48 protein-coding genes and 2 pseudogenes (1 of these 50 running past the window's edge) are annotated in these 57,671 nt (G+C 47.7%); 42 read left to right on the top strand and 8 right to left on the bottom strand.

Features of this window, described 5'->3' with window-relative positions:
- Nucleotides 1–355 carry the beginning of an ABC transporter ATP-binding protein gene (locus tag DQG23_RS38780; protein WP_113036421.1) on the bottom strand. It extends 1,460 nt beyond the left edge of the window, so the window shows 355 of its 1,815 coding nt (coding positions 1–355); it begins with the start codon at nucleotides 353–355; the stop codon falls past the left edge of the window.
- A 262-nt stretch (nucleotides 356–617) separates the two neighbouring features.
- On the opposite strand from DQG23_RS38780, the gene DQG23_RS38775 reads away from it, so the two are divergent.
- The 13 genes from DQG23_RS38775 (at nucleotide 618) to DQG23_RS38710 (ending at nucleotide 18,182) form a co-directional block, all read left to right on the top strand.
- Nucleotides 618–2,234: a response regulator transcription factor gene (locus DQG23_RS38775; RefSeq protein ID WP_158560925.1), complete on the top strand. Its 1,617-nt coding sequence runs from the start codon at nucleotides 618–620 to the stop codon at nucleotides 2,232–2,234.
- Entirely contained in the window at nucleotides 2,221–3,927 is a 1,707-nt protein-coding gene (locus DQG23_RS38770) for a sensor histidine kinase (RefSeq protein WP_113036419.1), read from the top strand. The genes DQG23_RS38775 and DQG23_RS38770 overlap by 14 nt, the downstream gene beginning before the upstream one ends.
- A 118-nt stretch (nucleotides 3,928–4,045) precedes the next feature.
- Nucleotides 4,046–4,954, top strand: a complete 909-nt coding sequence (locus DQG23_RS38765) for an ABC transporter permease (RefSeq protein ID WP_158560924.1) — start codon at nucleotides 4,046–4,048, stop codon at nucleotides 4,952–4,954.
- A gap of 11 nt (nucleotides 4,955–4,965) precedes the next feature.
- Entirely contained in the window at nucleotides 4,966–5,859 is an 894-nt protein-coding gene (locus tag DQG23_RS38760; protein WP_113036417.1) for a carbohydrate ABC transporter permease, read from the top strand.
- Between the two features lie 62 nt (nucleotides 5,860–5,921).
- Nucleotides 5,922–7,829 carry a type 2 periplasmic-binding domain-containing protein gene (locus DQG23_RS38755; protein WP_113036416.1) on the top strand — a complete coding sequence of 636 codons (1,908 nt, stop codon included), beginning with the start codon at nucleotides 5,922–5,924 and terminating at the stop codon, nucleotides 7,827–7,829.
- Nucleotides 7,830–7,854: 25 nt separating this feature from the next.
- On the top strand, nucleotides 7,855–9,063 hold the full coding sequence (locus DQG23_RS38750) for a Gfo/Idh/MocA family oxidoreductase (RefSeq protein WP_113036415.1): 1,209 nt from the start codon (nucleotides 7,855–7,857) through the stop codon (nucleotides 9,061–9,063).
- A gap of 6 nt (nucleotides 9,064–9,069) precedes the next feature.
- Nucleotides 9,070–12,858 carry a discoidin domain-containing protein gene (locus DQG23_RS38745; RefSeq protein ID WP_113036414.1) on the top strand — a complete coding sequence of 1,263 codons (3,789 nt, stop codon included), beginning with the start codon at nucleotides 9,070–9,072 and terminating at the stop codon, nucleotides 12,856–12,858.
- A gap of 88 nt (nucleotides 12,859–12,946) precedes the next feature.
- Nucleotides 12,947–14,920: a beta-N-acetylhexosaminidase gene (locus DQG23_RS38740; RefSeq protein ID WP_113036413.1), complete on the top strand. Its 1,974-nt coding sequence runs from the start codon at nucleotides 12,947–12,949 to the stop codon at nucleotides 14,918–14,920.
- A gap of 284 nt (nucleotides 14,921–15,204) precedes the next feature.
- Entirely contained in the window at nucleotides 15,205–15,459 is a 255-nt protein-coding gene (locus DQG23_RS38735) for a hypothetical protein (protein WP_113036412.1), read from the top strand.
- A gap of 370 nt (nucleotides 15,460–15,829) precedes the next feature.
- Nucleotides 15,830–16,351, top strand: a complete 522-nt coding sequence (locus DQG23_RS38725) for a YfiT family bacillithiol transferase (RefSeq protein WP_113036410.1) — start codon at nucleotides 15,830–15,832, stop codon at nucleotides 16,349–16,351.
- A 247-nt stretch (nucleotides 16,352–16,598) separates the two neighbouring features.
- A complete protein-coding gene (locus DQG23_RS38720; protein WP_113036409.1) occupies nucleotides 16,599–16,937 on the top strand; it encodes a VOC family protein in 339 nt (112 codons plus the stop codon).
- 145 nt (nucleotides 16,938–17,082) lie between these two features.
- On the top strand, nucleotides 17,083–17,631 hold the full coding sequence (locus DQG23_RS38715; protein ID WP_113036408.1) for a phosphotransferase-like protein: 549 nt from the start codon (nucleotides 17,083–17,085) through the stop codon (nucleotides 17,629–17,631).
- Nucleotides 17,632–17,711: 80 nt separating this feature from the next.
- Complete coding sequence (locus tag DQG23_RS38710) at nucleotides 17,712–18,182, top strand: GNAT family N-acetyltransferase (protein ID WP_113036407.1); 471 nt, start codon at nucleotides 17,712–17,714, stop codon at nucleotides 18,180–18,182.
- A 265-nt stretch (nucleotides 18,183–18,447) separates the two neighbouring features.
- Here the strand turns inward: DQG23_RS38710 and DQG23_RS38705 are convergent, their stop codons facing one another.
- The gene (locus tag DQG23_RS38705; protein ID WP_238178232.1) at nucleotides 18,448–19,356 is read right to left on the bottom strand and encodes an AraC family transcriptional regulator; all 909 of its coding nucleotides are present in this window, start codon (nucleotides 19,354–19,356) and stop codon (nucleotides 18,448–18,450) included.
- 161 nt (nucleotides 19,357–19,517) lie between these two features.
- Between DQG23_RS38705 and DQG23_RS38700 the strand changes: the two genes are divergently transcribed.
- Both DQG23_RS38700 and DQG23_RS38695 read left to right on the top strand, forming a co-directional pair.
- The gene (locus DQG23_RS38700) at nucleotides 19,518–20,630 is read left to right on the top strand and encodes a sialidase family protein (protein WP_113036405.1); all 1,113 of its coding nucleotides are present in this window, start codon (nucleotides 19,518–19,520) and stop codon (nucleotides 20,628–20,630) included.
- A 46-nt stretch (nucleotides 20,631–20,676) separates the two neighbouring features.
- Entirely contained in the window at nucleotides 20,677–21,708 is a 1,032-nt protein-coding gene (locus tag DQG23_RS38695) for an SGNH/GDSL hydrolase family protein (RefSeq protein ID WP_113036404.1), read from the top strand.
- A gap of 189 nt (nucleotides 21,709–21,897) precedes the next feature.
- On the opposite strand, the pseudogene DQG23_RS43935 reads toward DQG23_RS38695, so the two are convergent.
- Nucleotides 21,898–22,200, bottom strand: a pseudogene (locus DQG23_RS43935) (VOC family protein); the annotation flags it as partial.
- Between the two features lie 200 nt (nucleotides 22,201–22,400).
- Here DQG23_RS43935 and DQG23_RS38685 point away from each other — a divergent pair.
- Complete coding sequence (locus DQG23_RS38685) at nucleotides 22,401–23,033, top strand: pentapeptide repeat-containing protein (RefSeq protein ID WP_113036402.1); 633 nt, start codon at nucleotides 22,401–22,403, stop codon at nucleotides 23,031–23,033.
- 3 nt (nucleotides 23,034–23,036) lie between these two features.
- Entirely contained in the window at nucleotides 23,037–23,720 is a 684-nt protein-coding gene (locus tag DQG23_RS38680; RefSeq protein WP_113036401.1) for a DUF1963 domain-containing protein, read from the top strand.
- A 394-nt stretch (nucleotides 23,721–24,114) separates the two neighbouring features.
- Here the strand turns inward: DQG23_RS38680 and DQG23_RS38675 are convergent, their stop codons facing one another.
- From DQG23_RS38675 to DQG23_RS38665, 3 genes are all read right to left on the bottom strand, one after another.
- Nucleotides 24,115–24,339 carry a hypothetical protein gene (locus tag DQG23_RS38675; RefSeq protein WP_238178231.1) on the bottom strand — a complete coding sequence of 75 codons (225 nt, stop codon included), beginning with the start codon at nucleotides 24,337–24,339 and terminating at the stop codon, nucleotides 24,115–24,117.
- An 83-nt stretch (nucleotides 24,340–24,422) separates the two neighbouring features.
- Nucleotides 24,423–24,689, bottom strand: a complete 267-nt coding sequence (locus tag DQG23_RS38670) for a hypothetical protein (RefSeq protein WP_113036400.1) — start codon at nucleotides 24,687–24,689, stop codon at nucleotides 24,423–24,425.
- A 162-nt stretch (nucleotides 24,690–24,851) separates the two neighbouring features.
- Nucleotides 24,852–25,037 (bottom strand): DUF4177 domain-containing protein, encoded by a 186-nt coding sequence (locus DQG23_RS38665; RefSeq protein ID WP_113036399.1) that lies wholly within the window; start codon nucleotides 25,035–25,037, stop codon nucleotides 24,852–24,854.
- Between the two features lie 148 nt (nucleotides 25,038–25,185).
- Here DQG23_RS38665 and DQG23_RS38660 point away from each other — a divergent pair, with 148 nt between their 5' ends.
- The 7 genes from DQG23_RS38660 to DQG23_RS38625 all read left to right on the top strand — a co-directional run bounded on the left by DQG23_RS38660 (nucleotide 25,186) and on the right by DQG23_RS38625 (nucleotide 34,908).
- On the top strand, nucleotides 25,186–25,884 hold the full coding sequence (locus DQG23_RS38660; protein WP_113036398.1) for a polysaccharide deacetylase family protein: 699 nt from the start codon (nucleotides 25,186–25,188) through the stop codon (nucleotides 25,882–25,884).
- Between the two features lie 208 nt (nucleotides 25,885–26,092).
- Complete coding sequence (locus DQG23_RS38655) at nucleotides 26,093–26,950, top strand: GNAT family N-acetyltransferase (RefSeq protein ID WP_113036397.1); 858 nt, start codon at nucleotides 26,093–26,095, stop codon at nucleotides 26,948–26,950.
- A gap of 138 nt (nucleotides 26,951–27,088) precedes the next feature.
- The gene (locus DQG23_RS38650; RefSeq protein WP_113036396.1) at nucleotides 27,089–29,392 is read left to right on the top strand and encodes a helix-turn-helix domain-containing protein; all 2,304 of its coding nucleotides are present in this window, start codon (nucleotides 27,089–27,091) and stop codon (nucleotides 29,390–29,392) included.
- A 532-nt stretch (nucleotides 29,393–29,924) separates the two neighbouring features.
- Nucleotides 29,925–30,782 carry a carbohydrate ABC transporter permease gene (locus DQG23_RS38640; RefSeq protein ID WP_238178233.1) on the top strand — a complete coding sequence of 286 codons (858 nt, stop codon included), beginning with the start codon at nucleotides 29,925–29,927 and terminating at the stop codon, nucleotides 30,780–30,782.
- 30 nt (nucleotides 30,783–30,812) lie between these two features.
- Nucleotides 30,813–32,345: a type 2 periplasmic-binding domain-containing protein gene (locus DQG23_RS38635; RefSeq protein ID WP_113036394.1), complete on the top strand. Its 1,533-nt coding sequence runs from the start codon at nucleotides 30,813–30,815 to the stop codon at nucleotides 32,343–32,345.
- Nucleotides 32,346–32,393: 48 nt separating this feature from the next.
- Nucleotides 32,394–33,335, top strand: coding sequence for an ABC transporter permease (locus DQG23_RS38630; protein ID WP_113036393.1), 942 nt, complete (start codon nucleotides 32,394–32,396; stop codon nucleotides 33,333–33,335).
- A 97-nt stretch (nucleotides 33,336–33,432) separates the two neighbouring features.
- Nucleotides 33,433–34,908 (top strand): arylsulfatase, encoded by a 1,476-nt coding sequence (locus DQG23_RS38625; protein ID WP_113036392.1) that lies wholly within the window; start codon nucleotides 33,433–33,435, stop codon nucleotides 34,906–34,908.
- 139 nt (nucleotides 34,909–35,047) lie between these two features.
- On the opposite strand, the pseudogene DQG23_RS43930 reads toward DQG23_RS38625, so the two are convergent.
- Nucleotides 35,048–35,137: pseudogene (locus tag DQG23_RS43930) on the bottom strand (transposase); the annotation flags it as partial.
- Nucleotides 35,138–35,270: 133 nt separating this feature from the next.
- On the opposite strand from DQG23_RS43930, the gene DQG23_RS38615 reads away from it, so the two are divergent.
- Nucleotides 35,271–35,699: an exosporium protein C gene (locus tag DQG23_RS38615; RefSeq protein ID WP_113036391.1), complete on the top strand. Its 429-nt coding sequence runs from the start codon at nucleotides 35,271–35,273 to the stop codon at nucleotides 35,697–35,699.
- Between the two features lie 347 nt (nucleotides 35,700–36,046).
- On the opposite strand, the gene DQG23_RS38605 is transcribed toward DQG23_RS38615, so the two are convergent.
- Nucleotides 36,047–36,937 (bottom strand): AraC family transcriptional regulator, encoded by an 891-nt coding sequence (locus tag DQG23_RS38605; RefSeq protein WP_113036389.1) that lies wholly within the window; start codon nucleotides 36,935–36,937, stop codon nucleotides 36,047–36,049.
- Between the two features lie 114 nt (nucleotides 36,938–37,051).
- On the opposite strand from DQG23_RS38605, the gene DQG23_RS38600 reads away from it, so the two are divergent.
- The 17 genes from DQG23_RS38600 (at nucleotide 37,052) to DQG23_RS38520 (ending at nucleotide 57,349) form a co-directional block, all read left to right on the top strand.
- On the top strand, nucleotides 37,052–39,199 hold the full coding sequence (locus DQG23_RS38600; RefSeq protein ID WP_113036388.1) for a right-handed parallel beta-helix repeat-containing protein: 2,148 nt from the start codon (nucleotides 37,052–37,054) through the stop codon (nucleotides 39,197–39,199).
- Nucleotides 39,190–39,984 carry a Nif3-like dinuclear metal center hexameric protein gene (locus tag DQG23_RS38595; protein WP_113036387.1) on the top strand — a complete coding sequence of 265 codons (795 nt, stop codon included), beginning with the start codon at nucleotides 39,190–39,192 and terminating at the stop codon, nucleotides 39,982–39,984. Before DQG23_RS38600 ends, DQG23_RS38595 begins: the two co-directional genes overlap by 10 nt.
- A 13-nt stretch (nucleotides 39,985–39,997) precedes the next feature.
- Nucleotides 39,998–41,104: a glycoside hydrolase family 88 protein gene (locus DQG23_RS38590; RefSeq protein WP_113036386.1), complete on the top strand. Its 1,107-nt coding sequence runs from the start codon at nucleotides 39,998–40,000 to the stop codon at nucleotides 41,102–41,104.
- Nucleotides 41,105–41,145: 41 nt separating this feature from the next.
- The gene (locus DQG23_RS38585) at nucleotides 41,146–42,291 is read left to right on the top strand and encodes an SGNH/GDSL hydrolase family protein (protein WP_113036385.1); all 1,146 of its coding nucleotides are present in this window, start codon (nucleotides 41,146–41,148) and stop codon (nucleotides 42,289–42,291) included.
- A 235-nt stretch (nucleotides 42,292–42,526) separates the two neighbouring features.
- Nucleotides 42,527–44,833 (top strand): AraC family transcriptional regulator, encoded by a 2,307-nt coding sequence (locus DQG23_RS38580; RefSeq protein ID WP_158560922.1) that lies wholly within the window; start codon nucleotides 42,527–42,529, stop codon nucleotides 44,831–44,833.
- 240 nt (nucleotides 44,834–45,073) lie between these two features.
- Entirely contained in the window at nucleotides 45,074–46,720 is a 1,647-nt protein-coding gene (locus DQG23_RS38575; RefSeq protein WP_113036383.1) for an extracellular solute-binding protein, read from the top strand.
- An 81-nt stretch (nucleotides 46,721–46,801) separates the two neighbouring features.
- Nucleotides 46,802–47,740 (top strand): ABC transporter permease, encoded by a 939-nt coding sequence (locus tag DQG23_RS38570; protein WP_113036382.1) that lies wholly within the window; start codon nucleotides 46,802–46,804, stop codon nucleotides 47,738–47,740.
- A gap of 12 nt (nucleotides 47,741–47,752) precedes the next feature.
- The gene (locus DQG23_RS38565) at nucleotides 47,753–48,631 is read left to right on the top strand and encodes a carbohydrate ABC transporter permease (RefSeq protein WP_113036381.1); all 879 of its coding nucleotides are present in this window, start codon (nucleotides 47,753–47,755) and stop codon (nucleotides 48,629–48,631) included.
- A 26-nt stretch (nucleotides 48,632–48,657) separates the two neighbouring features.
- Entirely contained in the window at nucleotides 48,658–52,338 is a 3,681-nt protein-coding gene (locus tag DQG23_RS38560; protein WP_113036380.1) for a polysaccharide lyase family 8 super-sandwich domain-containing protein, read from the top strand.
- A 213-nt stretch (nucleotides 52,339–52,551) separates the two neighbouring features.
- A complete protein-coding gene (locus tag DQG23_RS38555; protein ID WP_113036379.1) occupies nucleotides 52,552–53,043 on the top strand; it encodes an AAA family ATPase in 492 nt (163 codons plus the stop codon).
- 58 nt (nucleotides 53,044–53,101) lie between these two features.
- Nucleotides 53,102–53,665, top strand: coding sequence for a phosphotransferase enzyme family protein (locus tag DQG23_RS43555; protein ID WP_113036378.1), 564 nt, complete (start codon nucleotides 53,102–53,104; stop codon nucleotides 53,663–53,665).
- Nucleotides 53,640–54,101 (top strand): phosphotransferase enzyme family protein, encoded by a 462-nt coding sequence (locus DQG23_RS43550; protein WP_113036377.1) that lies wholly within the window; start codon nucleotides 53,640–53,642, stop codon nucleotides 54,099–54,101. The genes DQG23_RS43555 and DQG23_RS43550 overlap by 26 nt, the downstream gene beginning before the upstream one ends.
- A 31-nt stretch (nucleotides 54,102–54,132) precedes the next feature.
- A complete protein-coding gene (locus DQG23_RS38540; RefSeq protein ID WP_113036376.1) occupies nucleotides 54,133–54,618 on the top strand; it encodes a DinB family protein in 486 nt (161 codons plus the stop codon).
- A 189-nt stretch (nucleotides 54,619–54,807) separates the two neighbouring features.
- Entirely contained in the window at nucleotides 54,808–55,296 is a 489-nt protein-coding gene (locus DQG23_RS38535) for a DUF2798 domain-containing protein (protein ID WP_113036375.1), read from the top strand.
- A 74-nt stretch (nucleotides 55,297–55,370) separates the two neighbouring features.
- Nucleotides 55,371–56,219: a thymidylate synthase gene (thyA, locus tag DQG23_RS38530; RefSeq protein WP_113036374.1), complete on the top strand. Its 849-nt coding sequence runs from the start codon at nucleotides 55,371–55,373 to the stop codon at nucleotides 56,217–56,219.
- Nucleotides 56,220–56,230: 11 nt separating this feature from the next.
- Complete coding sequence (locus DQG23_RS38525; protein WP_113036373.1) at nucleotides 56,231–56,536, top strand: hypothetical protein; 306 nt, start codon at nucleotides 56,231–56,233, stop codon at nucleotides 56,534–56,536.
- A 417-nt stretch (nucleotides 56,537–56,953) separates the two neighbouring features.
- Nucleotides 56,954–57,349, top strand: a complete 396-nt coding sequence (locus DQG23_RS38520; RefSeq protein ID WP_113036372.1) for a YflT domain-containing protein — start codon at nucleotides 56,954–56,956, stop codon at nucleotides 57,347–57,349.
- The last annotated feature ends 322 nt before the right edge of the window (nucleotides 57,350–57,671 follow it).

Raw genomic sequence — 57,671 nt, 5'->3', positions numbered from 1 at the left:
GCAGCTCGCCGCGCGGAGTCTTCGTAAAAAAATCCGAGGCGGTGCGGAGGACGGCTGCCAGCGTTTCTTCGGTCAGCGCGTAGGTCAGTCCGACCATCGTTTTGGCCGACACATAGGTGCGAACCGCGGCGCAAAACTCCGTCAGCAGCAAGGCTCCCAGCAGGATAAGGGCGATCGGGAGCAAGCCTTCTCCGCCGTTATGCGCAATCGTATCCATCATTTTTCCGATGAGCAGAGGGGCCGCCGCTCCGCATGCCGCACCCGTCACGGTCAACAAGGTAATGAACAGGAACGCGCTCTTCGAGCGTGCCAGCTGTTTGGCAAAAAACGCGAACCAATCGGGTATTCTCGGCATCTAACACGTTCCCCTCCGCAAAAGAAAGTGTCATTATCGTAGCAATTCCTTCTCGGAGGGGTCAAACGTTAAAAACACATGTTCGCTTTATAAGGTTGTTCGACGCTGCAATGGATAGGAGCATTTTCAGAAAATGATTCCTTCGATTTGCTCGTTAAATCTCTCAAATTCGTAGAATAATTTGGAAGTTGTAATGTAAGCGCTACACATTTTTGCGTTTTCGAGTATGATTAGAGAAACCGAAAAAATGGGAGAGACGCACATGTTCACGATTCTTATTGTGGATGACAATCGCGCGGATCGTTTAGGGATTCGCGGCTTGATCGACTGGGAGCAGCTCGGCATAGAGGTAGCCGGGCTTGCCGTTGACGGCGAGGACGGGTACAAGCAGGCGATGCAGGTGCGGCCTGACTTTATTTTGACGGACGTGGCCATGCCCGTTATGGACGGATTAAAAATGACGCAAAAAATAAAAGAGGAGCTGCCCGAAACGAAGTTTATTTTCATGAGCTGCTTCGATGATTTCGATTATTTGAAAAGCGCGATTAATTTGGAGGTTTACGGCTATATTTTGAAGCCGATCGATTTAACCGAGCTGACCGAATCGCTCCTCAAGGTGAAGCATGTAAAGGAGCAGGAGCTGGAAAAGACGCAAAGCGACGAGCTGTTGCGAAGGCGTATTCAAGAGAGTATGCCGGTGCTCCAGGAGCAATTGATCCGGGATCTGCTGTCCGGGAAATTCGAGAATGAAGCGGATATCCGGGAACGGATGCAGTATTTGGGTATGAAAGATTTGCAGGAAGGCTGCTCGGTCCTTTTTGTGCAGATAGACAATTATGAGACGCTTTTTGGAAACCTGACGGCCGAAGAACGGCATTTGCTGCAGGTTAAACTGCAAAAATGCGCGGAAGATACGATTTTGAACGAGTTTGCCGGTTATTGGTCAAGTCAGGCGTTCAACAGCGCTGCCATTATCCTCCTTGTTCAGGAGCCGGAGAACGAGGCTTTATGGAATCGGATCGTCGAAGCGGCGAATCGGTGCAAGGACATGGCGAACGACAGCTTAAGCTTGAACGTTACGCTTGGAATCAGCGATATTTCGAGCCGTTCCGGGCAGCTGCCCAAGCTTTACGAGATGGCGCAATACGCGGTGAAATCGAAGTTTTACAGCAGCGGCAACCGGATCATCATGGCCTCCGAAGCGGTGGCGCCGAATGAAGATTCCCAGTATAACATTCTGGAGATTAAACGGAAGCTGGAAGGGCTGCTGGAGAACGGAGAGGAAGACGATATCGTGTCCTTTATCGATCAATGCTACGATGCGGACATCCGTTTTTCCGAGACGTACGTAAAAAATCTCACCTACTCTATAACCCAAATCATGCAGATGATTTTGCTGGAAAGAAACGAAAGCTACGGCTCCGTATTCGGCAACGATATCGATATTTGGGACAAGCTGCAGCGGTTTGAAACGATCGAGGATATCAAACGTTGGCTCGTCGGCATCATCGAAACCGTCCGGTCCTCCGTTAACAAAACGGGGAGCGGGAGGTACCGTAAAGTGATCGAGGACATCAAGGCGATCATTGACGACAGCTATGCCGAAATCGAAAATGTGGGTCAAATCGTGGGTCCGCTGTACATCAGCGCGAGCCATGCCAATTTTATTTTCAAACAGCAAACCGGCCAGACGATATTCGATTATTTGCTCATGCAGCGGATGGAAGCCGCAAAAAGGCTGCTTTTGGACCCCTATATGAAAATCTACGAGATTTCCGAGAAAACCGGCTACAAAACGACCTCTTATTTCACTTCCGTCTTTAAGGAGTATACGGGCGTGACACCGAAGCAGTTCAGGGACAAGCATGATCAGAAATAAAATTTTCCGGAACTTGATCTTATTCACTTCCGTCCCTTTTTTGATCATCGCCGTTTATTTGTCCGTCTATACGTACCAGAAAAATACGATGGAGGTCCGCGGAGAGCTTACGGATAAATTGAACCGAACCGTCGACGCGATCAACGAAACGATCGTCAAGTATATCGATAAAAGCAGCTACATCATTACGAACAAGTATCTGATCAACAACATCGATAAGGATTATTCGTATGATCTGGAGCAAATGTTCTACTTCATCGATAACGTCAATGCGATGATCGGCGAGGCTTATACCGGGAACGTCAAAAGCCCATACATTATCCATGCCTACAATGAGAAGTTGTTCGAAGGCAAATTTTTCGAAAGCATGGCCGGGCTGGAAGGCCATGAAGCGGTCGCGCGAGCCAGGCTGGCCGCCCCGACCGAAATCGTATGGGAACCGGAGCCGACGATTAAAAACGATCTGCCGTACTTGACGTTTTACCGGAATATTGTGAATACGACGAATTCGGTGGGCATTTTGGAGGTTAACATTCCGTATAAAGCGCTCGAAACGATCATGGATTCAATGGGCGTTCCGGACAACGGCATCATTTACTCGTCGCTTCCGGACGGAAGACCGATGCACAAGGCGAACCGCCCGGACGGAAACGAGATTGATCCGGGCCGCGTGTCTGCCGACGACTATTTTATGGCGAGCAGCCAAGTGAAAAACGGCAGCACGATCACGATCGCTACCCCCAGACAGGCGGTTTATTTGAAAAATGCGCTCGCTTTCGCCGTCGTCGCGGCTTCCTTCCTCGCTTATATTCTGGTCATGCTGCTTGCCTCTAGGATGACGGCGCAAAAAATTACGAATAACATGGAAAATTTCATCAACAAGCTGAAACGCAACGACGATATGCTGCTGCATGAGGAATTGATTCAAATCAAGGGCAGCGACGAGGTGTCGATTCTCAAGCTCAAATTCAAAGACCTGGTAAGCCGAATGAATGAAATGTACAAGGAGATGATGAGCGTCAAGCTTGAGAACAATGCGATGGAGGTCGAGCTGCTGCAGGCGAGAATCAACCCGCATCTGCTTTATAACTCCTTGTCCGTTATCAAATGGACCGCATTATGGAACAAAGACCGCAATACGGTCGAGCTGATCGACGCGATGACCAAATACTACAGAACGGCTTTGAACAAAGGAAACAATATTATAAGCATCTCGTCCGAGCTGGACATGATCCGCGAATATGTCAAAATTAACCGCTTCGCCCATTCCGCCGATTATGCGCTGCATATCGACGTGCAAGAAGAGATTTTGGCATTTCACACGCTCAAGCATCTGCTTCAGCCGATTGTGGAAAACGCGGTGCTGCACGGGCTGAACGGTCTGGAAGAGGAGGCGCGGATCGTAATCAACGGCTATTTGGAGGAGCGGGATATCGTGTTCGAGGTCATCGACAACGGACGCGGGATGGATCGGGATACGGTCGGAGAGCTGCTGAATTTCAGCTATGCGGCAAGCTTCGGAGGATACGGGATCCGGAACGTGATGAAGCGGATTCAGACGTATTATGGCGGCGACTACGGACTTCGAATCGAAAGCGCAATCGGCAGCGGAACGAAAGTAACGGTTAGAATCAAGGCATTGTCGGAGGAGCAATTGAAGGAAAAAATGCGGTCGTCGACGGCCATTCGCTGATTACGGTTCGTCACATATTGATAGTTTTCGTCAGATTGTAGGCTCGTTACCGAGTCTTCTTTTTTTTATAATGAGGCTACGTCAAACGAAAATACAGTCGATCGTAGAGGGTGTGAGGATGGAGCTAATTCAGAAAATAAACCGGTATAAGCTGCTGTACGTCCTTCTTTCCGGGGCGCTGATCTGGACGCTTGTGTTTTGTTATGCGCCGATGCTGGGCATCGTGATGGCTTTTCAGGATTTCAACATTTTCAAGGGTTTTCTGGGAAGCGATTTTGTCGGCTTGAAGCATTTTGTAAGCATTTTCACGGATCCGGTTTTTCAGAAGGCGATTTGGAACACATTGCTGTACAACTCGGTTATCCTTTTCGCCGGGTTCCCCTGTCCGATAATTTTGGCGCTGTTGTTTAACGAGCTTAGAGGCAGGTTTTTCAAAAGGACGGTTCAGACGATCAGCTATCTGCCGTATTTTTTGTCCTGGATCTCGGTCGTCGCTTTGTTTTATGCCTTCTTCGAAATGGGAGGTCCTTTCAACGATCTGAAGGTTATGATTCTCGGCGAACAAGTGGAGCGAACGAATATTTTGATGGATCCGGATCATTTTCTGGGCATTCTGTTCGGGTCGCATCTATGGAAAAATGTCGGGTGGTCATCGGTCATTTTCCTTGCCGCAATCGCTTCGATCGATTCGCAGCTGTACGAAGCGGCCGTCATGGACGGAGCCGGAAGATGGAAGCAAGCGTTGTACATTACGCTGCCGGGCATTTGGCCGACGGTCATGATCATCTTCATTTTATCGTCGGGAAGCTTGGTGTCGTCCAATTTCGAGCAGGTTTTCGGCTTTCAAAATTTGTATACGATGGAGCAGACGCAGGTCGTCAATACGGTTGTTTATAAACTCGGCGTGCAGCAGGGCAATTATTCGCTGGCTACGGCGTTCGGCTTGGCGCAAGGGATCATGTCTTTTCTCATCGTTTATGTTGTGAACCTGATCGCGAAGAAGCTCAGCAATATCAGCATTTGGTAAAGGAGAAAACGATGATCAGACATAAGAGCGAACGGGTTTTTAATGCTCTCAATATCCTGTTCATGCTGTTTTTAAGCGTCATCACCTTGTATCCGTATTTGAACCAGCTCGCCGTTTCGCTGAATGACGGGCAGGATACGATTTTCGGCGGCATAACGGTATACCCGAGGGTGTTCACTTGGACGAATTATGAGACGGTGTTCGGCAATGCGGGCTTTGTTTCTTCGGTCGTCGTCTCCGTATTGCGGGTGCTGGCGGGAACGATTCTGGGGCTGCTGCTCATTACCGGCGCCGCGTATGCGATTTCCAAGAAAGAGCTGCCGGGGAGAAACTTTTTTATCTTCTTCCTAATCATTCCGACGTTTATTTCAGGCGGGCTCATTCCGATGTATATCCTCTATAAATACTTGCATTTGATGAATCATTTTTTGGTGTACATCCTGCCGATGGCATTCGTGTTTTACTATATGATCATTATCCGCACGTATTTGCAATCGTTGCCGCCAAGCCTCGAGGAATCGGCGCTGATCGACGGCGCGAATGAAATTCAGATTTTGTTCCGCATTATGTTACCGCTTTCACTACCGGTTATGGCGACCGTCACCTTGTGGCTTGCCGTCGCCCATTGGAACGATTGGACCAGCTCGTTGTATTTCGTTACGAAGAAAAATTTGTTCACCTTGCAATATGTGATGTACAAAGTGGTCAAGGAAGCGGAGCTTGTCAACGAAATGACGGTCGTTAACGCGATGACCGGCGGAACGGCCGCCCCCAGAGCGACGGTAACGCCCGAGTCCGTCAAAGCGGCTACGATTATCGTAGCGACATTGCCGATCGTGCTGTTGTATCCGTTTCTCCAGAAGTATTTTATCAAGGGCGTCATGATCGGCGCAGTAAAAGAGTAGCGGGTATCGGATCGAACACAAGCGTGTTGATCGATAGATGAAATGACGAGAGGGGTAGAAAAATGCGAAACCGTAAGTTCAAGTGGGGTAGCTTGGCGATTGTTCTGATGATGCTTGCAGCGATTATCGCGGGTTGTACGGAAGAGAAGCAGAAGGCGCCGGAAGCGACGAAGGAACCGGCAGGCGGACAAGAGACTACGGACGGAGCTTTTGTCCCGAAAAAGAATTTGGAGCTGACGATTTGGAACACGCAAGGAACCGATGTGCAGGCCGTCGAGAAGCCGAAGGAAGATATCCCGGGCGACTGGCTGGCGAACAAGACGAAGGTGAAGGTGAAGGAGTTTTACGGAAACGGCGGGCAGCAGTGGGAGCCGAAGCTGACAACCCTCGTGGCCAGCGGGAATTTGCCGAATCTCGTGATGACGCAGGCGGGGCAAGGACCGGCGCATCACGCCAAGCTGCATGAAGGCGATTTGAACTGGGAATTGACGCCCGAGCTGCTCCAGAAATATGCACCCGACGTGTGGAAGAACGTCCCGGCTTACATTTGGGATTCCATCAAAATCGACGGAAAAATATACGGAATTCCTTTTACTTTCCCGGTCGACAAGCAAATCGATCCGAACGTCAGCGACGAGCTGCTTAGCGGCTATGGAATGCCCAAAAATCAAATTACCGGTTCGACCGTGCTGAACGGATTGTTTATCCGGGACGATATTTTGAAGAAGCTGATCCCGACGGCAATGAACTACGAGGAAGCGATGAAGCTGATTAAAGAGAAAAACGCGCCGCTCGGCGACGATTTCGTACTGCCGATCAAATCCACGGAAGAGTATATCAAATTCATGTACGACATTAAGGCTTTGGATTTGAAGGAGGGCAATAAGCCCGTATATGCTTCAGGTTACGACGGCGGCGATAACTGGATCGCCCTGAGCGTGCTCGGCGCCGACATGATGGGTTACAAAGGCTACTACTACACGGGCTGGCTGAATATTCCGGAGAAAAAGATGGATTTCGGCTACTTGAACCCGGCGTTTAAAGAAGCGGCCAAAATTCAAAACAAGATGATCACCGACAAGGTCATCGATCCCGAATCGCTCGTACACAATGCCGAGAAGTTCAAGGAAAAAGTGATGAACGGCCAGTATGCGATCGTACCGGTTTCTTGGGTGGGACTGGTCGACAAAGTAAACGAAGATCTGGCCAAGAACGGGAAAACGTTCCGATTCGTTCCTTTCTATACGCAAGTGCCGCAAAGGCCGGAATTCCCGTCCTATGTGGAAGGACCGCCGTCATTCCTCGACACGCTCACCATTTTGAAAACGGTCAAGGAGGATGAGGTTCCGCAGGTTCTGAACTGGATCAACACGATGTTTACGGAGGAATGGGAAGAGATCAAGTTCTGGGGGACGAAGGAAGCCGGGTTGTACGAGACGCTTTCGAACGGCCAGCGGAAATTCAAGGACGAGAAGCTGCAAAAGTATTTGGTCGAGGGCGACAGTGCGGCTATGGATTGGCGGGATGCGAAAGGGTTGGCCTTTAATAATATGCCGTACAACGGAGGAACTCCCGGCTTTTGGTACGGAGTGTCCAAGTGGGCGAATAGCGCAAGCAAGTACAATCCGCAAGTCATGAACAAGCTGTTCAAATACGATACGCTGTCGAAAGCGATCGCTTTCCCGCTTCAGAGCAAATGGCTGAAGGGCTTTGCACCGGTACCGAACGTCCAGTCCTGGTCCGCGGAATACGCCAACATTCCGGAAGTCCAGAAGCTATGGTCGACAAGAGCGTCCTGGGACGATCCGTTCAAAGTGACGTTAACCTCGAAGAATGAAGAAGATTTTAATAAAAAATGGGATAATGCGGTGGCTAATTTCAAGAAAGTGGTCGACGTAAATAAAATGCTGGAGGAACAGACGAAAGTTATGCTGCCTCTATTGGAGAAACGAAGCTCGCAGGCGAAGTAGGCAAGTTTAAGAGGAGACGAGACCGATGAGCAAAAACGTTCGATTAGCCGTTGTAGGGGGAGGCCGCGGCGCGACCTTCGGCAGGGTGCTTGCGAATTTATCCGATAAGGCGGAGCTGGCTGCCGTTTGCGATTTGAACGAAGCTGTGTTGAAGCAGTGGAAGGCAGAGTACCCGCAAGTACGGGTGTACGACGACTACTTGAAGCTGCTCGACGATCCGCAGATCGACGCGGTATTTCTGGCGACGCCGTTGTTCATTCACGCCCGGCAGGCGATTCAGGCTTTGCGGGCGGGCAAGCACGTGATGAGCGAGGTCATTGCCGCCCATACGCTTGAGGATTGCTGGGAATTGGCCGAAACGGCGAGGCAAACGGACCGCACCTATATGATGGCGGAAAACTACTGCTTCATGCGTCCGAATATGATGGTCAAAAACATGATGGAGCACGGCCTGTTCGGCGATGCCGTTCACGTGGAAGGCGGTTATATTCACGATATTCGCGTCCTTACGCATGACAAAAGCGGAACACTGACTTGGCGGGGCGATTTGCTGAAGGAATATAACGGCAATACGTATCCGACACATTCGCTCGGACCGGTTGCCCAGTGGCTCGGCATTAATCGGGACGGCGGCGACGAGCTGGACAGCTTGACGACGTTCGTTTCCGGAAGCGCAGCCGCCGAGGCCTACTATCGGGAGCTGTTCGGGGAACGGCATCCCGGAGCGGGAGACGGCTTCTGGCGGCAGGGAGATTCGGCGGTCTCCCTGATCCGCACGAAAAAAGGCGTGCTGATCACGCTGCGGTTCGACGTTCAGTCGGCACGGCCGCACAATATGACGCACTATGCTTTGCAGGGGACGAAGGGGGCGTATTTGTCCCCTCGTCATGACGGCGAATCCCCGCTTGTCTGGCTGTCGGGCAGGTCGCCCGGGCTGTCTCCCGACGGCTCCGCCGAGTGGGAGCCGCTCTGGAACTATGCGGGCGAATGGGAGCATCCGCTGTGGAAGGAGCGGGGACACTTGGCCGAGCAGGCGGGCCACGGCGGAGGGGACTACTTCGTCCTGCATGAATTCGTCTCCGCGATTTTGGAAAACCGAAAGCCTGCCGTCGACGTCATAGATGCCGTAGCCTGGAGCTCCGTATTCCCGCTCTCCGTTCAATCGGTGGCGGCGGGCGGGGTCCCGGTATCGTTTCCCGATTTTAGAAAGCCGAGGATTTCAGGAAAGGGATGAACGCGGATGATGCCAAATACGGTCAAAAAATCGGTATTTTTCATGATTTCGCTTCTCTTATGCTTCGGAATGATCCCTTCGATGCCGGTTCAAGCGGCAGTGCAGGCTGCATATTACGTAGATCCCGCGAATGGCAGCGATTCGAACCCGGGAACGCTGGCGCAGCCTTTCCAATCGGTCGGGAAAGCCAGGAACGTCGTACGCACGGTTAATGCAAGCATGACCGGAGATATCGTCATTTATCTTCGCGGCGGCACTTACACGCTGATGGATACGCTGCAGCTGGATGCCGGCGATTCCGGCTCGAACGGCTACTCGATCGTATATCGGAATTACCCGGGAGAAACGCCTGTGTTGAGCGGAGGGCAGCCGATAACGGGGTGGACGCTGCACGATTCTGCTAAAGATATTTGGCAAGCCGATGCGGATCCCGCGCTGGAAACCCGGCAGCTCTATGTAAACGATACGCGGGCGATCCGGGCCAGATCGTCCGGCGGATTGCCGGGAGCAAACGTCAATTCGACAGGTTATACGACGACGGACACGAACATGCACACATGGAGCAACATAAGCGATGTCGAATTTGTTTACAAAATCGCCTGGGTCGAGCTGCGGGTCGGCATCGCAAGCATTTCGGGCACGACAATCACGATGAAGCAGCCCGCTTGGGATATGGCTTACAATATCGGCGGCGTGACGATCAAAAACAACAGCCCCAACCCGACCTACATGGAGAACGCATACGCTTTTCTGGACGATCCGGGCGAATGGTATCTCGACCGTACCGCCAACAAGCTGTATTACAAACCGAAACCGGGAGAAAATATGTCCTCCGCCAGCGTCGTTGCCGCGAAGCTGGAGAAGCTGGTGGACGGTGCCGGAACGGTGGAAAGCCCGATCCATCATATCCGTTTCGAGGGAATTACATTCGCCCATGCCACATGGCTGGAGCCGAACGGCGACAACGGATTTGCGCAAATACAGGCCTCTACGTTGACGAAGCCTTATGCGCAGCCGATATACGGCTACGAGATGGACAACAGAGTGATCGTGCCGGCGAATCTAAGCTTTACGACAGCACAAAACATCGTGTTCGAAAGAAACAAGTTCGTACACTTGGGCGCATCCGGTCTCGGTTTTTCCGCCGGCAGTCGGAACAATGTCATATCCGGAAACATCTTTACGGACATTTCCGGCTCGGGCATTCAGATCGGCGGCATCTCGATGAACGACAACTACCCGCAGGACGACCGGTATCTTGTCAAAAACCATCAAATTACAAACAACTATATTCATAATGTAGCGGCGGAGTACCGGGGTTGCGTCGGCATCTTCGTCGGTTACACGGAAGCGACCGTCATCAGTCATAATGAAATATCCGATTTGCCTTATACGGCAATCTCGCTCGGCTACGGCTGGGGAGACCGGGATTTCGCCGAAAAGCCGGATGTCGTATCGCAAGCCGGAGACCGGTGGAGGATCGAGCACAACGTCCCCGGCGCCAACAAAAATAATGTCGTCTCCCATAATCACATCTACAATATCATGACCTATTTAAGAGACGGAGGCGGTATCTACAATTTGGGCGCCCAGCCGGGAGGCGTGATCGAAGGAAATTACGTACACGGCGTGCATGACGAATTCGGCGCGATTTATCTCGATTCCGGAAGCCGGTATATGGCGGTCTCCAATAATATTCTGCACTCTTATGTAACGAATTTTATCAATGGCGGCAATGACAACGACATCGAATTCAACTATTGGACCGTCGATAACGGCTATTGGTGGCAAAGAACCGGATTGACGGCGAATAACTATACGATCGGCAAAGGAAACGTCCCGTCTTCCATTTTGGATAATGTGGGACTTGAGCCTGCCTATCAGGATTTGCTGCCGAGAACGACGGTAAATTACGCGCTTGGGAAACCGGCTGCCGCTTACTTCAATGACGGCACCGGAGCTGCCATGCATGCCGGCGCGGAAGCATACAAAGCGGTGGACGGCAATCCGGCTACTTATGCGCTGGCTTCCGGTCAGGTGGCTTGGACGTATGAGGTGGATTTAGGCAATACGTACAACCTGGACCGGGTCGTCACGACGTTCGCTGAGAATCCGCCAACATCGACCGATTTGTGGGCGACGGATTACGAGATTCAAGTTTCCGAGGCAGGCGGCAACGGGAATTTCACGACGGTCAAATCCGTCACGGGTTCGAACGGAGGCAGAAGCGAGCAGACGTTCACGCCTGTCAACGCCCGTTATGTGCGGATTAAAGCTGTCAAACCGGACGGCTTGAATCAGCCGGGAACGCAGATGGCCATCGCCGAGCTGGAGGTTTACGGGACCAAAACGTTTACGCCGGCTCCGCTTCCGAACCGTCTGCCGGCTGCCGTCCCGATCTACAACAGGGCGCTCGCTCAGAAAGCGGCGGGTTATTACAATGACGGCAGCCCGGCGTTGATGCAGGCGAATTCGGGAGCCGACAAAGCCGTCGACGGCGATCCTCTGACAAGCGCGATCGCGGCCAATCAATACGCTTGGACGCTGGAGGTTGACCTGGGAGACGTCTATAACATCAACAGAGTCAAGACCGTATTCTCGCCCTTCAACTATGCGACCGACTATGAAATTCAAGTTTCCGTTACGGGCGGCAATGGGAACTTTACGGCCGTGAAGACAATCACAGGAGGTACGGGGGGAGCCGACGTCCAGACGTTTGCGCCGGCTGCTGCCCGATATGTGCGGATTAAGGCGCTCAAGCCGGATGGAGCGGGCCAAACAGGCGCCCAGATGGCCATATCGGAGCTCGAAGTATTCGAGTATTTCAACTACGCTTACAAGAAACCGACGCTCGTTTATTACAGCGACGGAACGCCGGCCGTGATGCAGGCGGGAGCGGAAGCGGCGAATGCCGTTGATGCGGATACGACCACATCGGCTATTGCCGCCAATCAATACGCATGGTCGCAGGTGGTCGATCTTGGGGCAGTCGTAGACGTTGACCGGATCGAGGTATTGTTCGGACCCAACAATTGGGCGACGAGCTTCGAGATTGCCGTCTCGGCGACGAGTCCGACAAGCGATTATATGCTGCTTACGGGCGTGACCGATTACGGCGTTACGGACGGACGCAGGAGCATTACGCGATTCATTACGACGCCTCCGACGTATATGGAGCCTGCGCATGTGGAAGCCAGATATGTTCGCGTGAAAGGGATCAAGCCGGATGGAGCGGGACAGCCCGGCAATCAAATGGCGATTTCGGAGCTGCTCGTCTATGCGGGCAACCGGGCGCTAACGATGTCACAAAAGACGGATAGCGCAATTGCGGATAAATATTACTACCGCAACATTTCCAACCAATCCTTTACGTTCCAAGCGGGCGATGTCATCTCATACGATGTGAAGCTCTCCACAGACTCCGAGGCTATCGGCGGAATCGATATCCGGACTTCGGACAATATGGCGTTCCGAAATACGTCATGGCAGGATCAAAACGGGATTTCGGGTGCGCCTACCGCCGATTTGCGAGCTAAGGCGTTCGGTAAATGGTACCATCGCGAAATGACCGTCCCCGCCTCTATGGTCGGCAAAACGTCCGCCTCCTGGTCGCTGGCGTTCGAGAACGATGCGGTCTCGGAATTATTGCAGGCTTCCTATGACAATATCAAGGTGATCAGAGCCGGCGTACCGGTATTGACCGTGTACAGAAGCGGGAATCCGGCCGTTAATGCCGTAGAGCGCTCCAGCCACTATGTGACGGATGCCCCCACCGGGATGATGAACAGGAATTAGCTTTGCCGAACGATTGCCGACAGCCCTGTGCCTGAACGTAAGGTGCATGGGCTGTCGGCGACAATGATTCGAAACTGGGGGCTTAGGAATGCTGATCATACCCGAACCGAAACATATGCACATCGGGCAGGAGGGAACATTCGTCTTGCGCGACGGAATCCCGATCGTCCTGCCGCAATATAACCAAGCGGATTTTCACAGCGCCAAATGCCTGAAACGATATATGCAAGAAGCGGCCGGCATCACGGGCGTCATCGAAGCGCATAATCGGGTCGACCGTTTGAAATCGTACATTTTGCTGCTCAATCTCGCGCAAAGTCCCGATCATATCCGGAACGAAGCCGAGGCGCGGTACGTCGCTTCCCTCCGTCCGGAAGGATACGTGCTCGAGATTGCGCCCGACAGGATCGTCATCGTTTCGCAGGATGATTGCGGATTGTACTATGGCGTCCAGACGCTTCGGCAAATCTTGAACAATGTGCGCAACGGCAGCCTGCCGGCGATGGAAATCTGCGATTATCCCGATTTGTGCGTTCGCGGCGTCATGCTGGACATGAGCAAGGTCCCGACCATGGAGACGCTGCACCGGTTAGTGACGGATTTAAGCGAGTACAAGATGAATCATTTGCAGTTGTATATCGAGCCGCACATGTTTCGGTCCAGAAGCCATCCTCTCCTAAGCGAAGGAACCGGGGCCATTAACGCGGAGGAACTGATGGAGCTTGGCGATGCGTGCGCGCGCGTCCATATCGACCTGGTTCCGAACTTTCAATCGTTCGGCCACGTTGCGAGAGTGCTTTCTCATCCCGAATACGCGCATTTGGCGGAAGACGATCGCATCAAATTTTGCTTGAGTCCGGCAGTGGAACAAACCTATACGTTTCTGGCGGAGCAGTACGATGAATTTCTGCCCTTGTTCCGCTCATCCTGGATGAACGCAGGCTGCGACGAAACGTTCGAGGTGCGCGACGGTAAAGGCAAAAGCGCGAAGCTGGCGGAAACGATCGGTACCGCAGGCGTCTTTTTCGAACATGTTGAAAAAGTGATGGCGCTCGCCCGTGAACGAGGCAAAGAAACGATGATTTGGGCTGATCAGATTACGCATGGCGGCGATCCCGCCTATCTGGACTGCTCGCTGCAGCTGCCGGACGATATCGTATACGTCAATTGGTGGTACGATGCGGAATGGGACTATGCAGCCAAGGAACGGATGCTGGAGGAGACGGGGCGCAGGCATCTGTTTTGTCCCGGCACGAGCAGCTGGCTCCGCTTGTATCCCGAGTATCCGATGGCCAAGCGGAACGTGCGCAATTTTACGGCAGGAGCCGTACCGCACGGTTCATTGGGTTTGCTGATGTCGGATTGGGGCGATTACGGGCATCTGCCCGGACAAAGCTATTATGGCTTGTTGTATGCGGCGAATCTGGCTTGGCATACGCAATCCGATGATGACGAACGGTTCGATCGGGCGTACGGCTTGAACGTTGTCGGCGACGGGGACGATACGTTTGTTTTCATTAATCGTATCCTTAGCGATATCCACGACAAGTCGCGTATCGACCATGAGTTCCGTAACGTCATGACCGAGGTTTGCTTCTATGACGGGCTGTTGTCGGACGAATGGGTCGACAAGGCCGACCCTGGTCTCGTGTTATGGGGAGGCATCGACCGGAGTCGCAGAGCTTCGGAGTACACGGACCCGGGCAGAATGGGCGAAGTTGCACGGATGTTGGGCGAGGCGAAGCGAGCATTCGACAGTTGTAAGGCCGGAGAGTGGAGACAAAAGCAGCTTTATGACGAGATCGGTTATACACTTCGCTTGTTGACGTTCGCATGCCGGAAATATGAGCTGATCCAGGTATTGAAAGGCGATAACTACGATGCCGATCAAGTTAAGCGAGACATGAACGCGCTGCTTGAAGAAAACGACCGTTTGCAGGAAACGTTCAAGTCGTTATGGCTGCGTTCCGCTAGGCCGGAAGGGATGGGATGGCATTTGGCAAGATTCGATCGGGTGAGGGACGATATCAGCTTGACAATGGAACGGCTTGGCGGAAAATAGTCCGTGCGGAGCGTGGGCGGAAGCTTTGGAAGCTGAATAAAAAGCGCTTCCGTTAGAACTCGCAAAAGTTGATTTTTGCCCAATTAGCGGCCTGTATTTCCGTTAGAACCCCTACGGTCGGATGGCCATCGTAAGGAATGAAAAACGTCCGCTAGCTGGCCGTGTGAAATCAATGCGAGCGGAAACACACACATGTAAACGTAGTTCCTAGCACTTTAGGACCGTCCGGTAACTTCCCCCGGACGGTTTTTCTTATATCGCGCTGCTTTTGAGGGTTCCTCAATATGCTGGAGTCCGAATTCGCCTACTTGCAGCAAGGAATCGAGGTTCGCCTAAGGCTGGAGTCCGATTTTGCCGGCTTGGAGAAAGGATTTACCGGTGTGCCGAGCAAAATACCCGCTGCAAATAGGCGTTTTCGGACTACAGGCGTGGAAAGGAAGCCGTCCCCGATTCCAAGCGGGCAAAATCGAACTCCAGCGCATGCAAGTGACGAGCGAGGAAGGGCAAGCAGGTGGGAATATCGATTGGAGGACCGGTAATTCAAGACGTGACAGAATGCACCGAAGCTAGCGTCCAAAGATGCCATAACATTTTATCCTTGGTTTTTCGGCAATGGACTAGGCGGCGTAACAAAAATGTATTTTTCGCGTCAATAAGTATAGTTGAACATCCTTGAGGCAAGGAGTGATTGCTTGGCCGATTATGTAGGCATTATTCTTGCGTTACTGCTAGGCGTTGGATTTCTGTTCATTATGAAATATAAAACAAGGCATAAATCGGTACGTTTGATAGGCTATGCGCTTCTATTGATGAGTCTTCTCCTTGTCGTTTTCGTTGCAGCAGGTTATCTCGCAGATGCTTCGCACGAATACGGACACTAGACGGCCTAAACGAGAAAGAGGTGAAACGATGGAAGATATGCGTTACCCGACCGGTAAATTCGAAGAAATAAAAAATCCCACCTCCGAGCAGCGAAATAAATGGATCGGGGACATAGCGGAAGCGGGCAAGCTTCTTCGGCTGACTGTGCAAAACATGAGTATGGAGCAGCTGCATACGCGATATCGCCCTGGCGGATGGACCGTCCGGCAGGTCGTTCACCATGTGGCGGATAACGATATGAACGCCTTTATTCGTTTCAAAAGAGCACTGACCGAGGACAGCCCGGCGGCAAGCTCGTATCGGGAAGACTTATGGGCGGAGCTGAGCGACTATCGGGTACCGGTTGAAGCATCGCTTGGTCTCATAGAATCGATAAATATTCGATTTGCGGCCTTGCTCGAATCCTTGCATCCGCCGGATTTTACAAAAACGTTTACGAGTCCCTCCCACGGCTTGATGAGTCTTGATACTGCGGTTCAGAGGTATGTTTGGCACGACCGGCATCATATCGCACAAATCGCTTCGCTTAAATCACGTATGGGGTGGTAAGCCGGAAGCGAAGAAGGAATGCTCGCTAAGCGGGTATTCCGGGTTGAATCAGTTGGAGGAGATTGCTTGCGGGCGGCTCCTCTTTCGTTTTTTCGTTTGAGGGTTAGCGCTGACGGTTAAAGTCATGTGACGGGTTTGCACGCAATAAACATTGGGATCATAGCCGAAAGATTAGCACTTGCATGAATTTGATACGCTTAGCGAGTACGGAGTTTAGACGAATCTTCGGGAAAAGGAAGTGTAGCCGATGAAGGTAAACCATCTCAATCTCACGGTGACCGACGTAAAAGCAGCTCAAGCGTTTTTGGAAACGTATTTCGAACTGCAAACCGGGCACACGCGCGGCGATTCATTTGCCGTATTATTTGACGATAGCGGGTTTGTGCTTACCTTGATGAAAGGCGCCTCGGTCAGCTATCCCAAAACGTTTCATATCGGCTTCATACAAGAAAGCGAAGAGCGTGTGAACGAGATCAACCGGCGTTTGAAGGATGACGGGTTTGATGTCGAGCCGCCGCAAAGATCGCATGGCTGGACATTTTATGTCCAAGCTCCGGGCGGGTTTACCGTCGAGGTGCTCTGTTGAAGGAGTTTATCGCTATAGTCGTTTTTTCCGGCTCGCGAGCTCCGGGTTGTGTTACGCTATTCCAGAGGCGGATCATCTCCGGCCGGTGCATGTGAAGGTTTTTGGGAAGAGCGGAACGGCCGCAACAAGGGAAGGAGATATAGTAATGACGGCTCACGAACAAAAAGGGATTTTTCTGATCACGGGTATTATGGCGTCGGGAAAGTCTACGGTTGCTCAGCTTCTTGCGGAAAAATTTGATAGAGGCGTACATCTGCACGGCGATACGTTCAGGAGAATGATCGTCAGCGGAAGAGAGGAAATGCTTCCGGGCTCGGACACGGGCGGGGAAGCGGTTCGTCAACTGCAGCTGCGTCACCGCATTTCCGCCGCGGCTGCAGACGCTTATTTCGAGGCGGGGTTTAACGTCGTTTTGCAGGACGTCATCATCGGTCCGATGCTTCAGGAAACGGTGGAGCTTATTCGAAACCGCCCGTTATATGTAGTCGTGCTGGCCCCCAATCAGGAAGCGGTCGCAAGCAGAGAAGCGAACCGGCCGAAAAAGGGGTACGGAATATGGACCGTTTCCGAGCTCGATCGCGGGCTGCATGAAGATACGCCGAAAATCGGGATGTGGATAGACTCGTCAAGCTTAACCGCCGAGGAAACCGTGGAGCAGATCTGGCAAAAAGGTTGGACAAAAGCGCTTGTCTGAGTCTACGATAAGGACAACGGGGTCGGCATGTTCGCGGATCGATCCATTTCCCCAAAAAACAAAGCGGAAGGTGATGCTTGATGTTTAGCCATAGGGCGGCAGCGTCCCAAGATTTTAACGAGATTGCTAAATTCCCGCAGGATGCCAGGGAGTTATTTTTCATGTACCCGAAGGGCGTATATCCGCTAACTGCGGACCAGCTAGAGAAAGCGGCAAGCACGCGCATTCGGCCGACCGTAGTTCTTCACGGCGATCATGTTGCCGGATACTGCAATATTATTGAGGTTATCGAGGACTCCAGCTGGTTGGGGAATTTTATCGTCAACCCGTCATATCGAGGCATGGGAGCAGGCAAATATTTGATTGAGGCCATGAAAGAGGTTGCGAAGTCGGAGCTGCAGGTGAACCGTTTTCGGCTTTTATGCCACAGCACGAATACGGACGCCTTGTTGTTTTATACGAAGCTTGGCTTCAAGCCGTTTGACTCCAACATACAGACCGATAATGAGGGAAAGCCGATAGTCGGAATCAAGATGGAGGTAACGCTATAGGAAGCAGGCGCTTTGTGAAAATTTCCGCCGGCCGCACGCTTCAAGCGTGTTATAGAGGCGGAGGGCGCGCATTGTTTGAGATCAAGCCGTTTTTACATAGAAGACGTCTTGTCGGCGCATTGTTGCGGCTGCATATCCCTAATTATAATGAAACCCAAAGGAGAATAAGCCTTTGGGTTTTGTTGAATTCTCGGAAAGTGTGCGCGCTGCTGATTGTTCGACTTATTGATAAACGAGCCTGCCCTAACAGGACGCCGGCAGCCGTTTAGCCTTGTCTGAAGGCGAGGGGAGTGATGCCGACATTCGTTTTGAAGGCGGTGTAAAAGCTGCCGGCCGTCTGGTAGCCGACGCGTTCGGCAATATGGGAAACCGGCATGTCCGTATTTTTGAGCAGGTCCATGGCGACCTTCATCCGTGTTTGCAGCAGCTTTTGCCGGAAGGACGCGCGATACCGTTCGTTCAAAATGCGGTTGAGCTGCCTTGTACTGACGTTGAGCTGTCTCGCCAAATCTTCTTCCCTAATATCGCCGTTATAGTGCGAGGCGAAAAAAGCGTCGATGACGTTCGTCCGCAGATCGTCCGGCGTTTGTTCCGGGAAGCCGTATGCAGCCGAGGAGGCCGACGGAGCGAAGCGGATGATGTCGATCATCATCTGGGCGAACAGGCTCCGGACTTTCGCCAAATAGCCGAGCGGCTGCGCTTGCAGCTCGTCCTGAACGGCGCTAACGAGAAGAGACAGCCTGCCGTCATCCTTTTGCGTATAAAAGGTCATGGCGTCCAGCACGCGGAGAAGCACGTTTGTTTCGCCGCCGGCGCTGTGCGGCTTGCCGCCCGAAGTTGCCCTATAGCTGAAGCGGAAGCATATTTTTACGACGGCTCCCTGCATGACGGACAATTGCGAATGATACGTTCCGGGAGGGATGACGCAATAGCTTCCTGCCTCCAGCTCTGCATAAGTATCGTCGACATACATGATGCAGCGGCCTTTTTGAACGAGATGGATTTCATAGGCGGCGTGGTTGTGGCTGAACTCCTGGCCCCACTCGTAAGCGGTAGAGCTGAAGAAGCCGACGTCAAGATCGATATCGAAGAGAAGTCCTCCGGCTTCAACGGCAAGCTTCATATGCTCGGGCTCTCTGCTCGCGTACCGTTCGTTCAAGGTATCAACTCCCATGCGCTTCCTGCTATGGATATCCATGCAGAGATGTATGCCGAATCCCGGATTACTAGCAAGAAAGACGCTGTTATTTCAGCCGTTAACCCGTATTTTCTTCATCATAATGGATCGAGAGCCAAGCGTAAACTAGGATTATCGAGAAGGAGAAGGTGACGAACATGTCCGCAATCGAATGTATTAGCTCAGGCATTATTTATCGAAATCCGATTCCCCATGTGTACAGCAAGCATGCGTATTTTCCGTCCGTTCTGCAGCTTGAAGGCGGGGAGATGATTGCGTCGTTCGGCATCGGCCAGGCGTTCGAGGCTCCCGATCTGCATACGCATATCGCGCGCTCGACCGATCAGGGGGAAACCTGGACGCTGGAGGGAAGGCTGTATCCGGGAACGACGGACAGAATCACGTCCGATGCATGCCGCCTCTCGCACGGCGAGAACGGAGAGATCGTGGCTTTCGTTATCCGCCATGACCGAAAGCGTATTGACGAAGGCTTGGCCAATCCGGAAAATTTGGGCTTCGTCGAGGTGGAGCTTCTATTGTTCCGCTCCCGGGATGCGGGCCGGACATGGTCAGCGCCGGAAACGATCGAGCCGCCGTTAACCGGCCCGAGCTTCGAGATGACGTCGCCGATCGTGCCGCTGCGCGACGGCAGATGGCTGCTGCCGACGTCCACCTGGCGGGGATGGGACGGCTACTGCCCGAACGGGATGAGAATGGTTGCGTTCGCCTCCGCCGATCAAGGAAAGTCGTGGCCGTCGTATTTGGATGTTATGGCGGACGAAAACGGCAGCGTTATTTACTGGGAGTCCAAAATTGTCGAGTTGGAGGACGGAAGGCTGCTCGCGGCCGCTTGGGCTTACGACGAGCGGGAGAGCAAGGATTTGCCGAACCAGTATGTCGTAAGCCAAAGCGTGGAGGAACCGTTCAGCGAGCCCCGTTCCACCGGCTTGTTTGGGCAAACGCTGAATATGATGCAGCTGGACGACGGCAGCATTTTGACCGTGTACCGCCGTATCGACGAGCCGGGTTTATGGGCGAACGTATCGCGGCTGGACGGAGTCGAGTGGGTGAACGAAGGGCAGTTTCCATTGTGGGGTCAGCGGATGGGCGGATTGACGTCGCAGAACGTGAATATGGCCGACAATTTCGCCGTGCTGAAATTCGGCGCGCCCAGCCTTTGCCGGTTAGCTGATGGAACCGTTTACGTTTCGTTCTGGGCCGTCGAAGACGGAGTGAGCAATATTCGCTGGCTGAAGCTGCGAGTCGGCTGATCGAGGCCGGACCGGCATTTGCAGTTGAGCAAAAGGAGGACATCCCATGTTGAAATGGATTCCGGCGGCCGACGGGCGGTTTTCCGTGAACGGCTTGCCGTGGCTTGACGAAAACGGAGGTCGGCTGGCACGTTTTCCGGATAGGGCGCAGGAAAGCGTCCCCGGCACCGTATGGTCGTTATCCAGCATGACAAGCGGAGGGCGCATCCGGTTCGCAAGCGATTCGGGAAGTTTCTCGATTCGGGCTTCCCACGGCTCCGAGCCGCGAATGATCGATATGTCGCCGTTGGGCCATAGCGGGTTGGACCTGTATGCGGGTCCTCCGGGCGAGATGAACTACTGGGGAACATCAACCCCGCAGTTCGGAGGAGAAACGTACGAGCATACGTACTTCCGCGGGCTTCGGTCAGAAATGAGGGAGTTCACGCTTTACCTGCCCACGTACAACGATTTGGATATGCTGGAAATTGGGCTGGACGAAGAGGCTTCAATCGCCGTGCCGGCGCCGTATGCTCTAGATAAGCCGGTTGTTTTCTACGGCAGCTCGATTACGCAAGGCGGGTGCGCAAGCCGCCCGGGCAACGGCTACGTGCCGGTTTTGTCCAGGGAAATGAACGTCGATGTGGTGAACCTCGGCTTCAACGGCAGCGGCAAAGGCGAGCCGTCCGTTTGCTCGCTGCTGGCTGAAATCGATGCGGCCTGCTATGTGCTCGATTTCCATGTCAATCTCCCGACTGCAGCGGAGCTCGAGGCTGTGTACGCTCCTTTTTACCGTCAGCTGCGATCGCGGCGGCCGGAAAGACCTATTCTTATGATTTCGCCGCTCTATTCAAGCAGCGAATGGTATGACAAGCAAACCCAGGCTAAATACGGAGGAATGAGATCGATCATACGAAGCGTGTATGAGGAAGCGGTCGCTCAGGGAGACCGGCATGTGTATACCGTTGACGGCTGCAGCCTGATCGGTCCGGGAGACGAAGGCCGCTACGTGGACGGCCTACATCCGAACGACATCGGCTTCCGGCAGATGGCCGATCGTCTTCAGCCGATCCTTCGGCAGGTGCTTCAAATTCCGTAGTCGGTCCGCATGCCGCGGCATATCGGCTCCTTAAAAAAGTCGCCCGATGGGCGGCTTTTTTCGTGCCCGGCAGGGTAGGCAAGCGGTTTTTGAATTGAAGAATCGTCAGCTTTTGAAAAATAAGTTTTAGACTTGATCCGTTAAAAAGAAACAGCGGCGGACCAAGACTTGAAAAATAAAGTCTAATTATTACATGTCTCCGACAATATTTACTATATTGCCTTCAGTGTCCTCAAACGAAGCATACACCATACCGATCTCGGCAATTTCGGTTCGCTGCTTTATGATTTTACCGCCGGACTGCATGATTCGTTCAATCATTCCCTCAACATCGTCAACCCGAATTACAAGGCGCGGCTCCTTCAGTTCTCCGCTTCGCCGTGCGATTTCGCCATGTTTAGCGCCAGTCATAGTCTTGTTTGCGTAAACTTCGTCCGGGCTCCAGCCAAAAATTCTCCCATAAAAACGCCATGCCCGTTCCTCATCATCTGCGGGAAGTTGAAACCATTAAGCTTTCTCCGATATTTCCCCCAGGTCGCTAGGACCTTTTTTATAAAAAGAAACTTTTTTGGCAAAGGCATCGTTATTACTTATAATCGCCATAAGCGCTATTCATTAGATCAAACCGTCTCAGCAGATCTCTATCATCCTGACGGCATTAGACTGCCAGTAAAATAGAAGGAGGGGCTAAATTGAACAAGAAGTCACTCATTGCAAGATGGGACGACGACCAGCTTGCTGAAGTGAATCAATTGTTGACCGCTGTTACAGGCAAACATAATCTGCATAAAAAAGACCGCTCCTTTCCATCGTCCCCCTATGGACAAACGGATACTGGACTAGAGGATTATCGGGGAGTTACCCTGACCGAGACCATACAATACCTGACAGTACAGGGCGTCGATCTGTCTTATGCATGCTTCGATTATTCTGCAAGCTTGAACACCTCAACATTTACAAATTGTTGCTTTGACGGGGTCAAACTGGATAGCAGATATGTGACTCATACATTCAGCCGATGTTCTTTCCGAGGAGCAAAGCTGAATAATGCCAGGATCAGCAAGCAATTTAACGATTGCGATTTTACAGGCTGCAATTTAAGTAAAGCGATAGCGAACGATGTATCGTTCATACGCTGCCGTTTTTCCGACGCCAATTTTCGTAGCGCATTATTTTTATATTGCCGGTTTGAGGAATGCAGCTTTGATGGAGCTTTTTTTCATAACGGGTCGGTAGCCGGAAGCCGCTTTACGGGAGAGACTGGCTTGCTCCCTGTTTGGGGAAATACGATATTGGACGATGTCAAAATCATAGGAGGTGATTAATTTATGAAGAAATTCAAGATCGATAGTTTTACTCGCGTCAGTGAACGGGTCCAGACTCCCATAACGAAATTCGGAGGACAGCCCGTTTGGCTGACAGAACCGCAATGGCCGCTTAGCAGCGGGTGGGACAAGCGTCCTATGATGTTTATTGGCCAGATAGAGCTGAATCCGCAACTTTTCCCTACCCCAAACGTTTCTGTTCCTCTAATGGCCTATCTCTTTGTTACACATGCGGAAAGTATGGAAGAAGGCTTCTTTGATCCTGATATTATCGACCCGGATGGCGGTGAAAATGCGATCATTCTCCAGCCGGGAGGCGAGGTTCTGATCGATACGGCCCCATTGGTTAACGGACCAACGCTGTGGGATGATAATGGCGAAACTTATGAAGGGATACCTCAGCTGCAAGAAGCCCAGGATCCGAAATTTCTCGCTTCCAAGTCCTACATTTTGCTCACCAAGGATGAGCAGAACGCCTATAGCGATGAAGTTGACGGCGATAAAATCGGGGGTGTGCCCTTCTTTTTTCAAGGCGATGGTTGGCCGGATGACAGTAACTGGCGGTTACTGCTGCAACTGCATGCGAATTTCAAGCCCTTTTGCTTGCTGGCGGGAGCCTCGCCAACGATTTTTGCATTTGTGAATGAGGATCTGACGACCGGAAAGTTAGTCATTCAGGATTGTTAGTGAGGAGCATTGCGATGTCAGTATAGATCTTTCGGGAAGAACCCGTAGAGTGCTTGTCCAGATTCAGATGTAACCTTTGGATCAAGGTAGAAATTGGTGATTGGCTGAATCTTCGCAACCATTTCTACAGGCTCTTCTTCATCCTCCAAGATCCGGGTTTTCGCCGTCACTTATGGTACGGTTCAGCTTAACAGGTCTATCGGCGAAAAGTCACTTTGCATGTTACTGTAAACTTTCTTTGTCTCATTAAGATCTCATATATGCGAAGACCGCCTAGTTAATCGGCGGTCTGGTTGTGAATGGTTTAACTATTGTTCCCCGTCAGTTCAAACAGGTCTCAACATTATTCGAGAATTGTGAATGTACGGGAAGATTGCATGGTGCATAGGTTATTTTAGGGCTTCATAATTGCTTCCAGAGCTTCTGCAGCTATGGTCTTGACTGCCTCATTACTATGTTCAGTACTCTCCACTATGGTCTGCAGCGCTTTCTTCGCGATCTCCAGCTGTTCGGTTAAACGATCAGCAATTTGTGCGATTTCGATGGTAAAATCGTCTGTTAACTCGCCATTACCTATTAAAACAACCGCAGTAAATTCGAATTTATTCTTAATCTTCATACATCTCCTTCAGGTTGGGTGAACTAACGTATCCGTTAGTTGAACAATTATCCGAATGCCTTCTGACCTTTGTCTTAAGATTATTAACTTTTCCTATTGGATAGTTTTTCATAAATATAGACAATTGGAAACCACAAAAATATGGCGTGAATGAGTCCGATAATCGAAGCAATTAATACGGAACCTGGAACGCTTATCATTCCTGCTTTAACGCCACTTGCAATTACTTTCTCGCCGCTTTGAACAACTATTTCATTCGTAAAGAAAGAAGCTATCAGTAATCCAATACCGACAATCAAACCAAAAATAGTATAAATCAAAACTGTTCTCCGTATGACTTTTTTCAACATCTTAAATTCTTACTCCATTCCGTTTGTTGGTGATAATTATTCGGCGAAATCATTAAATTATCCTGCCCTTTAGTTGAGAAACGGCAGCCGAACGTTGGGGTCGGCTGCCGTCATGTATTTATTGAGTTCTTTTACCTGTCTTAGCTTAACCTATTTCTTAATTCAACTTTGAACTACTCGTTCAAATATAATTTCATACTTCGTAGGTTTTCCATGTCCATTATAATGTGTCGGCAAAACCTGCACTAATCTCCAACCGTCTTTAGAATGTTCATCAATCAGCTCACGATGTGTTGCCGATGAGAAGAATCCGCCTAAAGTCGTTTCAACATATTTGTATTCGTACAACCTATCCAACTCCTTTTTTCAAGTATGTACGATTCCGTCCCCTGATAGTTTCAGCAAATCCCCGTTACTTCAATGAAAACAGGGAACAGGGCCCGCCTGTTCTGCTATAATTTTATATTGTTACCTTGAAAAGAGGAAGGTGAACGTAATGAAAAAAATTCTGCTATATATCGGCATAGGGATAGCGGTGATTTTCCTTTTGTTATTCGGGACAGAAAAATGGATGAACGCTAGAACCTACCAGTTGTTTGGCGGCATCGTCGATCGGGTGGAGACCAGTCAGAAGGTGGTAGCTTTGACTTTTGACGACGGTCCGACGGAGAACGTCAATCGGATTTTGCCGTTATTGGATAAGTACAATGCGAAGGCTACCTTCTTTTTAATAGGTGGAGACATCGAAAAATATCCGGAAGGCATCAATAAAATTGCGGAAGCAGGTCATCAAATTGGAAATCATACGTATTCTCATAAACGAATGGTTTTCAAATCATCCTCCTACATCAAAGAAGAAATCGAAAAAACAGACCGATTAATTCGGGACTCCGGCTATAAAGGCGTAATTGATTTTCGGCCGCCATATGGCAAAAAGCTTGTCGGACTGCCCTATTACCTCAACAAGCACGATAGAGAAACGATAACTTGGAATATAGAGCCGGATACCTTTTACAGCAAAGCGGCGGACAAAGTGAACTACGTGAAGGAGCGTATAAAACCGGGCTCGATTATTTTGATGCACCCGATGTATGATAAAACCGGCGAAGAGCTTCTGGCTATTGAGGGGATTTTACAGGCGCTGTCTAACGAAGGATATAGGTTCGTATCGGTGGATGAGCTGCAGGAGTTGTAATGTCAAGTATGCGAGGGGCATGGAATTCGTTACAAACGAAAAGAAGCTTAAACAAAAAAAGTTATGATGCTGCCGCGGATTGATCGGGCAGTTTTCCTTTGTTGAAGGGCAGTTTCATTAAACTAAAACTTACCCTCGATTCGATATTCCCAGGCGAATATAGTGATGCTGTAGATATTTATTTCTTTTTCAGAAGAGGAGCATTGCTATGTCAAAATACAAATTGGAGCAAGCGGAAAAAGAGCTTTTTGCAGTGTACCAGGTACTTTATAGCGGTGCGGATATTGAAATGTGGTACGACTGGAATTCGCGGCTCAACGATACGAGGTTCAGCGATCATTGTTTTTGGATCATGCGCGATGGTGAAAGGATCGGCGGCGCCGTTATCAACAATGGAACGGTTATGTATCCGTTTTTGATATCGCCCTTTGCGGACAGAACTGTTTTTTTGAGAGCCTTGTTTAGTTGCTGCAATGATATTGTACACATTAGAGGCATTTTACAAAAAGATGTCAGTATTTTGCTAACTTTTGCATATCGGATACATGTGATTCGGCAGGTTATGTGCTGTCCGGCCGATGCCGGTATAACGGCGAAGCTGCCTGACGGTTTTTCGCTGCATGTTTTGAACGATTCTTTTGATAGTGTCACAGCTGCCAAAGTGATTTTGGAAGGATACGGCGGAGGAATTGACCATGAGCTTTTCGGCGTTCCGGACGAAATCGAGGTCATAAACGATACGAATCGTCTGATACAAATTTATGCCCACCGGAATCTTTCCATTTATGTGTTTGATGAGACGGAGCAAGAGGTTGCGGGGCTTTGTATTGCCGGTATCGGTAAGAAAATGCCTTTGGGATTTGCCGAGATCGGTGAGATCTGTGTTTTGCCTAAATACAGGAATAAACGGCTTGCGGAATGTATGCTTAAACAAGTAAGGGCAAACGCCCGTGAATATGCGCAGGTTGTTAAGCTTTGCGTTACAGTCGGCAACCATGCAGAGAACTTATATAGAAAGATCGGTTTTCAGCCAGGGCCAAGATTTGCAAATATGAGTAGAAGATAAGCCTGCATTGATGGGCGGCCTTTTTGAAATGGCGAAAGCATTGGCCGGTAAGTATGCTATAATGATTACTACCATAAAGGCAAGTAGTCTTTATGGCTACGTGTAATCGCTTACAATCAATGCAAAGAGGGTATCGCCATGAATTTCGGCATTCGCATCAAATGGTTTCATAAGCTGCTGTTCACTTATATCATTACGATTATCATACCTGCGCTGCTGATCAGCGGGATTTATTTGTACAACTATTCCATCGAGCTGAAGGATGAATTCAGTAAAGCTTCGTCCATTCAATTGCACAGTATGTCAGCTCAGCTCAGAAGCATGGTGAGTCAAGTCGATCAATTTACGCTGCAGCTTACGTTCCTTACCCGCTTGAACGAAATGATCAACAATCCGTTCGCGGAAAGCTTGTACAACTATTCCCTCATGCGAAGCAATCTCAGGGATACGGTTCTCGCTAACGGCATGGTGAACTCCGCCTATTTGTATATCCGGCTTTCGGATAAAGTGATCACTACGAATGAAGGAGTTTACGAGCGAAAAGATTTTTACGAAAAGCAGATCGTGGACGACCTCATGAAGAGCACGGACGGAATAAGCGGCTTTCAAGTCAGACAGATCAACGAACCCCTCAACTCGAGGCCTGTGGAGGTGGTTTCCTTTTACCGGAAGCTGCCGCTGCTGGGCAAGGATTCCCTGGGTCTTCTTGTGGTCAATGTGAAAAAGGACAGCTTCTTCGAGGCGTTCCGCCAATGGGCCGACTCCGAATCGAACAGGACGGTCATTGCACACTCCCAAACCGGACAGGTCATCTATGCCAATCATACAGGGACGGCGGTGTCGGATTCCATCGAGGCTTATCTAAGAAAGGGAGAGCCGGACAAGGCAGGCGCCAGCGATATTGTGAAAACCGGAGAAGGAAAATATTTCATCAATTCGATGAGCACGGGGTTTGACGAGTGGGAGCTGATCCGTCTCGTTCCTTACAGCCGGTATTCGGAGCAGATGGGTAGCAAAACGGTCGAAACCGCCCGGATGACGATCCTGGTCATCTTATTCGGCTTCCTTCTGGCTTACTTGTTTTCACTGTTTGCCTACAGGCCGTGGAAGAAAATCACATCGCTATATTCGAGCTTGTTTGAAGCCGATCCGAACGGAAGACGGAATGACGAATATATGATGGTGCATGACGGCATCGCGCGATTGATGAACGAGAATCAGCAAATCAAGTCGATGATCGAACTAAACAAACCGATCGTCCGTCACAGGCTGATTTACGATTTACTGAACGGAAACAGCAACGACATGCCCGCTCATCGCGAAAGATTGGAGCAAATGGGAATTGAAACCCCCGGGCCGTATTATACCGCGCTAATCGTTCATATTGACTGGAGGACGAATGAAGCCTTCGACGATTACAGCCAGATCAGCTTGTACGTGTTCGGGTCGGTCGAAGCCGCCTTTCAAGAGCGGTTCCCTGCATTCGGCTCCATTCTTGACGAAGGCCGTCTCGGGTTTATTGTAAACGTTGATCGAACGGGCATGGAGCAAGAGCTCCAATCCAAGTTGACGGAAATATGCCTGGATCTTAGCGAGAGCGTGCAGATGGATACCGGATTGCATTTGCAGTTTTCGTTCGGGGACGTTTGTCATGCGTTAGACGATTTGCATCGCTCCTACGACTTGGCCAAAAAAGGTGTAAAGTATAAAGCGCTCTTCAGCAAGACCGACGTTGTATTTATGCAAAATAATGGCGATGACCGTACGTTCGATTACCCTCTGGCTCTCCAGAAGCAGTTGGTCGGCAGCGTGAAGCTGATGGATCGGGTCAAAACGGGCGAGACCGTTTCCGCTTTTTTCAAGGAGTACGTTTATAGCGGACACTACCCTCCCGAAAAGACTCAGGAAACGATCATTCTCCTTCTCAGCGCTGTCATGCATGAACTAATCCGGGAAGGCTACGAAATGGAGAGCGTGAAAAGTGCTAGTCTGATGCAAATTCATGATATTAATAACAATAAAGAGCTGGAGGCCTGGATTTCCGGCAAAATAGAGGCGATCGTTGACGAACTGGAAGCCCTGCAGGACAAGAAAAACGATAACTTATACGTTAGCAAGGCGATCCGGTATATGGAGGAAAACTACGACAGCGCGCTTTCGATTTCCGACATTTCCAGTCATGTAGCCTTGAGCAGCGGCTACTTAAGCAGGATTTTCAAATCTGCGACAGGGGATTCGCCGCTCGATTATTTGAATAAGTACCGCATCGGCCGAAGCAAGGAATTGCTTGCCCAGGAGAGAAAATATTCGCTGCAAGAAATCAGCGAGCAGATCGGCTATAAAGAAGCGCATAGCTTTATCCGTTTTTTCAAGAAATATGAAGCGATAACGCCGGGCGAGTATCGTAAGGCCGCCTTGGAGCAAAGAGGCAAGGGCGGATAAGCGAAAGAAGTTGCCGGCAGCCTTACCTCGGAGCAAAGAGGCAAAAGCGATTAAGCGGCGGTGGGGACCAGCCGCAGTTATGCATTGCTACACCGCGCGCCGGTGCATAAATCGAACAACTGCTGCAGCCAGTTCCGGCCGGGACTGGCTGTTTTCCGTCAGCGTGCCGAAAAGGGCATGCGTATGCAAGAAGCTGCCGTTATGCTTTGCATGACAGCGCCAGGATCCCGCCAAGGCCGGTTTATCCGGGCATGTGCAATTTCTGTACTTTATGTTGCATTAATAACTTTTCGGCGATAAAGTGGCTTTTTATACATGAAAGGCATTTCGTATGCTTGTTGAAAACGCTATCCTGATGAATACTGATAACGCATCCAAAATCGGTTCGAAGGCGTTTCCGCCTGCTTCGTTCGGAACGTCGGGAGCCATACCGAAGGAGGTCATACAATCATTCGTCCGCTATACGCGGATATGTAACCGTCGATTGGAAATACCGAAGCTTCGTTTATAAGGGGGGATTGCTTTGAATGCCGTGAACAGCATCGGAGATCGGATTTTTAACACGGTCAATGCCGCCGTCTTAATCGCTTTGGCCGTCATTACGCTATATCCGATGTGGCATGAAATATCGATGTCGCTGAGCTCGATGGAAGGTGCCCTAAGAGGCGGATTCTTCCTGTGGCCTAGAGAATTTACATTGGCGGCTTATGAGGCCGTATTAAAGTCACAATACATTTGGACGGCTTACTACAATACTATTTTCACTACGGTGATCGGAACGATTCTAAGCACGCTGCTTACTGCAATGACCGCCTATCCACTGATCAAGGCCCGGATGCCGGGGAAAAATATCCTGACATTCCTTATCCTGTTTACCATGTTGTTTGGAGGCGGATTAATACCGACCTATTTGCTAGTGAAAAATGTCGGGCTTGTCAATTCCTTGTGGGCGTTAATTATTCCTTCCGCCATTTCGGCTTATAATGTCTTGATTATGCGAAGCTTCTTCGCATCTTTGCCTGCGGAGCTGGAAGAGTCCGCGATGATCGACGGAGCCAATCCGATCCGGATTTTTTTTCGGATCATTTTGCCTCTATCGATGCCGGTCGTCGCCACGATCGCCTTGTGGGAAGCGGTCGGCCGCTGGAACAATTTTTTCGGCGCATTGATTTATTTGAACGATAAGAGCAAGTACACGCTGCCTGTGCTCATTCGCGACATTATTAATGGCCAGGAGCAAGCCAAGGCGATGGGGGATTTGGCCGCCTCGGCTACGGATTCGATAATTGCCGCAACGATCGTTTTATCTCTGCTGCCCATCCTTTGCGTCTATCCGTTCTTGCAAAAATATTTCGTTAAAGGCGTCATGATCGGAGCAGTCAAATCTTGAATCATTCCGGATTAGGGAGGATTTAATCGAATGAGAACAAACTTCAGAACCGCCGCAAAAATAATTATGACGGGTGCGCTCGCCGCAGCCGCTGTCGGATGTACGGCGAAGGATCCCGGCCAGAGTGCTGGAGAAAGCGCCAAGCCGGCCGAAAAGACAACTTATAATATGTTTATGAACCGCGCCATTCCGGATTTTCCTCCCGATGGGGGCAAAGGCAAGCAAGAAATGCTGAAGGGGCTCGAAAAAGCCGGAATCACGGGGGCGGATTGGAATTTATCGCTGGCTTCCGGTCAGGAATACTACACGAAGCTAAACCTGCTCGCGTCTTCGGGAGAGCTCCCGGATTATTTCAACATCGATATTCCGACGATGGCTAAATTTGCCGAAGAAGGCTTAATCATGCCTTTGGACGATTTTATTAAGAAAATGCCGAACGCATCGAAAACGTTTAGACAGACAGACTTGGACGCTGTGACCTACAACGGAAAAATTTACGCGATCCCGACCGGGTTTCGCCCGGAGCCGTTTAACGGGCCCGCCGATGCCGGTTTTAATATTCGCAAAGATTGGCTTACAAAAGTCGGCTTGCAGGAGCCGAAGACGGTTCCTGAATTTTACGAAGTATTAAAGGCGTTTACTGCGAAAGACCCGGACGGGAACGGAAAAAACGATACGTATGGCCTCGGCGGAACGAAAACCTCCAATTTCGAAGGCATTTTTGCCGCATACGGCGTCGTTCCGTCATTTTGGCAGGAGAGAGACGGGAAGCTGAAGCAAGGCTCTGTTCTTCCGGAAACGAAGGAAGCTTTGAAAGTGCTCAACGGATGGTACAAGGAAGGTTTGATCGATCCCGAGTTCGTACTGTCCGAAGTAAAGCAAAAGGATGAGAAATTTATCAATTCCAAGGTCGGCATAATCGAAGCGAACGCGTTTAATATTCAACCGAGTATGCCTTATACCGCAGGGCTGAAAAAATCGGTTCCTGCCGCAGAAGTCGGATTCCTTATGCCGCCGGCCGGTCCTGAAGGCAAGTCCGGCATGCCGGAGCCTGCGCCTGCAGCTGGCGTCATGTTCGCCGTATCCGCCAAGGCGAAAAATCTCGACTTGCTTGCAAAGGTACTGGATTGGACTGCGTCGGATCAGCCCAACGGCGGATTTATGACGGTCGCTTACGGAGTTGAAGGCGAGCATTACACGTACGACAAGGAGAAAAATCGGGTGACGTTGAAGGTGAACAGCTTCAATGATTTGGCAAGCTCGGGATTTTCCAACCCCGTGCAGTTCGTCAAAGTCGTCGACAAACGCTGGATCACCGACGAAGCGCTGCAAGCGATGGAGTTGGCAAATAAATATTTGGTCAAGAACGATTTCTGGAAAACCGTTCCCGCTATGCTTGATTATCCGGACTTGAAAAAGCTCTGGGAGGAATACTTCGTAAAGATTGTAACGGGGGAATATACGGCGGACAAGTGGGATGATTTCGTCAAGGCTTATTACAAACAAGGCGGGCAGCAGGTAGAAGACCAGGTCAACGCCGAATGGAAGAAAGTCAAAAAGTAATCCCGTCGTTTCCAGTCACAGGCAGACGAGCGGAAGGAGGGAACGGCGATGAACAATCCGACGGCAATCGGGCCGCAAACGGCTTACGGAAGCGTGGCAAGACGCAGCGCAAGAAAAGTTTGGAACCAATACAAATATTACTACCTGCTTATTTTGCCAGGCGTCTTGTACTTCCTTATTTTTCATTACGGTCCGATGCTCGGTATTATGATCGCGTTTAAGGATTTCAAGATTATCAAAGGAATTCTTGGTAGCGATTGGGCGGGGCTGAAGTGGTTCGAGATGCTCTTTACCCAAGACGGCTTCTGGCTGGCGCTTCGAAATACATTCTATATCAGCTTCTATAAACTTATTTTCGGGTTTCCCGTGCCGATCATACTCGCTATCATGCTTAATGAGCTTGCACATGTCAAACTGAAAAAGCTGATTCAGACAATCGTTTATTTTCCGCACTTTTTGTCATGGGTCGTCCTTGGCGGAATCATGATTGCGATCTTGTCGCCGAGCACGGGCATCGTGTCGATTTTCGGCGTGAGCAAATCTCCGCTTATGGATCCCGGACAATTTCGGGGATTGCTCGTCCTATCGGAAATTTGGAAGGAAGCAGGCTGGAGCTCGATCATCTATTTGGCGGCAATCGCCGGAATCAATCCCGAAATGTACGAGGCGGCTAAAATCGACGGAGCCACGCGGCTGCAGGCGATCCGCTTTATCACCCTTCCCTCGATCAGCAGTACGATTATCATTTTGCTGATTTTGAAGACGGGACATATTTTAAGCGCAGGATTCGACCAAGTGTATATTTTGTACAACCCGATCACCTATGAAGTAGGGGATATTCTCGATACGTACGTATACCGGATCGGGCTGTCGATGGGGAAATATTCGCTTGCCGCAGCTGCCGGTCTTTTCAAATCCGCAGTCGGACTCGTCATGCTGCTTTTCACCAATTGGCTCGCGAAGCGTCTAGGTGGTCAAGGATTGTGGTGAAGATTCGTTTTTGGGCCGAGAAGGGATGCAGGGGAGGGGCTCTGTCCCTCTTCGCTTTCTAAAAATCTCTGCGCTTTACGCGAAAAAGGAGAGGAATATGGACAAACCAAATGTGCTTTTGCTGATGACGGACCAGCAGCGCTGGGATACGCTTGGCTGCTACGGCAACAAGGCAATTGAAACGGTGAATCTGGATTGGTTGGCCTCAAAGGGAACCGTTTTTACCTCCGCCTATACGCCAAGCCCCTCTTGCGTTCCGGCGAGGGCATCGCTGCTCACGGGAATGGATCCGTGGAATACGGGCATTCTCGGTATGGGAAAAGGTCAGGGAAATATGGGGGTAGGGTTTCGGCATACCCTGCCCGGTGAACTCGCAGCTGCGGGATATCATACACAAGGCGTAGGGAAAATGCATTTTTATCCTCAGCGGACGTTAAACGGATTTCACCGTACAGTATTGGACGAATCGGGAAGAGCTTACGATCCGGGGTTCGTTTCGGACTATAAGCAATGGTTTGACCGCAATAAAACGGGGGATTACGGCATTGTCGACCACGGCATCGATTGGAATTCGTGGATGGCCAGGCCTTATCACGCTCCGGAGTTCCTGCATCCTACCGTGTGGACGGTCAACGAATCCATCCGGTTTTTAAAGGAGCGGGATCCGAGCAAGCCTTTCTTCCTAAAAACTTCTTTTGCACGCCCGCATTCTCCATATGATCCGCCGTCGTTCTATTTCGATACGTATATGAACAAAGAACTGCCGGAGCCGCAAATAGGAGATTGGGCATCCGTTCATGACGTTCCGAAGGACGGGGCGTCTCCCACCGCATGGAGGGGCGTTCGCAGCCGCGAGGAAATCATGCGCGCCAGAGCAGGGTACTACGGATCGATTCATTTTATCGACCATCAGATCGGAAGACTTCTCATCTACATGCAAAATAACGGACTGCTCGATAATACGGTCATCATCTTTACTTCAGACCACGGGGATATGATGGGAGATCACCATTTGTGGCGCAAAACTTACGCTTATGAAGGCTCCGCTCATATCCCCCTGATCGTGCGTATGCCGAAATCGTTCGGGGACCCAGTTCCGTTCGCAGATCAGCCTGTCACGCTGCAGGATATTATGCCGACCATTCTGGAAGCTTCCGGCGTAACAATTCCGGAAACGGTGGACGGGAAAAGCTTGCTGCCCTTAATGCGCGGGGAAACGGAAGGCTGGCGCGAGTATGTGCACGGCGAGCATTCCACCTGCTACTCGGACGTGCAGGAGATGCAGTATTTAACGGACGGCTGCAAAAAATATGTGTGGCTGCCGCGAACCCATGAGGAGCAATTGTTCGATTTGCAGGCGGATCCATACGAATGCGTTAACTTGGCCGACTTGCCGGAGCAGCGGGATGAGCTGCAGAAATGGAGATCCCGGATGGTTGCCGTGCTTGAACCCCGCCATGCCGGTTTGACCGAAGGCGGCGGTCTGGTTTGCCAGGCGGACAAACCGTACCTGGTATCGCCGAAATATCAGGAAAGAATGAGCGGGATCGAAATGTTTAAAAATGTGCATTAAGAGAAACGAAGAGGCTGTCCCGGTAGGGAGCATTTTCCTCGAACGTGAGCGTTACTTCAAGCTGATTTTAGATGGTTTAACAAAAAAATGGCTGAGCAGTGTCCCATACCTGCTCAGCCTTATTTCTTTTTAGGCCGGTGGACATTTTTGGTAACCCGCGAAGCGGCAAGCGTCGGAAAAACCGGTAGTTTTTCATTTGACCAAACACGCTCTCGGGTTCATAGTTGCGATTGCCCGCCCGTCTGATCCAAGAACATCACCATTCTGGAAAAAGTATTCTGACTAGTAGTTTACCAGCCGCCCAATCATTCTATTAATATAAAACATATGTTAAGCGTATCAAATAGAAGTAGATGATTTATTTGGTACGCATACTCGATAAAGCTGCCGTTGAGCCGCTGCGGAGATTCAACCTGGCGAGGTCGTTTACGATCAGATTTTCACCAGCCAAATCTCGTCTGGCGACAATTCGAATTCGAATTCCTGTTTTGAACGCTCAGCCCAATAGAGTTGAATTAGTAGCAACAGTCGGTGTCAGGGGTGTCACGGGTATCGCTCAAATCCTATTTAGAATATTCCGTGACGGTAAAGAGATTTTCAATACGGTGCAGGGCATCGAATCAACCGGTTCCGAACAAAACTATGCTGTCACATTCCAGGCGATCGATAAAAATGTAAGATCGGGCAGTCATGTATACACCGTAACCGCAGAAAATCGAACCGCCAATACAAGAGCCGATGTTGTCGGTCCGATTTCTTTTAGCGGATTAGCCGTTAAAACGAATTCCTAGGTTGGTCGCGATAGAATACGAAGGGGCTGTCCCATAAGCCTATTCGTTCTAAAAATCGATGATTGATCTGAATATGCCTGCTAGTTGAAAAGGACTTCATCTTCCGCCTGGCAGCGGACTTCGAGGTCCTTTATTCGATTTTTCGGCTGTTCCCATACGATGCTAGCGCTTTTGGGCAGCCCCTTTTGCTGATTTCGGGACTTGCTGTGGAGCTCCCGCTTACGTTGAGGTCGACTCAAGTCCAATCCAATACTGTCCATTTGAGTCTCCATCTCTTCTGTAGTTCGTATAAATAATTAGTAACCAAACGAATGTCATTAACGACAGTCGCATTTTCCCTATCACTGTTATAGGGGGCTTTTGTTGTCAGAAACGGACTGTTCACGCAGTCGATAAATACGCGGCGAAACGCCGACCTTCTTTTTGAATATATGGCAGAAGTAAGGGAAGTCCTGAAAACCGGTTTCGATGCCGATTCTCTCAATTGGCTTGTCACTCGTCGTCAAAAGCCAGCAGGCTTGGCGTATTTTGCGGGCGACCGTGTATTCGGTAATACTGCTTCCCGTTTCACGCCGGAAAATGCGAGAGACGTAATGCTTTGACATATGCAGCGAGTGAGCGATGTCATCGAGTTCAAAGGGTTCGGTGTAATGCTGCTCAATCCATTGCATGATGGCCTCGGAATGTCGCCCGGTTCGCTTGACAGAACAATCGCTGATCGAACTGCCGAAACCGAAGGAATGCAATAATTGAAACAAGTGGAGCGTCAGAAGTGCGAATTCGGCCTGTTTTTCTTTATCCGGCCATCCATGAAATTGAGCCCCGTAGCGATGAATCAGGGGGTCAAGCAGATGTGAGGTTTGATCCGGTTCCATAATTTGTTCAGAAAGCAGGTCATTCCATACATGTTTAAAATAGGCGAGCAGCCTCGGAAAAGGCTCGAAATACCTCATAAACACAGTCGGCTCGAAAGTGAGGAGCGTTCGTTCATAGGGGTGTTCAGGGGAAAGTTCAACATCAATTCGGTGTAACTGAAACGGCTGAAAATAAAACAACATCCTTGGTCGAAGATCATGTACTTCATGATTCACAATTACTCGTCCCCGACCCTGATGAATATACAAAAACTCCATCCCTTGATGGCAGTGGTAGTGACCTGTGAAATGTTCTTTCGTCAGTTTGCTGTAACTGAAACCAAATGGGGTCCGGTGCAGGCCCGTATTCTCGATAAGGTTCATACGATTCCCCTCCAATTGGACAATACAGCAACATTTTATCACAGTTCGACAAAACTGGTTAAGCTTAATTTTAGGTAAAGTATGATTATTAAATGAAACATAAGGGAGAAGCCCATGAGAGAAATCTACGTATCACTAAATGGCAATGATCATAACATAGGAACGATTGAAGCTCCGTTCTTGACACTAGCGCGAGCAAATGAAGAAGTGAACAAAGGAGGGTGTTCGAAAGTCATTCTTAGACAAGGCATGTATGTCCTTGATCAATCATTCGAATTAACCAATATCAGCGATTTACAGATCATCCCCTTTGATAATGAAGAGGTAAGAATTATTGGAGCGAAGAAGCTTGATATCAGTAAAGCGACAAACTATAAAGACGGTATTCTTCAATATGATTTACGAGCAGATGACATTCAAGACTATGGAAAAATGAATGCAAGAGGTTTTGGCCGGCCGTATATCCATACACCTATGGAGTTATTTATTAACCATGTTCCGCAGCAGCTTGTACGCTATCCCAAAAAGGATAATATGAAAATGACTGAAGTGCTTGATTCTGGTTCAGTTCCTAGGCATGGCGATTTTAGTAACAAGGGTGGAACATTCAGATGTGATCATGAAAAAATATTTACCTGGCAAAACACAGAGGAAGTATATCTAAATGGATACTTCGGGAATGGGTTTGCAGATGATTCGATAAAGGTTGCTGACATCAATAAAGAGGCTAAAACGATAACGTTAACTCAAGCACATCTATACGGAGTAAATTTGACAAGTTCCAGCGGTGTATTTCATGCTGTGAATATTTTCGAAGAATTATCAGAACCAGGCGAATATTATATGGACCGCAAAGAAGGTATCCTTTATTTTTATCCGATTGAAGGCTTGAATATGGAAACGGAACTTATGGTTTCCATGCTTGAAGACCCGATGTTTTGCCTAATGAACTGTACGAATGTTTCCATCCAAAATATGATAATTGAAATGTGTCGCGGAATTGCTATTTATATGGAAGAAGGTAAAGGCAATCATATTGACGGATGTATCTTACGAAATATTGGCGTTGTAGGGGTGTGTATTGGCAAGGGCGTCAAACCGGATACGACATTAAGGCTGAGCTATACAGGGGAGCTCGTTTCTAAAGAACTGGGCGGATGGGGTCAGCATATTTACGATAATCACGATTTAAACCGAATGGCTGGGGAAGCGCATCTTATATCCAATTGTCATATCTATGAGACAGGAGCAGGCGGCATTCATATGGGCGGTGGTGACCGGATCACATTGACACCTGCAAATAATGAGGTTCGAAACTGCAGCATTCATGATTGCAATAGATGGGATAAGACCTATAAAGCATGTATTAATATAGAAGGCGTGGGTAATAAAATTTCTCATTGCAAATTATATGATGCACCTGGTTTTGCCATATATCTGCATGGGAACGATCATGTGATTGAATATAATGAAATATTTAGAGTGTGTAAAGATGTAGATGATGCAGGGGCTATTTACATGGGCAGAGATCAATCCGAGCGAGGAAATATATTTAGATACAATTATTTCCATGATATTATTTCCAGACATGATCTTGAAGTGCCGATTAAAGACGGCTTCGGTGTATTTGCCATCTATACGGATGATGGCGCATGTGATGCCGAAATATATGGAAATGTATTTTATAGAGCAGGTAACTGGGCTATTGCCAATAATGGCGGAAGTGATCATAAGATACGAAACAATGTCTTTATCCAGTCGCCAAGTGTTATCTGGCATACCAGTAATGTGCATAGAGGGCATAAGGAGCTGGTTGAAGGAGATCCATTTTTCGGTGAATTCAGCAAAAGGTTGTTTGGGAATATAGACATTACCAAACCGCCGTATATAACGAAATATCCGGAGCTTGCAGCATTTTTCGAGGACGAAGGATATCCTAGAAGAAATATCGCTTCCCATAACGTTGTTTTGCAATGTTTGAATTTTATTACAACTTGGCATAATTTGGATCAGCTTCTGGTTAATCCAACGTACCTTCGCAAAGAGCAAGAAAATACATTTGATGTTCTTGAAAAGTACCCGCTTTGGTACGAACAGTACAATAATCTATTGACCCATGATTTTCCGGAGTTGTTGAACGTTGAGAAGTGGGATTTTGATCAGATTAATAAGAAAATTAAAACATTTATTCCTGATTTTGAAGATATCCCTTTTCATGAAATGGGTCTTGAATTAGTAAAAGAGGGCAAACAATGGGGATAACCATACAATCCATCATCGAAGGATTAATAGCCCCGGTCGGCAAGCTCGAGCAGACTTGCGATACACTAAAATGCGGCAATCCTGACACAGAGGTTACTGGGATCGTTGTTGCGTTTATGCCGACGCAATATGTCATCGAGCAAGCGATTGCGCGTGGAGCGAATTTCATTATTTCGCATGAAGGACCGTTTTTTTCTAATCATGATGATTGTTCAACTCTTGTAGATGATCCTGTATATCAGAAAAAAAGGAATACGATAGATGAATCAGGTATTGCCTTATTCCGGTTTCATGATTATTGGCATCGCTATAAGCCGGATGGTATTATGGCAGGTCTGCTTCAGGAACTGAACTGGACGTCTTTCGTCCAAGAACATTACGCTGCGTCTACGGTTCTGCAATTTCCAAAGGAAACGGTACGCGGAATTGCGGAGCAAATAAAAAATCGCCTAGGTATTCAATATGTAAGAGTTCAAGGAGATCCGGATACGGTGTGTTCAAAGATCGGTTTGCTCGCGGGTTATCGCGGACTAGGCCAGAGAGCCATCCCTTTTTTTGAGCAGGATCAGTTGGATCTGATCATCTATGGGGAAGGACCTGAGTGGGAAACACCTGAGTACGTAAGGGATGCTATCTATCAAGGAAAACACAAGGCATTGATCGTACTCGGACACGCGGAGAGTGAAGAGCCAGGAATGAAGCATCTAGCTAACCTGCTATCCAACAAGTACTCCGAAATTCCCGTGTTTTATGTTAAGGAACGTTCAATATTTCAAATTATATAAGGAGTTAATATAAGTGAATATTGACGATAGCTGGATCGAATCGGCGTGGACGGAAATTACGCGTAAAATTGATCGTACGAAAGATCGTTTGCAAGACACTTTTCCGCATGTATCCATTAATGGGGTATATGATGACAACGCCCTGGATTGGTGGACCAATGGCTTTTGGCCGGGCATTCTATGGCTATTGTATCGGGAAAATAAGGAGCCCGTTTATCGAGATCTTGCCGTCAGCTGCGAGAAGAAATTGGAGGCTCCCCTCTACGAATTTGAGCTTCTTCACCATGATATCGGCTTTATGTGGATCCCGACTTCTGTTGCCAATTATAAAATAACGGGTAATCCATTGTCGCTCCGACATGCGCTTACTGCGGCAAGCCATTTAGCAGGTAGATTTAACCTCCAAGGACGTTTTATTCGGGCTTGGAACGGAGATAACGCTATTGGATGGGCAATCATTGATTGCCTGATGAATTTGCCTATCTTGTTCTGGGCGAGTGAAACTACGGCAGATCCAAGATTCCGGCACATTGCAATCGCTCATGCAGATACGGTAATGCGGGAGTTTATCCAACAGGACGGTTCCGTTCATCATATCGTGTCGTTTAACCCGGAAACTGGTGAACGTATCGAAGCTCTAGGTGGACAAGGGTACTCGGCGACTTCAGCTTGGTCGAGGGGGGTCGCTTGGGCCATATATGGATTTGCTCTTGCCTATAAGTACACAGGAAAAGAGCGTTACTTGCAAGCCTCGAAAAAAATTGCTGATTACTATTTGGGGCAATTGCCGCAAGATATGGTTCCGCCTTGGGATTTCCGTGCGCCGGCAGAGCAACTTTGGGCGAAGGATACTTCGGCTGCAGCTTGCGCAGCGAGCGGTTTATTAGAATTGGCACGGCTTGATGCGAATGGTCAACACTACCATGATTCAGCAATAAAGACGTTGCAATCGCTCTATTCGAATTACGGTAGCTGGAACGAAGAGGAAGAAGGCCTAATTAAGGAATCTACGGTCAGCTTTCCAGAGAACAGACACGTCAGCGTTCCGGTTATTTATGGTGATTTCTTCTTTATCGAAGCGATTCTAAAAGTAAAAGGCCAAACCAATTTCTTCTGGTAATAGGTTGCCTGCTTAAAAAATTGATAGTTGAGGTGAGTTGCATGTTGGTCAGTGAGGAGCGATTTCACGATTTTTCGATGCGTAACGGTTTGAAGCGAATCGCATTAAAGCTTGGAAATGTCCCTGAAGTGAGGATCGCTTTCATCGGAGGGTCTGTAACAGATGGAGGTGGTTCTTCAGACCGTGAGCGAACAAGCTACCGGTCGCTAACGTGCCGATATTTAGAACGTCGTTTTCCTGAGACGGCTTTCACGTTTGTCAATGCTGCTATTGGAGGAACAGATTCTACGTACGGGGCCTATCGATTGGAGGATCATATTCCTAACCTTGCGGAAGTCGATCTTTTATTTATAGAATTCGCTGTAAACGATGCGGGTAATCGGACCGATTCTATTCGAGCAATGGAGGGGATCGTCCGTCACGCCAAGCGGAAAAATCCACACATAGACATTTGCTTTCTTTATACCGCGAATCAATCAGGCTCCGAAAGCTTTACAGAGAATGCGAGGCTACAGGAAAATATCTATAATCACGAAGAAGTAGCCGAGTATTATCAACTGCCTTCCGTGAATATTGCCAGCGCTATTTACAGCAAAATCGTATCCGGTACATTACAATGGAAAGATTTAAGTGAAGATACCGTACATCCAAACGATTTCGGATATGCTTTATATGCGCAATTTCTCGAAGTTTTTCTGGAGGAATCACTCCGTGCAGCTAATGAGGAGTCTGAAGATCAGCTGGGACTCCCTTCCCCGATAGACCCGTTCTGTTATGCGAATGGCAAACAGTTGTCTCCCCTTGAGGCCGAGGGTGCATCCGGTTGGCAAGAGATCAAAGGCTGGACAACGGAGAAAACATGCAATTGGACGCCTCCTGCTGATATTTACATGGCGGAGAAGCCTGGATCGGAATGGATGTTCCGTTTTACAGGAACCGCGATAGGGATTTCTATGCTGGGCGGTATGGACACCGGGGATGTCGAGGTTTCCATTGACGGTGAACCATTTCGTCATATCTCCCTGTTTGACCGATATTGTCCGGCATTCTATCGGCCAAAGCTCGTTTTGTTTGCCGATCAGCTTGAGCGAGGGACACATACCATAAAAGTCCGTATTTCCAGAGACAGGCACGAACAAAGCGGAGGCAATGCCGTTCATATTTTAAAGCTGCTGGTAAATGGTTAGTTTTATGAATGATGTAACATGAAGAACGAGCTTAGCTCACCTGTAACTTTTAGTGCAGGTGGCAAGCTCTTTTTGCCGCGTTAATAGACTAAATTTTATTATCGATCGTTTCTATATACTTCCTATATCTCGGTAATTATAATTACGATGTGTGATTGTCTTACGATTGCCGTTTCTGCGAACTAGAACAACAGGCCGAGAATAGCAAATGCAAGCCGGGAAAGGGGAGCGTTTGATGATAAAGAATTTATGGCAGAACAGACGAAGTGTTATCTTATCCTGGCTCTTATCTTATTTATCCATTTTGTTGCTGCCCATATTGATCAGTGTATTTGTGTATCAAGAATCAAGCAAAGCGCTTGAAGGTGAAATTCATAGAGCTAATGAAGCATTGCTGAGTCAGGTTCGTGAGAATATTGACAACCAATTGGATAGTATTACAAGATTAAATTCGGAAATCACTTGGCACACCAAAGTGCAAGACCTTATGTTCACGGATAAGCTGGGAAAGAATGATTATCAATTCTCCCTTTATCAGATCGTTCAAGAATTGAGGAAATTCAAAACTCCTTACGCTCAAATTACGAATTACTATGTCTATTACTCACCAGGGGATGTTGTTCTATCGCCGGAAGTAATGCGAAGCAGCAAGGAAATGTATGATGAATTCCATAAGGATTCGGCGTTTAGCTACGAGGCCTGGATGGCTATGTTACACAACCAGTATTCCGGATTTATACCACTCACATATCGCGATGAACGGGGTAGCACTCGTCAGTCTATTGCGTATGTAACTCACTTGTCCTCAAAGGAAAAGGAGAAACCAGAAGGAACGGTAGTCATTTATATCGACAGTGATAAACTATTGCATGCGGTTCAGAACGTGCAATTGTTCAATGGCGGTGAGGTACTATTGCTAGATCAAGAAAATCGGGCACTGCTATCCAGTAAGGGAGAAACTTATAAAGAACAGGATTCGGAGACCTATTTTATCCATTCGAAGTTTCCAGGTCTTACATATGTGACAACTGTACCTAGCAACTTGGTTTGGCAAAAAGCGATAAAGGTGAGGAATTTTACAATATTCAGTATATTCTTAAGCATTTTCGGGGGAGGGTTATTAACCTATTTTTTCTTGAGACGAAACTATAATCCTATTTCTCGAATCGTTCAAACCTTTAGAGACAAATCGGACGTTTCGATTGATACTGGGCATAACGAATTTCAGTTTATTCAACATATGATCTCGAATACCTTAACGGAAAAGGAACAAGTAAATGTTCGTCTCATGCAGCAAAATTATTTATTACGCTCCAATTTCATGACCAGGCTATTAAAAGGAAGGTTAGAAAATCAAATTTCATTAGAAGATTCGCTAACGGCCTACAGGATGCAATTCGACAATGAATATTTTGCTGTTCTACTGTTTTATGTCGAAGCCAATGATGTATTTTTTGATACGATTAATGGAAGCGAAACGGATAAACTTAAACTTCTACAATTTATTGTAACGAATGTGGTCGAGGAAATCATAAATACCAAGCATACAGGCTATATGACAGAAATGGATGACATGTTAGCCTGCATCATTAATTTCAACAGCAAGGGGCGGGATGAGGACTTATCTGAATTGCGTCAGATAGCTTCCCAAGCACAACAGTTTTTGAAGAATAAATATAAAATTGATTTAACCGTTTCGATTAGTAGTGTGCATACTTCAATTGCAGGTATAACAAGCGCGTATAAAGAGTCTGTTGATGCGATGGAGTATAAGCTGATTTTGGGTGATAAGGAGATACTGTCTTTCGATGAGATTCGAAAAGAGACACTCGCCGATATAACGGATGGTTATTATTATCCGCTTCAACTAGAGCAGCATCTTATTAATTTTATGAAAATTGGAGATTATGATAAGGCCAAGGAAGCTTTGGATGACATTATTGAAAGGAATCTTAAAAACAATCCGATCTCGGTGTCACTTGCACGCTGCCTGATGTTTGACCTTGTTAGTACGATGGTGAAGGCTTTACATGAAATTGGCGATGTGCTTAATGTGTCGCATGTAATGAGTTTAGAACGGATCGAAAAGCTTACAGAATGCGAGTCCATTCAAGACATGCATGTACAGCTTACAAGGATGTTAAAGGAAGTTTGCGACATTACATTAGATAAAAGAAAGTCAAATCAACTTCAATCTAGACAAAATGAATTGGATGAATTGTCTCAAAGTATGATTGACTATATTCGGGAACAATATCATAATGTGAATTTGAATATTACGATGATCGGCGATCGGTTTCAAATGAGACCAACCTATTTATCCAGATTATTTAAAGAGCAAACGGGCGAGGGACTGCTTGATTACATAAATAAAGTTCGGATCGAAAAAGCAAAAGAATTAATTATGAATCAAAAGCTGACCATGCATGAAATTTCAACGCTCGTCGGATTTAGTGAATCGAACACGTTTATCCGAACATTTAAAAAACATGAAGGTGTTACTCCTGGCAAGTTCAAAGAAATATCGGTTCATTTATCGTGACGCAAGGAAGGTACTACTACTCAGAAATCAGGAGTGGCGGTACCTTTTTCGATTCTTTTTCTTGTTATGAAACAAAAGAAACGAAAAAAGTAGATGAACTTGCACATATTGTTGATTGGAATTTTAGTTTTGTAGATGCGTCTGCAGGTTCTTGTGATTTCATTTTCGTGTTTCATTTATCATAATAAAGTGGCAAGGCAGAACCAAACGAATGATCAATAATCAGGAGGGTTAAGCAATATGAAAAAGAAAACGAAACTCGTTTCAACGGTCTTGTCCATAGCTTTGTCGAGCACAGCGTTGATCGCCTGCGCCAAGTCAGAGGATAAGCAAGCTGCTCCATCTGCATCTGCATCTCCATCTCCATCTGCACCTGCACAAGCTGGTGCAACAACGACGTATCCACTAAAATCGGATGTTCAACTTTCTTATTGGACAGATGCATTAAATTCCGTTTTGCAGCTCAAGCCAAGCGTGAATGACATTCCTTTATACCAAGAGTGGCAAAAGAAAACGGGGGTAAATATCAAATGGCTGAACCCTGCTGCTAATCAAACAAAAGAACAATTAAACGTGATGCTGGCTTCAGGCGAACTGCCGGATATGATCGAATATAATTGGCTTGAATATCCCGGAGGTCCGGAAAAAGCGATCAAAGATGGCGCGATTGTGAAGCTAAATGACATTATTGATAAACATGCTCCAAATTTGAAAAAGTATTTAAAGGAACATCCTGAAGTTGACAAAATGGTGAAAACGGATTCAGGTTCTTATTTTGCATTCCCGTTTATACGCGGTGATGATTACTTGGCCGTTTACCAAGGACCTGTCTTGAGAAAAGATTATTTAGATGAATTGGGTTTGCAAACCCCAACAACGATCGATGAGTGGTACACCGTTCTGAAAGCATTTAAGGAGAAAAAAGGCGTTGAGGCTCCATTGACATTCAATAGTATGCCTCGCCCGCTTTTAGGTCTTAGTGAAGGGGCATTCATCGGCGCTTACGGTATCAATAATAGCTTCTATATCGATAACGGAAAAGTGAAGTACGGACCTGCACAGCCTGCCTATAAAGATTTCCTTGCAACAATGCGTAAATGGTATGCCGAAGGACTGCTTGACAAAAACATTGCAACGGCGGATATGAAAGCGCTTGATGCCAATATGACTTCCGGTAAATCCGCGGCTGCGATTGGCAATGCTGGAGGCGGGATCGGGAAATGGCTTGGCGCTGTTGCAGAGAAGGATCCGAAATACGATTTGGTTGGCGCACCGTATCCCGTTCTGAATAAAGGCGATAAGCCGATGTTTGGTCAAAAAGACTTCAAATTTTTTAGCGGCGGCATGGTGGCTATTACGGGCAAAAGCAAAAACGCAGAGCTTGCCGCGAAATTTCTCGACTACGGATACGGCGAAGAAGGCCATAAGTTTTTTAACTTCGGTACAGATGGCGTAAGCTACACCATGGTTAACGGCAAACCGACATACACCGATTTGATTATGAAAAACCCTGACAAACTTACAGTTGCGCAAGCTATGCTTCTCCATATCAGAGGAAATTCATCGGGTCCTTTCGTACAGGACGTAGGCTACGCAGAACAATATAACCAATTAAAACAACAAAAAGATGCCATTACAACGTGGCAAAATACAGATGTCATGAAATACAAAATGCCATTAGTTTCAGCCACACCGGAAGAAAGTACGGAATTAGCTAAAATCATGAACCAAGTCAATACGTTAGTGGATGAAACAACCATGAAAATCATTTTAGGCGCAGACCCCATTGAAAGCTTCGACAAATACCTGGAAAAATTGAAATCGTTGAATATCGACCGCGCAGTTGAAATTCAACAAGCCGCATTGGAGCGTTACAACAAGCGTTAAGTGTTGCTGAAAGAACGTAGGATAAAGGGGAGAAGTCATTCCCCTTTTCCTGTTCATAGCTGAGTGAAAGTAGGTAGTCTTATGGATCGTGTTTTGCCGTTAACCAAGGAAACGAAGAAGAGCATTTTTGTTAAGGATTTTCGAATAAATAAATCGTTATATCTTATGATGCTGCCTGTCATCCTATATTTTGTCATTTTTCAATATGCCCCGATGTATGGAGCGATTATTGCTTTTAAAGATTATGTGCCGTTGAAAGGGATTGCGGCTAGTGATTGGGTAGGATTTCAGCATTTTCACACTTTACTGAGCGGTTATTATTTTTGGCGGATTTTGAAAAACACGATCATTCTTAGTTTGTATACCATTATATTTGAGTTTCCCATGCCTATTATTCTCGCGTTGCTTCTCAATGAGATCAAAAATAAAGTTTTTAGAAAAACGATTCAATCCGTTTCCTACATGCCTTATTTTATTTCCATGGTCGTGATATGCGGGATGATTACAGATTTCACGAATAGCGGCGGTGTCATCAATTCGATCCTTACCTTCTTCGGCGGTGATGGTCAATCGATGCTGCAGAAGCCTGAGTTATTCAGATCTATCTATATCATTTCGGAAATTTGGCAAAAAATTGGCTGGGAATCGATTATATACATGGCTGCACTAATGGGTATCGATCAGGAGCAATACGAAGCGGCACGAATGGACGGGGCCAGCCGTTGGAAGCAGATGATGTATATCACGTTGCCTGGGATTGCGCCTACCATTACGATTATGTTTATTCTGCGTATGGGTAATTTAATGAATGTAGGCTTCGAGAAAGTGATCTTGCTTTACAATCCAATTACGTACAGCACCGCTGATATTATCTCCTCTTATGTTTATCGCAGCGGTTTATTGGAATTTGATTGGGGCTTCAGTTCCGCAGTTGGACTTTTTAATTCCGTCATTAATTTGGCCTTACTCATTATAGCCAACCGTATTAGCCGTAAAGTGAGTCAAAATGGATTGTGGTAAGGAAGGCGACCTATGAATCATACAACTTTGTCTGAAAAAATATTTGATATTGTTCTTGGTATTGTGATGGTGGTGTTTATTGGCATTACGGTATATCCGTTGATCTATGTGGCTTTTGCTTCATTAAGCGATGCTAATCAACTTATGTCTCATAAAGGGATACTTTACAAATCGCTAGGTTTTAGTCTGGATGCTTATAAGCGTGTCTTCAGTAATCAAAGAATATTGACCGGTTATATAAACACGATCTTTCTTGTGGTTGGCGGAGTTAGTGTGAGCCTACTGTTAACAACGCTTGGCGCTTATGTGCTGTCGCGTAAAAATGTGTTGTGGAATCGCGTATTTATCTTCTTTATTTTGTTGACGATGTTTTTTTCCGGCGGCTTGATCCCTCTCTATTTAGTCGTGAAAGGTGTAGGACTTTACAATTCGTTATTTGCGGTCATTCTTCCATTTGCTATTAATACATTCAACTTAATTATTATGAGAACGTCGTTTATGGCTATACCGGACAGCTTAGAGGAATCTGCCAAAATCGACGGAGCGAATCATTTTGTTATTTTGTTCCGAATTATTATTCCTCTATCTATGCCGGTAATTGCGGTAATGATATTGTACTATGCAGTAGAAAAATGGAACGGCTGGTTCTATGCGTCGATCTTCCTGCAGAACAGAGATTTGTACCCGCTTCAACTCATTTTACGTGAAATCTTACTGGCTAATTCGACAGAGGGGATGAATGGCGGAGTCGGCATAGATGAGGGCATTCAAATTGCTGAAACCATTAAGTATGCCACGATTATGGTTGCGACGCTTCCTATTCTGCTGATCTATCCGGCGATCCAGAAATACTTCGTGAAAGGTGCTATGGTAGGGGCGTTGAAGGGATAAAACCGATAATGAAAGGGTGAAATCGTATGATGTTTAATTGTCAGATGAAAAGATCGATTTCTATTTTCCTCGTTGCCATCATGGTTAGCTTGACAGCGCTGTCTATACTTTCGCCTTCGGCACTTGCTGCCGACGAATTTGATACGCTGCGCGCGAAGTGGAGAGGCAACCCTGTGCTGCTTGACCAGAACGATCCAGATATTGCGGCAGCCCTTAGCTCAAGTAATGCAGGGATCGATAACGTTTGGTCGACATTAAATACGGTTACGGGCCGTACCTATTTATGGTCTGACTTGTCCGATTGGACAAAATCGGCGTCTTTTAGCGGAAGTTATAGCCGTATTAATACGTTGACAAGCGCTTACATTAATCCCAATACGAATTTGTACGGGAATGCGACCGTGTTAGCGGAAATTAAAAGCGCGCTTGCTTGGTTGTATCAGAATAAGTATAATCCCGCAGTCCCCTATTACGACAACTGGTGGGATTTTGAGATCGGAGCTCCAAGCAATCTGACGGCTATCCTTATGATGATTTACGATCAGCTTACACCTGCTGAACTATCCAATTATCTCGGTGTAGTCGATTTCTTTGCTCCTGATCCGACAAAAACGAAAAAATCGGGTGTAGAGTCAACGGGAGCGAACCGTGTAGATAATGCGTCAATCGCCATTGCTAGTGGCATTCTTGGCAAATCAAGCGCGAGAATTGCTGCGGGCAGGGACGCACTCAGTCAAATCTTTCCTTATGTAACCAGCGGTGACGGTTTTTATGAAGACGGGTCGTTTATCTTTCACGCTAAATTAGCCTACACAGCAGGTTATGGCAGTGTGTTGATCTCAGGTCTCTCCAGACTGCTTGTGATTCTGAAAGGCTCCACTTGGGAAGTAACAGATCCGAATGTAGATCATGTTTATAAATGGATAGAAGATTCGTTCCGTCCCATTATTTATAAAGGCGCCGCAATGGACATGGTTAGAGGGCGCGGGATTTCCCGATCAGGATCAAATTATCCGCTTGGCATATACAATACCGGATTGGACCATTACCAGGGGCGCATCATTGTGTTAACGATTTTGGCTTTGGCTGATTCAGCACCTCCGGATAAAGCGGCTTTATTCAAAAGCTGGGTAAAAGCGTGGATGTTAGAAGACAGTTACTTCACCCCTTATTATAAGGATTTGGCAGCGGGTTCCATTGCTTCAATAAAGGCGTTCTTGAATGACCCATCCGTCGTACCAGCAAGTGAATTAGTACGCAGCTATGTGTTTGCCGGAATGGACCGTGTCGTTCATCTTCGCCCGGGTTTCGGATTTGGACTCAGCCTTTCGTCATCCAGGATAGACGTAGTGGAAAACTGTTGCTCTGAAAATCATAAAGGCCAATGGACAGGTCAAGGCATGACCTATTTGTATAACAATGACGGTAAGCAATATGACAATAATTTCTGGCCAACCGTTGATAGCACCCGTTTGCCGGGAACAACAACAGATCGAACCATGGAAAACTTATCGCAGAACGGTGTTTATAACTGGGCCGGCGGATCTACAGTCAATAACTTATACAGCACGTCCGGTATGCAATTTTCTGCTTTGAAGGTGACAGGCAGTCCGCTTGAAGGGAAGAAATCTTGGTTCCTGTTTGGAGATAAAATGGTAGCCCTGGGAGCAGGCATTAGGAATACCAATGATCAATACGTAGAGACAATCGTTGAGAATCGTATGTTGAACAGTAGCGGTGACAATACGCTAACCGTAAATAACACCGTTAAGTCCAATACGGTTGGATGGTCCGAGTCGATGAACAACGTTAGCTGGGCACATTTGGCCGGCAATACGACGGGCTCCGATATCGGATATTATTTCCCGGGAACAGCTACAGTTCATGGACTTCGCGAGTCGAGAACCGGCGCTTGGAAAGATATTAACTCAAATGAGAGTACGACTCCGTTTACGAACAACTTTTTGAGTCTTGCTCTAGGACATGGTACGAATCCGACGGATGCGTCTTATGCTTATGCTGTACTGCCGAATAAAACGGCAGCGGACATGGCCAACTATGCCAGCAATCCGGATATTACGATTCTCGAAAATTCGGCGGATGCACAAGCTGTCAAAGATACGTCGCTTAACGCTGTGGGTGTAAACTTCTGGAATGATATGGAGAAGACAATCCATGTTGATGGATCGGGATTTATTAAAAGTAACAAAAAAGCTTCCGTCACAACATTGGAATCGACAAGTGCAAACACACTCGACGTTGGGGTTTCCGATCCAACCCAAGCCAATACAGGATCCATCGATATTGAGATTAACCGCAGCGCATCTGGCGTTCTCGCTGTTGATCCAGGCATTACGGTTACGCAATTGAGTCCAACAATCAAAATGACGGTGAATGTGAACGCCGCAATCGGCAAAAATTTCAACGCCAAATTCCAATTGAACGCTGCACCCCCGACCCTGCCGACTATTACGCTGCAAGCCGCAAGTTATGACAGTATGAGCGGGATCACGCACGGAGGCACAGTAATCGGAGGTGTAGATAATGGGGATTGGGTTAAATTTAGTCAGGTTGACCTAAGCTCCGGTTATAATCTTTTTACCGCAAATCTCGGAGTGCCTGCTCAGAATGCTGGCCAGTTCGTTGATGTCAGGCTTGACAGTACGACGGGGCCGGTAGTTGGAACACTAACCACACAGGGCACGGGTTCGTTCGCCGCGATGCAAGACCAGTCAACCTTATTGACTGGAGCAAGCGGTGTGCATGATATCTATTTCAAGTTCAGAGGTTCATACGGTGTAGGCAACTTCACCTATTTCAAGTTTATCAACGACGTTACGCCGCCGGTTACTGTCAACAATGCACCGTCAGGCTGGGTGAGTCATGATGTCACGCTTGCGCTTACAGCGAGTGACAGCGGTTCGGGCGTAGCTAACACGTATTATTCCGTGGACGGCGGCCCGCAACAAACGGGTACAACTGTTTCCATTAAAACGCCAGGTCAACATTCGGTTGCCTACTATAGCGTAGACAAGGCAGGCAATTCAGAGTTCACACAAACGGCAATCGTTAAGATTGACAGAACGGCGCCAGTCTCATCCGCAACGGTTATTTCAGCTCAACCTACCGGCACGTACGTCAAACCTGTAACCGTAACGTTGAACGCCACGGATTCCGAATCAGGGCTGCTGAACAGGATGTACAGTTTAGATGGCGGAACCACATGGCAAATTTATACCTCTCCGTTAACATTAGAAGGCAGTAATACATTCATACAGATTCGTTCAACCGATCATGCTGGAAATGTGGAAACTGCAAAATCGATTAATCTGCAACCGTCCATTATTCTACAGGCAGAAAGCTATGACACCATGTTTGGGGTAAGTAATGGCGGAACGGTGATTGGCAATGTAGACAACGGGGATTGGGTTGCCTATTCGCAGGTTGATTTAAGGGAAGGGTATAATCTTTTTACCGCAAGGCTGGGCGTACCGTCAGGTACGGGTAAAACAGTCGAAATCAGATTGGATAGCAAGACAGGGCCTCTAGTGGGAACGCTTGCCGTTCAAAGTACGGGATCGTTTGTTTCCTTTACCGAGCAAACGACTTCATTGACAGGAGCGAGCGGCGTACACGATGTTTACGTGGTATTTAAAGGCGGAAGTGGCGTAGGGAACTTCGATTGGTTCAAATTTAGTATGCAGTAAAATGCGGCTTGCGCCGGATACGAGTCTTACGACTTGTATCCGGTTTTTGCTATTTTCTCATGAGGGTCTTTGCTGATTTTGGGGCAGGGACAACATTTCCAAATTGTGATAATCTAGTAAAGTGAAGTAAATTCCAAAAAATGATAAGGCAAGACTGCCGTGTTCCGCTGAGATGATTTTTCGCACTTTGTGAAAGCTGGAGTCGATCGCTATATGAAAAAAATACTCATAATCGGAATTGTAGCTAGCGGGAAAACTACGCTGGCGAAGCGGTTATCCAAGAAAATGGATATTCCGTGGTACGAATTGGATTGTATCGTTCATCACCAAACGGCAACGGAACGCTATAAACGTACGGAGGACGAGCAGGTTGAGGTTATTATGGATATCGATAAAAACGGAGCTTGGATTTTCGAAGGAACGGATCGCAAGTCTTACCAGTGTTTGTACGAGATGGCCGATACCGTCGTATTTCTCGATACGCCGCTGCGAAAGCGCAAAATAAGAATTTTTACCCGTTTCCTCAAGCAAAACCTAGGAATTGAAAAGTGCTACTATAAGTCCGACTTGAAGATGTTAAAAAATATGTACAAATGGACGCGGGATTTTGAGAGCAATAGGGAAGGCTTTGAAGCCAAGCTGCGGTTGTATAAGAACAAAGTGATTAGATTAACCGATAATAATAGTTTGGACTGGATTCAATAAACTCCTGTTCACGGGTAGGTAAGCTTCAATAGAAAAAAGGTTATGAAGGGGATCAGCGATGAAAAGCGGCTTTCTAATCGATACTGAGATAAATCGTCGTTTTACGATTAAGCAAGCGAAGCAAGCCATGTTTTATGCCTTGCAGGAATACGAAGCGGACTGGAGTTCCATTCATTTTATCCAAGTATCTGAGCATGTCACCTTCCGTATTGTGAGCGACGCTGGAGAGCAATACTTGCTTCGTGTTCACTCCGGGAGCAAGCCGCGCGAGGAAATCGCTTCTGAACTGGAATGGATGGGGGCGCTGAAGCATAAGGGGCTTATTTTGCCGGAAGCGGTACCGAATCGGGAAGGGACATTAATTACGAATGCTGTGGCGGGCGACGGGCAATCGTTCCATACTACGCTGTTGAAATGGATCGAAGGAGAGCGCTTGGAAAGAGGGACGCTCACGGAGGATGCCATCCGGAAAATGGGGACGATGATGGCGAAGCTTCACGAGGCTAGCGCCGATTTTAGTCCGTCCGCCGCTTTTTCGCGCCCTGCATGGGGGAGTCAAAGCTTTCAACGGGATTGGGCGCATCTGCAGCTGCATCATGTTCATTTCGGAACAGGGCTTTGAGCTGTACACCTCGGCCGCTACTAGAGTGGCGGATCGTCTCGATACATTCACAAGTCATGAACATAACTATGGGATGATTCATGCGGACTTGCATGTGGGCAATGTCATCTTTCGGGATGACGAACCATATCCGATCGATTTCGGCAGGTGCGGTTTCGGTTTTCATCTCTACGACATCGCCCAGGCGATCATGGGGCTGCATCCGACAAAAAGAGCATTCTTCATTGAAGGATATGAGCGAATCAGAAAATTGGACGAGGATGTCGTTCCGAAGCTGGAGTGCTTCTTCATCATGGCGATCATCGAGGCATACAGCTTCCATGCGGAAAACCCGCTTGAGACGGAAGGTTTGATCGAAGAACAGCCCTATGCGCAAGCGATTTTAAGAGCTTTCATAAACGGGGAGCCGTTTTTGTTCCAGACTCTCACGATCTAAATGTATGCCAAGAAACAGGAGGGGAAGGTAGATGGTTCCAGTCAGAACGGAGGATTTGGAGCTCATTGATGCATACAAACGAGCGCCGCTTGAACTAACGCAGGCCATTACCGGTCTTAGTAACTTGGAATTAGATAAAGCAAGAGCAGCGGGGAAATGGTCGATCAGGGAGCTTGTTCATCATATTATCGACTGTGATATGAATTATTTTCAGATCAATCGATTTGCGCTAGCGGATACGGGAGCCAAGTTTTTGTTCAATGCGTTCGAACCGCCTGTTTGGAATGAGACCATGAATCACAAGATTCGTCCGGTTGAATTGGAAGTAAAATTGTTTGGAATGATGAGAGAGTATATAGCCTACTTATGCGTCTCGCTGCCCAATTCATTCGACAGGGTTCTTGTACACGAGAATGGTAAAGCGACGGTTCGCGATGCGATTAATCACGACATTCAGCATGCAGCACATCATATCGAACAAATATTAGAGACGCGAAGAATTCATAATATGCTTTAACATGTGACAGGCTGCCGGTTTAAATAGGCAGCCTTGCTGCAGTAAAATGCGGCTTAGCTTGGGAATTGAGGATAACTCACAGCTGCAGCCATAATTTTCATCACCAAAAATGTTCACAAACTTTTCACTTATGTGGAGGTTTCCGCAATCTCTATAATAACAAAGGTGAAAAGAAAGGGATGATGAAAGTTGCCGACAACGAAAAAAGGGAATTTTTATTTTGGGTTGATGATGTGCTTTGGGATGGTCGTAGGTATGACATTTTATAATTTGATGACAAACGGCTTGATCGGCACGATCTCTTTGAAAGGAATACTTATTCAGTTAATATTAGGCTTTATTACGGCATTCTTATTGGAGGTATTTGTTGTCGGGCCTGTGGCGAAGAAAATTGCATTATCCTTGCCATATGACAAATCCAAGAAAGTATTCGTGATTTTATCCATTTCTTTGTGCATGGTGATTGGAATGGTCCTCTTTATGTCTCTCTTTGGACTGGGGATGGCTTACTTGTCAGAAAGTCCAATCGGAGGATCCTTTCTTGAGAGTTACTTCTCTTTGGTTTTAAAAAATTTTATTTTTGCTCTGCCGCTGCAACTGATCATTGTCGGACCGCTTGTTCGGTATATGCTCACTAAATTCGTTCTTGATAAAAAACTTGCATTGCCTAATACTTAACTCGTCCTCAACTTAATGCTGCAGAAGAGCATTATTGCCTGGTATAGACTTTATCGAATAAGGGAGAGTAATCAATGTCTAGGGCCGATGAGATTTACTTAGAAATTGCCAAACAAATTCTCGAAAACGGATTCGAACATAAGGTAGAGGGGGCGTGGTATGCTTCCGACGGTGGAGAAGTCATCGTTAAGAAATTAGGTCGGCCGGTTGTGATGCAGTTTGATTTGCAGCAGGAGTTTCCGATTTTAACCTCAAAGTATGTTCCTTGGAAAAAGTTTAGGGACGAAATCTATTGGATTATGATCATGCAATCCAATGATGTTCGTGAACTTCATGCTATGGATATACGTTTTTGGGACGAATGGATGGGGGAAGACTTTACCATTGGGAAAGCCTATGGTGTCCAAGTCAAAAAGTTCAAACAACTTGATAGACTTATCGGTAAAATTATGAATAACCCCAATGATCGGGGAATGATCATACAGTTATGGAATGAGGAAGATTTGCCGCATATGAATATTAGGCCGTGTGCGTTCATGACGATGTGGGATGTAACGGATGGATATCTTAACTGCTCACTAATTCAACGTAGCGGAGATTGGGGACTGGGTATCCCGTTTAATTTCGGTCAGTACGCTATGCTCGTTCATATGGTTGCACAGGTAACGAATCTTAAACCGGGCGTGCTGACTCACTACATTAACAATGCCCATATCTATGATAGGCATTATGATATGATTCGAGAGCAGCTAAACAGACCTACATTCGCCGCACCGGAGTTCCAAATTAACAAAGAAGTCAAGAACATCTATGACTTCAAGCCCGAAGATTTACAAATCGTCGGTTATAAAGGCAAACATGCCGGAATGCTTCAGATGGAGATGGCAACCGTTATTAATCCACATAAGCAGGTTCAAAATTAAGGTGACAACAAATGCTCGATGTAATAAGGGAAACGGTAGATGAATGTAATAATAAAATAGACGGAGTTTTCATTGATGGTTTTGTTAAGTATGGAGATAAAAAGATTGAATATGCACTATTAATTAAAGGGTATATGGCATCAATTTCAGTCTTATCCGATTTCACATATGACTTTTTCGCGATTGAAATTGATACGGAACGAACATTTATGTTTCATACAAATCAGTTCCAAAGTCTTGATAATGTTATTTCAGAAATAAAAAAAGATCTCCTTGCTTTATCAAACCTAGGGAAAAATGAAATCACTATTTCTTAACTCATGTACTTTAATACAATAACATCAAGTCAAGGCTGCCGATTCCATGTGTCGGTAGCCTTCTTAGCTAAATGGGCGTGAATGTTCAAAAAGGTGATTTCATCCAACCATTCAACTCATTTTTTTCGTTAACTCCTCTATGGAAGTAACAGTGTATGTATCGTCTAACGATGTAGCTCACCACTATAAGCATGAAACAATTAGTAAATAACTTGAGTTTAGAGACGGTCGCGGTTCGCAGCCGCCATCATTAGCTTCTCCAGACGGGAAGTCAACGTAATAATCCCCTTCATCATCTTCTGAATCAGGCAAAACCGTTTCAAACGCTGCTTTCGCGGGTAATGATGACTAGCAACACGAAAACAAGGGAGAAGGCGGCAGCCTCTTCCGCCCATCACATTTTAGGAGGGATTTATAATGAAGACCATGGAAACGCAAGTGAGAACGGTTGACAATGTGAATACCGCCCTAGTCCAAGTGAAAAAGTTTCGAGCGGAAGGTTACCGGGAAGACAACATTTACGTATTGGCGTTCGATAAGGACCGCACGGAACGCGTAGCGGGGAGGACCAATGCCGGACAGATCGGCATATCCGAGGAAGGGGTCGGAACCGCTATCGCGAATATGTTCCGGTCCCGGGGAGCCGAGCTTCGCGCGAAGATGAGATCGATGGGTTTTACGGAGTCCGATGCCGAACGTCACGAAGCCGAAATGGAGAATGACAAGATCGTCGTCATCGCATGGGGCGGCAATCAATTCGAAGGCGATGATTCGGATCCGACCATTAATTACTATCCGCCGATGATGCACTAAAGAAGCGGCACTCATATAAAGAGGGGGCTGACCCGGCAGTCTAGAGCGAAATGGGCAGTCCCAACAGTGTAACGGATAAAGCTTCCAAAACCGCTGCATAAGGAGGCCACTGAAAAAGTCCCGTTATCTAAAGAGGTACTGTAGCTCAATTCTATTGAGGGAGCAGTGCCTTCTTTGCTGTATAATGAAAGTATTAAAGCGAAGGGCGTGAAGTCCAATGTTTCAACCTCAAATCTCATTCACGTTCAGTCCTTTTGCAGCACTATACGATCTCATTGTGCCTAAGGATAATATGTTGCGTCAGATCAATGAGTTGGTGGAC

It is taken from the genome of Paenibacillus contaminans, assembly GCF_003285015.1.
Classification (GTDB): Bacteria; Bacillota; Bacilli; order Paenibacillales; family NBRC-103111; genus Paenibacillus_V; species Paenibacillus_V contaminans.
The sequence above is the reverse complement of the archived record's forward strand: the minus strand, read 5'-3'. Positions and strand labels throughout refer to the sequence as shown.

Excerpts from the sequence above, each read along its gene's own strand:
- DQG23_RS38560 (WP_113036380.1), top strand. The coding sequence starts at position 48,658 with ATGATGTTTAATTGTCAGATGAAAAGATCGATTTCTATTTTCCTCGTT.
- DQG23_RS38655 (WP_113036397.1), top strand. The coding sequence starts at position 26,093 with ATGTCAAAATACAAATTGGAGCAAGCGGAAAAAGAGCTTTTTGCAGTG.
- DQG23_RS38745 (WP_113036414.1), top strand. The coding sequence starts at position 9,070 with ATGATGCCAAATACGGTCAAAAAATCGGTATTTTTCATGATTTCGCTT.
- DQG23_RS38700 (WP_113036405.1), top strand. The coding sequence starts at position 19,518 with ATGTCCGCAATCGAATGTATTAGCTCAGGCATTATTTATCGAAATCCG.
- DQG23_RS38725 (WP_113036410.1), top strand. The coding sequence starts at position 15,830 with ATGGAAGATATGCGTTACCCGACCGGTAAATTCGAAGAAATAAAAAAT.
- DQG23_RS38635 (WP_113036394.1), top strand. The coding sequence starts at position 30,813 with ATGAGAACAAACTTCAGAACCGCCGCAAAAATAATTATGACGGGTGCG.
- DQG23_RS38705 (WP_238178232.1), bottom strand. The coding sequence starts at position 19,356 with ATGGGAGTTGATACCTTGAACGAACGGTACGCGAGCAGAGAGCCCGAG.
- DQG23_RS38715 (WP_113036408.1), top strand. The coding sequence starts at position 17,083 with ATGACGGCTCACGAACAAAAAGGGATTTTTCTGATCACGGGTATTATG.
- DQG23_RS43555 (WP_113036378.1), top strand. The coding sequence starts at position 53,102 with ATGAAAAGCGGCTTTCTAATCGATACTGAGATAAATCGTCGTTTTACG.
- DQG23_RS38565 (WP_113036381.1), top strand. The coding sequence starts at position 47,753 with ATGAATCATACAACTTTGTCTGAAAAAATATTTGATATTGTTCTTGGT.
- DQG23_RS38675 (WP_238178231.1), bottom strand. The coding sequence starts at position 24,339 with ATGAAGATTAAGAATAAATTCGAATTTACTGCGGTTGTTTTAATAGGT.
- DQG23_RS38670 (WP_113036400.1), bottom strand. The coding sequence starts at position 24,689 with ATGTTGAAAAAAGTCATACGGAGAACAGTTTTGATTTATACTATTTTT.
- DQG23_RS38595 (WP_113036387.1), top strand. The coding sequence starts at position 39,190 with ATGGGGATAACCATACAATCCATCATCGAAGGATTAATAGCCCCGGTC.
- DQG23_RS38630 (WP_113036393.1), top strand. The coding sequence starts at position 32,394 with ATGAACAATCCGACGGCAATCGGGCCGCAAACGGCTTACGGAAGCGTG.
- DQG23_RS38585 (WP_113036385.1), top strand. The coding sequence starts at position 41,146 with ATGTTGGTCAGTGAGGAGCGATTTCACGATTTTTCGATGCGTAACGGT.
- DQG23_RS38660 (WP_113036398.1), top strand. The coding sequence starts at position 25,186 with ATGAAAAAAATTCTGCTATATATCGGCATAGGGATAGCGGTGATTTTC.
- DQG23_RS43550 (WP_113036377.1), top strand. The coding sequence starts at position 53,640 with ATGTTCATTTCGGAACAGGGCTTTGAGCTGTACACCTCGGCCGCTACT.
- DQG23_RS38765 (WP_158560924.1), top strand. The coding sequence starts at position 4,046 with ATGGAGCTAATTCAGAAAATAAACCGGTATAAGCTGCTGTACGTCCTT.
- DQG23_RS38755 (WP_113036416.1), top strand. The coding sequence starts at position 5,922 with ATGCGAAACCGTAAGTTCAAGTGGGGTAGCTTGGCGATTGTTCTGATG.
- DQG23_RS38650 (WP_113036396.1), top strand. The coding sequence starts at position 27,089 with ATGAATTTCGGCATTCGCATCAAATGGTTTCATAAGCTGCTGTTCACT.
- DQG23_RS38600 (WP_113036388.1), top strand. The coding sequence starts at position 37,052 with ATGAGAGAAATCTACGTATCACTAAATGGCAATGATCATAACATAGGA.
- DQG23_RS38740 (WP_113036413.1), top strand. The coding sequence starts at position 12,947 with ATGCTGATCATACCCGAACCGAAACATATGCACATCGGGCAGGAGGGA.
- DQG23_RS38735 (WP_113036412.1), top strand. The coding sequence starts at position 15,205 with ATGCTGGAGTCCGAATTCGCCTACTTGCAGCAAGGAATCGAGGTTCGC.
- DQG23_RS38580 (WP_158560922.1), top strand. The coding sequence starts at position 42,527 with ATGATAAAGAATTTATGGCAGAACAGACGAAGTGTTATCTTATCCTGG.
- DQG23_RS38520 (WP_113036372.1), top strand. The coding sequence starts at position 56,954 with ATGAAGACCATGGAAACGCAAGTGAGAACGGTTGACAATGTGAATACC.
- DQG23_RS38605 (WP_113036389.1), bottom strand. The coding sequence starts at position 36,937 with ATGAACCTTATCGAGAATACGGGCCTGCACCGGACCCCATTTGGTTTC.
- DQG23_RS38710 (WP_113036407.1), top strand. The coding sequence starts at position 17,712 with ATGTTTAGCCATAGGGCGGCAGCGTCCCAAGATTTTAACGAGATTGCT.
- DQG23_RS38525 (WP_113036373.1), top strand. The coding sequence starts at position 56,231 with ATGCTCGATGTAATAAGGGAAACGGTAGATGAATGTAATAATAAAATA.
- DQG23_RS38775 (WP_158560925.1), top strand. The coding sequence starts at position 618 with ATGTTCACGATTCTTATTGTGGATGACAATCGCGCGGATCGTTTAGGG.
- DQG23_RS38555 (WP_113036379.1), top strand. The coding sequence starts at position 52,552 with ATGAAAAAAATACTCATAATCGGAATTGTAGCTAGCGGGAAAACTACG.
- DQG23_RS38570 (WP_113036382.1), top strand. The coding sequence starts at position 46,802 with ATGGATCGTGTTTTGCCGTTAACCAAGGAAACGAAGAAGAGCATTTTT.
- DQG23_RS38680 (WP_113036401.1), top strand. The coding sequence starts at position 23,037 with ATGAAGAAATTCAAGATCGATAGTTTTACTCGCGTCAGTGAACGGGTC.
- DQG23_RS38720 (WP_113036409.1), top strand. The coding sequence starts at position 16,599 with ATGAAGGTAAACCATCTCAATCTCACGGTGACCGACGTAAAAGCAGCT.
- DQG23_RS38625 (WP_113036392.1), top strand. The coding sequence starts at position 33,433 with ATGGACAAACCAAATGTGCTTTTGCTGATGACGGACCAGCAGCGCTGG.
- DQG23_RS38695 (WP_113036404.1), top strand. The coding sequence starts at position 20,677 with ATGTTGAAATGGATTCCGGCGGCCGACGGGCGGTTTTCCGTGAACGGC.
- DQG23_RS38540 (WP_113036376.1), top strand. The coding sequence starts at position 54,133 with ATGGTTCCAGTCAGAACGGAGGATTTGGAGCTCATTGATGCATACAAA.
- DQG23_RS38760 (WP_113036417.1), top strand. The coding sequence starts at position 4,966 with ATGATCAGACATAAGAGCGAACGGGTTTTTAATGCTCTCAATATCCTG.
- DQG23_RS38770 (WP_113036419.1), top strand. The coding sequence starts at position 2,221 with ATGATCAGAAATAAAATTTTCCGGAACTTGATCTTATTCACTTCCGTC.
- thyA (WP_113036374.1), top strand. The coding sequence starts at position 55,371 with ATGTCTAGGGCCGATGAGATTTACTTAGAAATTGCCAAACAAATTCTC.
- DQG23_RS38575 (WP_113036383.1), top strand. The coding sequence starts at position 45,074 with ATGAAAAAGAAAACGAAACTCGTTTCAACGGTCTTGTCCATAGCTTTG.
- DQG23_RS38750 (WP_113036415.1), top strand. The coding sequence starts at position 7,855 with ATGAGCAAAAACGTTCGATTAGCCGTTGTAGGGGGAGGCCGCGGCGCG.